The organism is Bacillus sp. MT94 (assembly GCF_058792475.1).
The window spans coordinates 1,038,037-1,094,290 of record NZ_JBXAEZ010000002.1 but is presented as its reverse complement, the minus strand read 5'-3'; the positions used below and the strand labels follow the sequence as shown (position 1 = coordinate 1,094,290).

The following is a 56,254-nucleotide window of genomic DNA, read 5'->3' as shown; positions in this document are numbered from 1 at the left end:
TAATTGTTTCAATATGAGGAATCATATTTTCAATTACTTCATCTTGCATCACAATTAAGTGAGGTAATGCAAAGGGAGGCTCAATTCCTCTATTAATAAAACCTTTAATTTGAAATTCCTTTTTATTAGAGCCAAGTGTAATTGTGTTCTGCTTCGCAAATGGGTTAGACACGAGATTTAATAACGCTGGTGAATAGCGAGAAATATTATAAACTTGTGAAGAATCGAGAGTGATTTCTGGTCTGTTTAATTGCTGTGCTATTGCGTTATAATCACTCATTTTCATAATGGCAATTGATTCTTTTGAAGCTGTATCTTTTAAAACGGTAAACTTATATTTGTCATATTGAAAATTAGCATTTGTAAGTTCAGTTTCAATCGTAGTAATATGCTTTTGTTCAAATGCATTAACACCTTCTGATGTATAGGTGAATGGTATTGGATATCGTTCTAGTATGGGTGCTTTCGTATTATTGTTTGCAGCAAATAACCCGATAATAATTGTAAATGCAAGTGCAGATAGCATAGAAACAATAAAGAGTACATTAATATTACTGCGTGTACGAGAAACTAAATCTGAAATCCATAACATATTTATTCGTTTTAAGTAAAACTTTCTTCGTTTCTTTAAAATATAGATAAAGAGAAGAAATGTTTGTGAAAAAAATAAATACGTCCCAATCACTACAAGCGGTAAAATAGATAGCATAATTAAGAATACAGATCCATTTTGTGCATTTTTTTCCGTTATGTAGCCTTGCGGATAACCGGCAATATAATAACATAGTCCTAAACAAGTTAAAGCAAATAGTGAAATGAGTATAGATGGTTTTTTTTCGCTCTTCTCTTTGTTAACGCCCTTAATAAGCTTCGTTGTTTGTCGAGTACGAATAAACATTGGTGTAAATGTAGAAACGATTAAAAATAAAATGATAAACGTTACGGTTGTAACGATAATCGCTTCTGTTGGCCAATATAAATAGAGACCTTTCGCGTTTGTTAATTTCGAAGTGACTAATAAGAAAAAGTTAGAAAATACAAGTCCACCTTGAATGCCGATAAAGATAGATAATATCCCAATTATCATGTTTTCGGTAAATAACAATCTTTTTAATTGTCTCTGTGAGATACCAAGAATAGTGAGTATCCCGAATTGCTGCTTCCGTACATTTAAAAATGTTCCAATTGAATATAAGAGAAAGAAGAACGAGAACATAACAATCACAAGCTGTGCTGTACTAGCTAAATTCATTAGAGGATCACGTTCTTGAAAGCTTTGTACACTCTGTAAGCGTGGATGATACGCGTATACAGTAAATGAAAAGAAAACCATGATAGAAAACGCACTACTTACAAAGTAGGCGAAATATGCTTTTGAATTACGTGAGACATTTTTAAATGCGAATTGCCAAAACGTCATCCACGTCTTCCTCCTAATAAGGCTAGAACATCTAATATTTCTTGATAAAACTTCTCGCGATATAATCCGCGGTGCAGTTCATTGTAAAGCTCTCCATCTTTAATGAAAATAACACGGTTACAATAACTTGCTGCAAACGGATCGTGCGTAACCATTAAAATCGTTGCATCTTCTTCTTTGTTTAATTTCGTAAATAACTCCATTACATCAATAGCGGCTTTTGAATCCAGGTTCCCTGTCGGTTCATCGGCTAGTAAGAGAGAAGGGTGATGAATAACAGCGCGTGCTACTGCAGTGCGCTGTGCTTGTCCTCCAGAAACTTCAAAAATACGTTTGTCCAAAATATGATCAATTCCAAGTTTTTTTGAAATGTTATCAAGCTTTTCATCCATTTCTTTTAATGGAACATTATCTAATGTTAAAGGTAGTACGATATTTTCACCGATTGTTAGTGTATCTAGTAGGTTAAAGTTTTGGAAAACAAATCCTAACTCTTGGCGGCGGAAAATAGCTAACTTCTCTCTACGAAATGTGTGTGGTTTTTTTCCGTTAATAACGACGTCACCAGAAGTAGGAGAATCAATTGTAGAAATAACGTTTAAAAATGTAGATTTCCCGCTACCAGATGGACCCATAATGGCAACGAATTCCCCTTTATCTACGTGTAAATTTATATTTTTTAAAGCAGTATGAGGGACTTTTCCCTCATATACTTTTGAGACGTTTTTTATGTGTAATACTTCTTCCATAGTAATCACCTTTCTACTTTTAAAACTTAATATGTTGTGATAATTTTTGCATATAAAAGGAACGAATTAAAAGGAAAAATAAAATTTCAACTGTTCCAAAAATCAACAGTACGACTGTAATCTCAGCGAAGAACGAGAGATGTAAAACTTCTTGTAGCATCTTTGTCGCAAACATCGTATGGATTGACGCCATGATGTAAGGCACGAAGAAAAGAATCGCAAGCTGAATTGTCGCTGAACGTTTCATTTCAGTTTCAGTTAAGCCAATTTTCGTAATCGTTATATATTTTTCTTGCTCATTTGTTAAATCTGTATACATTCGGAAGTAAAGAACACTACCAGCACCGATAAAGAAGATAACACCTAAGAAAGTACCAATTAAGAAGAACGAAGCGACATTTAGTTTTGTCTTATATAGGGAATCGCTCGCTTCACTTGCATGGAAAGGTGGATGCTCTGCTTGAATTGCTGCATTATCGTTATCAATTTTTGTTATAAACGATGAACCGATATTATGTGCTTTTTCCCAATCTGTAACTTTGAAGTTATATACACTCATTTGTTTGGAAACTGTGGATAAGGATTCTACATTTTCATCAGATAGTATGAGTAATTGGTATATTAAGCTGTTTGGGAATGGGCTATAACTTTTATATTCTTTCACTTGTAGTTGTAAATTGTTTTGAGTAAGTGTAAGAGTATTTTTCTTTTCTTCATTGTGAAGTGTTCCAATAACTTGATCATCTAAGTCTTTCATAAGAATATAAGATTCATTCTTATTTACCGTGAGTTTTTCCCAATTTAATGCTTTAGCAAGTACATTATAGTCACTTTGTTTAATTGCGTAATAGAGCTGCGTGTTATCTTCAGCTGAAGATACTTCATATATATCCGTTTTAAATTTCGTATAAGTAAAATGCTCTTCATTAAATTTCTGCTCTAACCAGTTTAAATGTTCATCAGCTAATGTATTTTCAGTATGTGATAAATACGTGAACGGGAAAGGGTTTTGTCTAATTGCATCAAACTTTGTAAATTTCCCAAAACCGTATAAGAATGTAATCATTGTAAAAGCGAGTGTTGATAGCATCGCTACAATAAAAAGCATGTTAATGTTTGTCCGAATGCGCGCTGCTAAATCCGAAATCCAAAGCATATTAATTCGTTTCATATAAAACGTTCTTCGCGTTTTTAAAATACGAATAAGTAAAAAACTAATTTGTGAAAAGAAAAAGTATGTTCCAGCTGCAATAAGCGATGGAATAACAAATATACTAGAGACGGCATATAAAAGCCCAATGATATCGCCTAACGACATAAAATATAATGGATTGGATTCTAATACATATCCAGTTATTAAACATGCCGCACCAAATAGAGAGATGAGCACGGATGCTTTTCTTTCTTTTTGTTGTTTTCCTTCTTTTAAAAGACGTACGGCTTTTCTCGTGCGAATGAGCATCGGTGTAAAAGATGATACGAGAATGAAGAGCCCGAGAAAGATGATGATAGTTAAAACGATAGCACTTGTAGGCGGATATAAATATAAACCAGGTACGTGTGTAATTTTGGCGGTAACTAATAAAAAGAACTGTGAAAAGACAACTCCAAGTTGAATACCAAAAAATATAGAAAGAGCACCAATTAACATATTTTCTATAAATATGAGTCGCTTTAATTGTTTTTGGGATATGCCAAGTACTGTTAAAATCCCGAACTGTTTTTTTCGTACTTTTAAAAACGTCCCGATTGAATACAGTAAAAAGAAAAATGAAAAGAACACAATGACAACTTCTGAAATTGTCATTAATATGTTCAGAGAATAATTCACGTCTGTCATATGCAATTTAGGATGAAATAAATAAACTGCAAATGAGAAAAAGATTGCGATGGAGAACGCACTGCTTACAAAATAGGCGAAATAAGCTCTGGCGTTCCGCGTCACGTTTTTAAATGCAAACTGCCAAAATGTCATTCACCTGAACCTCCTGATAGGGTGAAGATGAGAAGAGCATAAGAAATACTCTTTTCATCAAGTTTGTTTTAAATATTTTGTCCACTCGTGTATTGTGATAATTTTTGCATATAAAGTGAACGAATGAATACGAAAAATACGATTTCAACGAATCCAAAAATAATAAGAACGGCTGAAACCTCTTTGAACAGAGATAAACCAATTACATCTTGTAGCATTTTTGTTGCGAACATTGTATGAATGGATGCCATAATGTACGGAATGAAAAATAAAATACTAAGTTGAATGGTTGCAGATCGTTTCATCTCTGTATCTGTTACACCGATTTTAGAAATCGTTATATATTTCTCTTGTTCGTTCGTCAAATCCGTATACATTCTAAAGTAAAGAACGCTACCAGCTCCAATGAAGAAAATAACTCCTAAAAATGTCCCAATTAGGAAAAATGCAGCACTGCCTGATGTTATTTTGTATAACGATCCTGCTGATTCAAAGGAACGAATAAGAGGTCCTTCATACTGGGATTTATTTCGATCTTTTTGCACTTTTTCTATAAAATTATCAGCAATTTCATATGTCTGTTCCCAGTTTTGAATTTTGTAATTGTATGCTGATATATGCTTTACGGTGCTAGGTAAGTTATTTACGATAACATCAGGCAAAACTATCGTTTGATATGAAAAGCCAGATGGAATTGCATTCACATGCTCATAGCCTTTCACTCGTAATTTCGTATTTGTACTAGAGAGTGTAATGTAATCTCTTTTGTAGCTTTGCTCAAATTCGTTGAATATGGTGTTATAAGATGTCCCTGTTAGCACATATGCTTCGTTATCATCCATAAATAGTTGTTTCATTCGTAAAGAATCTGCAAGTTTGTTATAGTCACTTTGCTTAATTGCGTATACGTCATTATAAATAGCTATATCTTTATCTTCTTTTAGTGGTGTTTCATATATATCAGCTTTTATTTTTTGATAGGGGAAATGCTCTTTTTGTAATTGTTGCTCAAGCCAATTTAAATGCTCTGTAACAAAAGGGTTCGCATCATAAGAAAAATAAGAAATTGGAAAAGGAGAAGTTCTATTCACCTCTAGCTTAATAAATTTCCCGAATCCATATAGAAACGTAATCATTGTGAAAGCAATTGTAGATAGCATCGCTACAATAAACAGCATATTAATATTCGTTCGAATACGGCTTGCTAAATCCGAAATCCAAAGCATATTAATCCGTTTCATATAAAACTTCCTTCTTTTCTTTAAAATATAAATAAGTAAGAAACTAATTTGTGAAAAGAAGAAATATGTTCCAATTGTAACAAGCGTTGGGATAACGAAAATACTTGAAACCATATATATAACACCGATTTGCGGGCTTACTGATACGAAATATTTAGGATTTCCAGCTAACGCATAACCACCAAATAAACAAATCGCACCAAATAATGAAACAAGTATGGATGGTTTTCTTTCTTTTTGTTTTCCACCATTTGTTTTTAAAAGGTGTACTGCTTTTTTTGTACGAATAAGCATTGGTGTGAATGCAGATACAATGATAAAAAGACTAAGGAAAACAATGGTTGTTAAAATAAACGCGTTAGTAGGCCCGTATAAATATATTCCTGGAACATGCGTAAGTTTGGCTGTTACTAATAAGAAAAATTGAGAAAAAACAACTCCAAACTGCATGCCGAAAAAGATAGATAAAATCCCGATTAACATATTCTCCATAAAAATAAGACGATGTAATTGTTTTCTCGATATTCCTAAAATGGTCAAAATACCAAATTGTTTTTTTCTAACTTTTAAAAAAGTACCAATGGAATATAGTAAAAAGAAGAAAGAGAAAAATACAATTACTACTTCTGAAAATATCATTAATGCTGAAATTTCAGAGGTCATGTCAAAGTTTTGTAATTTCGGATGGAATAAGTAAACAGCAAACGAAAAGAACACAGCAATGGAAAAGGAACTACTTACAAAGTAAGCAAAATAAGCTCTCGAGTTGCGCGTGACGTTTTTAAATGCAAATTGCCAAAATGTCATAGATTATACCTCCGGCTAGAAGATATAGAAGTAGTTGTATTGCAAAAAATGTATGAGAGTGAGTTCTCATACATTTTGCTTGCATATGTTACGATCATACTTCGGTCACCTTCTCCGTATGTTCTGCTTGATTATTTGCAGCGTTGTGGAAGATGATTTTAATCGTCGTTCCTTTACCAACTTCAGAATCTAGTTTGACAGAGTGACCTAAATAATCACAAATTTTACTTACAATATAAAGTCCCATACCAGTAGATTCTCCGAAGGCGCGACCGTTTTTCCCAGTGTAAAACGGTTCAAATACTCTTCGAATATCTTCTTGTGGAATACCAACACCTTCATCACGAACTTCTAAAATAATATCTTTTCCGTTTCGGTAAGCAGATAAGAAAACTTTCTTTCCGCGCTCACCGGAGTAACGAACAGCGTTTGTCATTAATTGATAGATGATAAATTTTAGCCATTTCGCATCAGAAGCAACTTTTAAATCAGAATGGACTTCTAAAACAGGGAAGACACCATTACGAATGAATAGTTCTTTTAATCCATTAATATTTTTTGTTACCGTATCTTTTAATGAAATCGTCTCGACATGGAAATCTTCATGGAAGTTATTTAACCTAGCCATGTATAAAGCCATATCAAGCCCTTGGTTTAGACGCTCTAATTCTTTTTTAAACTTTGGAATTAAATGCTCGTCTTCCATTTCTAGCACCATAAGCTGCATAACAGAAACAGGTGTCTTCATTTGATGTACCCAATGGTTAATGAATAGTTGATGTTCTTGTTGTTTTACTTCATACGATTGTAGTTCTTTTTGGAAGAGGCGGTACTGCGTACGCACGAGTTCATTGACACCGTGAGGCATCGGAGCAGTCGCTCTTTCAATAAACGCATCTTCCATTTTTTCTGGTTGCTCGCTTAATCTATGGTACATTCTACGATTGCGAACGTAACGGTAAGCGAGGAAACAAATAAATAAATATAAACTTAAAACGACGAAGTAAAATTTATTGTTTTGAAATCCATCTACTGCATCATAAAGAACGAAAATGATACCGAAGTTTAAAACGTACAGTAGGAAAAATGCAAAATGATCACGTAAAAATAGCTTCATGCTTATTCACTCCAAGTTGCGTTAAAGCGATATCCAAGTCCACGTACTGTTTCAATAGAGTTCTCAATGCCAAGCTCATTAAACTTTTTACGAAGACGCGTAATGTTTACGTTTAATGTATTTTCTTCAACGAAGCTCTCGTCATCCCAAAGCGCAGCTAATAAATCTTCACGGCTCGCTGTACGAGGGAATTTAGATAATAACATTTCAGCTAAAATAGCTTCTTTCTTCGTTAAAAGAACTTGTTCAGATCCGAAGTGAATTTCAGGACGTTCTGGGAATAGTTTTAAACCTTCTACTTCAACGATACGTTCAGAAATATTTGGTGCATAATCACCGTAAATACGACGTAATTGTCCTTTAATTTTCGCCATTACAACATCGTAGTGGAACGGTTTTGTAATGTAATCATCCGCACCGCTTTCAATTGCCATAATTTGTTCCATCTCACCAGCACGAGCTGAAATGAAAATAATTGGACAAGTAGATTCATGACGAATTTGACGGCACCAGTAGAAACCATCGAATTTCGGTAAGTTTACATCAAGTAAAACAAGATGTGGTTTCACAGCGTTAAACGATTCCATAATATCATCGAAATTCTCCGCTACCACAGCCTCATAACCGTACTTCTGAATGTGAGATTGCAGTAATGATGAAATATTTGGATCGTCTTCAACGATTAAAATTTTATACATATGTATATTCCTCCTCAAAAAAACAATTGTAGCTATAGTGTATCATGTGTTTCAAGTCTTTTCATTATGTTGAAAGATAAGCTAGTAAACAGTATAGGTTAAAAGTGAGAAAAGTAAAAAGGGCGCTGGATTAAATTGACAAATAACGGTAATCGGTTTAACATTTAGATAAATATCTAAATGTCTAATTATCGAAAGGAAGAAAGACATTGAATCAAGCATTCAAAGCATTAGCAGATCCAACAAGGCGAAAAATTTTAGACTTATTAAAAGAAGGTGATTTAACCGCTGGTGAAATCGCTGAACATTTCAATATGACAAAACCAAGTATTTCACACCACTTAAGCGCACTTAAAAATGCTGAACTTATTCAAGATGAAAAGAAAGGGCAATTTGTTGTGTACTCTTTAAACACAACTGTCTTTCAAGATTTATTAACTTGGGTGTTTACATTTACGAATAAGGGGGAAGAGGGGAAATGAAAAAACATCTTTTTGCAATCTTATTAATTGTTATAACTTGTTTAGCTTGGGCGTTTGCTTGGCCACATTTGCCGGATACAATTGCAACGCATTGGAGCGGAGGTAAGGTAGATGGATATTCTTCTAAATTTTACGGAATGATTTCTATGGTCGGAATTATGATTGCATTATATATATTTCTAAATGTGATACCAAAGATTGATCCAAGAAAAGCAAATTACGAGAAATTTTCTAAAGCCTTTATGATGATGAATAATGGTGTACTATTGCTACTATTTGTAGGAAATATAGATATTATTACAAGTGGATTAGGATACAATTTATTCATTAATCGCGTGCCGGAATTATTAGTGGGTATTTTATTTATAGTCATCGGAAACTATTTACCACAATGTAAACCAAATTATTTTGTAGGTATAAAAACGCCGTGGACGTTAAGTAGCGAAGAAGTATGGAGAAAGACACACCGTTTTAGCGGAAAGGTGTTTGTTGCATTGGGGATCATTATGATTTTAAGTGTTTTTGCACCAGTAACGTGGAAATCTTTCGTAATGGTTGGAATTATTATTGGTGCAGTAGGATTAACGATGGGATATTCATATATTGCTTATAAAAAAGAAATAGGGGCCTAATAAAAAATTATGGGGGAGAGAGGATGAAAAGACACGTATTACCATGGAGTTTAATTATTGGCATTGCAATTGGATGGTATATTGTATGGCCATATTTACCAGAACAAATTCCACGCCATTATAATGCAGCAGGAGTAGTAGATGGATATTTTTCTAAAATAGAAGCAAGTTCATTCTCGATAGGTAGTATGGTAGTGCTCTATATGATATGGCTAGTTTTTGGATTCATAAAAGATAAGTCTACACAGCAATCCAAAGTTCTTTCAGCGATTAATTATGCCATTCTCTTTATCGGATTTGGATGTAACATATTTGCACTATTAGCAGCGTCTAATTATATTGCATCGGGCTCAATTGCATTTAATTTTGGATTTGGAACATTGTTTCTTGTACTAGGTAATTACATGCAACAAACGAAGCCGAACGGGTTAGTAGGCATTCGAATGGACTGGACATTAGAAAATCCTGTAGTTTGGAGAAAAACACATAGATTTGCTTCGAGGGTATTTGTAATAGGTTCACTTTGTATATATGCCGGGGCTTTGCTTCCAGATCCATTTAATATTTTTATGGGGATTGGAATCATATTAATATGTATTATCGTATCAACAATAAAGTCATATAGTATTTATAAAGAAGAGTTGAAAATGTAAATAAAGCTGCTTTTCCTTTTAGGGAAGAGCAGCTTTGTTTTTTTATCACTTCTTCAAAACCGGTATCCAAATTTCACTTTTAAAGTTTGGAGAAGATATGTGTTTCTGTTCATTCCACAATACTTCCGGTCCTTCCGCTAGTTCATATTTCGAAGAAGGGAACCATTCAGAATAAATACGCCCCCATACATTTTGTAGTGCATCAGGAAATGGACCGACAGCTTCGAATATAGCCCATGTTGAAGCTGCGACTTCGAGTTGTTTAAACTGCTCTGGACAATCCTTTGTTGTGGCTACTCCAATATAGTGATCAAGTTCTCCTTTTTCCGCCATTCTTCCTTCAGAAAAATTAGTAGAAGCACTAATAATTCCAGTAGGTGCAATGTTTGAAAGGGACTTTAATGTTTGAATAGACTCTGGGTTTAAACTTTTCCACATAGAAGCAATTTCTTCATTTACACCGTTAAAAACGATTGGGACTCGTTTTGTAATACCTATAATTCGAAATGGCTCTTTTTCTTCAATTCGATAGTTCATTTCATTTCCTCCTTGAATAGATAATTGGAAGGTCATTGGTGAATAAGCCTTCAAAGAATGGCTACTATTTCGGGCCTCTGAAGGTGTTATACCGTGCAAGTTTTGAAATGCACGAGTGAATGAATCTGGCGAGTTGTATCCATATTTTATAGCGATATCAATGACTTTTACATTGTTGTTTTTTAGTTCAAAGGCAGCGAGGGTAAGACGTCTACAGCGAATATATTCTGATAGTGATATGCCAGCTAAAAAAGAAAACATTCTCTTGAAATGATATTCGGAGCAGTAAGCTATTTTTGCGACTTCTTTAAAATTAATTTCATGTGTAAGGTTGTTTTCGATATACTGCATTGCAGCATTTATATTTTTAAGTGAATCCATATTATGACCTCCTCTGTACATAGAATAGCAGGAACGAAATAGCTCCATCCGACATTTCGTGCACAACTTTGTAGGTGCATTTTTTACCTTACAAAATTGTAATGTTCCTGTAAGGAGAATGAATGGATGGTATGATATCCCAATGTTATAGTAACAAAGTACTTTAATTCATTACGTTAACTTTTTGATTTCTTTACTTATGTGCCTTACATAACTGTCATGTTTGTGTAAGAAACATCGATAGTGGCAAGAGTAGAGAGTGTATATAGTTGAAAATAGAGAATAGAAGAAATGAGGGATGTCGAGATGAAAACAGTATTAGAAGCAAAAAATATTGAAAAAGTATATGACACGGGTGGTAATAAATTTGCAGCGTTAAAAGGTATTAACTTACAAGTAAAAGAAGGTGAGTTCGTTGGAATTATGGGACCTTCTGGTTCTGGTAAGACAACTTTACTAAATGTTCTTTCTACAATTGATAATGCGACGAACGGTGAAATTTTAATTGATGGAAAAGATATTGTGAAAATGAATGATGATAAGTTAGCGTTATTCCGCCGCGATCATTTAGGTTTCATTTTCCAAGATTATAACTTATTAGATACGTTAACAGTGAAAGAGAATATCGCTTTACCACTTGCGTTATCAAAGGTGAAAGCGAGTGAGATTGATCGCCGCGTTCTTGAAATCTCAAAGAAATTCGGTATTGATCATATTTTAAGTCAGTTCCCATATCAAGTATCTGGTGGGCAGAAGCAGCGCTGTGCAGCATCGCGTGCAATTGTTACGAATCCAAGTATGATTTTCGGAGACGAGCCAACTGGAGCACTTGATTCTAAATCTGCAACAGATTTACTTGAAAGTATGAAGTCGTTAAATGAATATGATAACTCAACAATTTTAATGGTAACGCACGATGCATTTGCAGCAAGTTATTGTAAACGAGTTATTTTCATTAAAGATGGTGAACTATATAAAGAATTGCACCGTGGTGAATCAACGCGTAAACAGTTCTTCCAAAAAGTCGTTGACGTAATGTCTTCTATTTCTGGAGGTATGGCTGATGACCTTATCTAGCATTGCCCTCCGCAACATACAGCGGAACTTTAAAGACTACTTTGTATATTTCGCATCTATGATTTTTAGTATTGTTATTTATTTTACATTTAAAGCACTGCAATATAATTCACAAATGGAAAAAGCAGCAGAAGCTTCAAAAAAAATTAGCGGAGCGTTCCAAGTTTCCAGTGTGATGCTTATCATTTTCGTAGCAGTGTTCATTATATATTCGAACGGATTCTTTACACGTAAACGTAAAAAAGAAGTTGGCTTATATTCGTTATTAGGTATTCGTAAAAGACAAATTGGTAAAATGCTCTTTTATGAAAATATGTTAATGGGATTAATGTCATTAGTAATCGGGATTGCGATCGGTAGTGTCCTTTCGAAATTATTCCTTGAGTTATTAGTAAATATGATGGGATTAAATTTAAACGTTCATTTTGAAGTACCGATGGCTGCCATTATTGATACAGCAATTATTTTCTTTGTGATTATTTTATATACATCACTTCAAGGATATCGTTTAATTTATCGCTTTAAGTTAATTGAACTTTTCCGTGCAGAACGTGAAGGAGAAGCAATGCCAAAAGGATCTGTCATCATGGCATTAATTTCAGTTTTCTTAATCGGTTCAGGTTATTTTTTAGCGCTAATGTACATGAAAGCAGTTATGTATGCAGACTTTATGGTCGTTGCATTATATATTTTATTAGCGACAGTAGCAGGGACTTATTTACTGTTCATGTTCTTCACAGTATTTGTATTGAAACGTGCAAGAAATAATAAGTCAGCATTTTATAATGGTATGAATATGGTAACGACATCGCAGTTACTATATCGTATTAAAGGAAATGCGAAATCATTAGCGACAATCGCTATTTTAAGTGCAGTTACATTAACAGCGGTTGGTACGTCAGTTACGATGTATTACAACACATTTACGCAATCAAAAGTTGCTGCGCCGTATAGTTATTCCTATGAGAAAAAAGATGCAGCATTAGATAAAAAAGTAAATGAAATACTTGCTGGAGAGAAGAATAATCACCCAGTCACATATGAATCAGAAGTTGAAATGATTCCTGTGAAAGGAACATTTAAAGGTGAAAGAGCTGATCAAGTTCTGAACACACACTATAATGTTACGAATCAGTACCAGCTTATTTCTCAATCAAGCTTTAATAAACATGTGAAACATTTAGATGTAGAACCTGTAAATTTAAGTGCGAATGAAGCTTTCGTATATGATAGCTTATATATTGAGAAACTTGATTTTGGTCCTCTTTATACAGGAAATACAGCTGTATTCCCTGTTGGAAATGAGTCAAAAGAATTAAAAATTAAAGGTGTAAATAATAGAAGCCTTACAAATTTAAATGAACTATTTGTAATCGTTCCTGATAAAACATATGAGCAAGTGAAACAAGTAAACGAAACGCGTACTGTAAAAAATATTGATGTAAAAGGTGAGCGAAATAGTAAAGAGTTAACAGCAAAATTAGCAAGCATTATGCCAGCTGGAGAATCAGAAGTTTTAAAACCATTTAACGATTTCTATACAGGATTCCAAATGGGGCTTGAAACGACAGGCTTAATGATGTTTATTGGGTTATTCTTAGGATTAGTATTCCTATTAGCAACAGGCTCAATTATTTACTTTAAACAATTAACAGAAGCAAGTGCTGACCGTGATCGTTACATTGTCCTTCATAAAGTTGGTGTAACGAAGCAAGAAATGAAGAAAGCTATCGCAAAACAAGTGAGCTTTATCTTCGCTATTCCGTTAGTAATCGGTATTTTACACAGCTTATTTGCACTAAAAGGTTTATCAAATATATTACCATTTGAAATTATGATTCCGCTTCTCATTAGTATTGGAGTATACGGTGTCATCTATATTGGATATTACTTCTTAACGGTTCGTTCTTATTATAAGATCGTGAGTGCGAAGTAATAAGGGGCAGCTATTGCTACACGCGATAGCTGTTTTTTTATTCTTCATAAAATCTTAAGAAACTTCCTCAATTTTTATTAAGAAACGATAGTTATACTTAGACACAAGTTAAAAACTATCGAACGAATGAGGAGAGGTTTACATGCAGCTCATTACATTTTTACATGAATTTATAAAGCATCCAAAACATACTGGTGCAATTGCGCCAAGTTCAAAAATATTAGCAAAGAAAATGGTCGATGTAATTGATTTTAATAAAGCGAAATGTATTGTAGAGTTAGGGCCTGGCACAGGGGTTTTTACGAAAGAGATTATGAAGAGAAAAAAGAAGGAAACAATATTTCTTCTTATTGAAATTAATGAAGTATTTTTCAAAGAATTAAAAAGAAAGTTTAAAGATGAGCAGAATGTCATTGTTGTACACGGTTCAGCTGAAAATATAAAGAAGTATATGGAGGAGCTCAATATAGAATGCATTGATTACGTTTTATCAGGGTTGCCTTTCACTTCTTTACCAGAAGAAGTTTCAAAGCGCATTTTAAATAATGCGATGGAAGCGATACATGAGAATGGTGAATTCATTACATTTCAATATTCACTTGTGAAAAAAGGGTTTATACAGCACTTCTTTCCAGAAATTACGCTAGAGAAAGTGTGGCTCAATTTCCCACCAGCGTACATCTTTAGCTGTAAAAAAGAGCTAAGGAGAGCATATGCATAATGGAATTACATGAATTATTATCTTATATTGAACAATACGGTTATTGGGCATTATTTTTCTGTTTATGGTTAGGTATTATCGGTATGCCAATTCCAGACGAAATGATCGTAATGAGTGGTGGCTTTGTATCTTCACTAGGGATATTAAGTGTCATTCCTGCATTTTTATTAACATATTTAGGTGTTGTATCTGGGCTTTCTTTAGGTTATATATTAGGGAAAATATTTGGTACGAAAGTACTTGATAAGCTAATGAAAAAGAAAAAGGCGAAATATCTTTTGAAATCTCAACAAATGGTAGAGAAGTATGGTCATTATGCGTTAGTCACAAGTTACTTCATACCAGTTGTAAGACATATCGTACCGTATTTAGTTGGAATGAATAACATGTCATTTAAGACGTATGCTTTGTATTCTTATACGACAGGATTTGTTTGGACACTCGTTTACTTTGTGCTCGGTGCTTTATTTGGAAAACATATTGAAAGTATTGTAGCGATCGCGATAGAATATGGCGTGTATTTTGGCGTGATTGTTTTTATAGTTACAGGTATTCTTTATTTATATAGACAAAAAAGAATCACGCTGATGAGTAAATAGAAGTAAAGAAAGTTTCTTCCAGTATGAAGGACAAGATAGGATTATAAGTATAAAATTATCTTTATTTAATGGTAAAATATAGGTAAGTAGTTAAGGAAGGAAGAGCGTTGTGCTACTCATTTTTAGCCTTATCTTAATTGGAATTATGTGCAGTATGAAAATAGTATCCTTACACATGATAGAACGACAAAAGGTAGAGGAACGATATGTATATTGTCCAAAATGTGATACGAAAATTAGAAGAGGAAATTCAGCTCCTTTTTGTTCGAAATGTAATTTAATATTTTAAAAATAAAAAGTCCGAAATCACTTTATATAGTTTCGGACTTTTGATTTTTAAGTAAACATTAATCCACCTAGTTCTCTTTCGTTTGTTTATTAGCTAAAATGGATTATGAATAACAATAGTATGTAAACGAAAATAGATATAAATGTACACATGGAGTGTTATATTTGGAGATTTTAATCATAGTAGGATGCCTAAACTGTATGGATGTTAACCTTTTTAGAGAAAGATATCCCAGCTAATTTAGTTTGGAAGATTGAAAGAATTGATTGAAAATAGATGAGAAGTGGAGTGCATATGATGGAGACACAAATCGTTATTGGAGTACCTGGTTTATGGAAAGATAGAACAGAATTAATACAAGAAGTTGTGAGTAAAAGTAACTATATATTAGCGGGAAATGTTATGCACCATAAGGAGAAAGAGATTGGCTTTGAAATTGATATATATGAACAAGACCCTTCTTTGAGAGAGGCTTTCTTCTATGCAGGTGGTGAGCGTTTTGATGAAGAATTGCTTCAGGAGTTGGAGAAGCATACTTATACAGTGTATGTTATTGCAAAAGTTGACGATACAGAGAGATTACAAGAAGTAATTGATGTAGGAATGGAACTTTTAAATGCAGGTGGACTTGCTTTAAAAGTTGAAACAGCAGGTGTGGCTTATTCGAAAGAAGAATGGCAAGAGCTTGCAGAGAATAAGGAAATATTCCCGATGTATTCGCACCTTGTAACTTTAGTTGGAGATGAAGAGGACGGTTACTATTCATGTGGAATGCAAGCATTTAATCTACCAGACGTTGTTTTAGACGGAGGGATAGATCCGGAAGTAGCTGTAGATTTATTAAATGATTTTAACCTACATAATATATTGGAAAAACCTAATTTGAAAGATGGAGATACAATTAGTTTCACAGAAGATGCTCCAGTGTATCTTTTATCTCATTATATAGATAATCGTTATGAACAAGAGGATCCATTTTATAACCAGTGTGGGGTATGGAAGTTAGAGAGTGCTTCGGCAAAGAAATCTATCTTTCAAAAATTGGGGAGTGTGCTAAAAGGATGGAAAAATACATAAAAGAACAGAGGGGTATATGTGATAAATATAAAGCGGAGTATGTAGAATCTCCGAATGACTTGAAATTAGGAATAGCGCAAAATGTGAAAGATGGTATCGCTCCGATTAATGGGTTACGAATGCCTATAGAAAATGGAACGACAGGTTGGTACATTTGGGCTGGTGAAGAAATGGGGACAGAAGAAGATTTCTTTCTTCCTTTACACGTTCAACATATTGATGAATGGGCACCTGAAATAAAGAAGTATTTAGGGTTACCACCTGGTTGGAGATTTTTAATTGCTGGAGATTACGAGGACGTGTGGTATGATCCGAATTTGTTTGATGAAGATTTAGAAGAGGATGCAGATGAATGGGAAGAAAATATGCTACAAGAGTATGGATGGTACATGCATAGCATATTAGCAGAAGATATTGATGGCATCCATGCTAATTATCATACGCATGGTCTAAGAGATAACTTTAATCATCAAGATTTACAAATAGCATTAAATATGGATCCTGAAGTCGCGCATAGTGTTTTTTGTACCATAATAGAAGAAATAAAGAGCGGAAAAAAGTTTGAACAAGGGATTGAGTATACGAATATTATTGAAGGATATCCCATTATTATGAAGTCTTTCGTAGAGATGGATCGAGAAGTTTTGAGGGTTTTATTACCTGATGAAAGAGGGATTCTTCCTACGAGGCCAGAGTGTGATGAATGTTATAAGACTCAATTGGATGATATTGAGGAGAGTTGATAAAAAAGAGCTTGAAACTATTCAAGCTCTTTTTTATCACTATTTATGTCCTAAAATATGCTCAATCTCATGCAAACTTAATTTACTTGCCTTAGCAATCGTTTCAAGTGGTATACCAAGATCATACATATTTTTAATCATTTGAATTTTCCCCTGTTGAACTCCTTCTTTTCGACCTTGTTCAATGCCTTGTTCAATGCCTTGTTCAATGCCTTGTTCAATGCCCTGTTCAATGCCTTTTTCAAGCCCTTTTTTAATTCCTTGTTCCATTCCTCTTTTTATTCCTTCTGTCTCTGCATGGGCGAATTTTGCTGCTTCATCCATTAAAACTTTCTCCCTTGCGTCATAGGCTTGCCGGAAAGAAGAATCTTGACTCATACGTTCCCATCTATTTATCGCTTTTTGTAAAATAGGATCTTCGTTCATAGCAATATCCTCCAATAGTTTAGTTAAGTGCTCATCCTCATTTGCTGAAAGCAATAAAAGCCAACGAACAAATGGATCTTTCCACGGATTTACTTTTTCTTCATGCCATTGTTCAGTTAACTTTGGAATTTCTATAATGTGGATTTCTATGTCGTCACTTAGGAGCTTTTTTTGTTGTGTATTCCATAATATGCTCGTTGTATGGAAGGCTGGGTGTTCCGAAAACATTACGAAGTTTAGTAAGTTTATGGTGATGGTTTTGTGAAGTGCACTGTAGGGCATCCCTTTTTGTAGTTGAGATGTGTATAGTCTTCCCCAATAATATAAACTGCGTTTAACCATATCGTGATTATTATTGAGTTGTATTTCTACATTAACTTTTGTTCCTGTGTCTAATGTCGCTGAAATGTCTAAAATAGATAACTTATCCTCTTCATATTCCCTGTGTAAATGTGGATCTTCTAGTTGTAGAGAAGCAATGGGCGACTCTAAAGACTCTTGTAACATAGCATTTAAAAATGCAATTAGAATATCTTCGCTACCATTCGTACCAAACAATTGTTTAAATGCAAAATCAATGCGTAAATTAACTAACTGTTGGTTGAACAAAGTTTGTCCTCTCCCTTATATGAAGGTGCTTCTTTCCTTCATTGTACATAAAAAGAACTAGAGTATGCAAACAAGCCATTCTTCTATTTTTTAGTAGTGTTATTAGAATGTCACAGTTAAGTATGGTTATGTTATACTCTAGTGAAATTAAAAAAATATTTTTGTTTATATCGAGGTGAAGATGCTACATATGCAAAAAGATATTTTAAAACTATTAGATAAAAAGCAAAGTAACTATGAATTTCCTGCATTTGATAATGAATATATGGATATTTCGCAAGTGAAATTCTCTCTTTTCTTTAACGATACTAAGGATTGGTTAATGGTGTTTCAACTTGTTGGTGTAGGTTCATTAGGTGTATGTAATGATATTCAAGTATATGGAGATAGAATTACTCATTCAATGGGTGATGATTGCATTTTACAATTAAATGATGGCAATTATGAGTTGTTTGATGATGAAGGTGAATTTATGCCGAATATTTATAACGGCAGTCTAAAAATTCGTGAGCATCGTTTTGAATATGAATTTACAGAAGAGGATTATATAAATAATGGAATAGAAGTACAAACGACAGAGCATTATCCAACATACTTTATGCGTATGCTTGCTACTAATGAGGAAGCTCAAAAATTATTGTGGTGGGATAAAGGAGAAATTTTAGAAGAGTTCGGTTTAGAAGGCGACTGGGAAGTAGCGTATGAAACGGAAGAATGGAAACATGTTGAAGACGAAAAAGTAAGTGAAAATGAATTCTTCCAATCAGTAGCCTCTGCAATAGAGAAGAAAGATCCAAGTGTTATTGTGAATGAAAATGCTAATACGCATTGGAGAAATTGGGTAGAGTTTGATTGTGACTGAAAAGGATAGGAGAAAGAATAACAAATGAAAAGAAGAAGAAAATCCGGAGAAAAAGTACAAATGCATCGTTTTGCACTACCTCTATGCTACGGAAGTGAAGCGCCATATTATTATTACGAGGTAGCGCCCCATGAAAGAGAGGGACGCTTCCATTTAACATCGGATCTTTGTGTAATGGATGATGAACATTATTTTATTAGAGGATGTTTAGAGATTCCTATCATTGACTACCACGAAAACTTCATATGGACTGTTTGGGTATCACTTAGTAAAGAAAGTTATGATGAAGTATTAGAAAAGTGGGATGAGAGAGGCCGAGAAAATAGTGATCCTTATTTTGGTTGGTTATCTGTAGAAATACCATTTTATCCAGAAACATTAAATTTAAAAACAAATGTACATATAAGAGAAGTTGGAATGGCACCGTATGTTGAATTAGAGCCAACCGAGCATCCTTTAGCAATCGAACAAAGAAATGGAATTACTTTAGAGAGAGTTAAAGAAATACAAGAAATGATTCAACGACATAGCTAGATTAGAAGAGAAAAAAACGAGTGCTAGCACTCGTTTTTTTCTTTACACAACCGCAGGATTATAAATCATCGTAAAGTGTCCTGTTAATAATTCAATGTGACAAGGTGTATGAAGCGAACTTTCTCCATCTGTATCTACTTCTTTTTCTTCTTTCGTTTCAATATGAATGGATTTCGCTTTTACGTGGAAGATGTCATTTTCATTTGAATCCTCGAATAGTTTCTTTCCGATGTAATCTTTAAATGCTTGAATACCTGTTGATTTGACTACGAAAATATCAAGTGTTCCGTCATCACATTTAACGTTCGGAATAAAGGATGGAATACCACCAAGATATTCACCATTTCCAACCATGACAAGGACAGCTTCGTCTTCATATACTTGTCCGTCATAAGTAATTTTTACTGGGAATGTTTCAGCATTTTTTACAGTTCGAATTGTGCTTAAATAGTAACCGATTTTACCAAGCTTTGCTTTTTCTTCTGCATCGATATTGTTTGATACTTCAGATACGAGACCAATGCCCCAGAAGTTTAAGAAATGTTGTCCATTTGCTTTTGCAACGTCAACTGGTTTTATATGTTCTTTTGTAATAAGTTTTGCCGCTTCTGCAATGTTTTGCGGAACACCAAGTGTGCGAGAGAAGTCGTTGCAAGTTCCGCCTGGAATGATTGCAAGTGTAGGTCTATTTTCGAGAGGTGCTAAGCCATTTGTGCATTCAAATACTGTTCCATCACCACCAAAGACGATAATTAAATCTACTTTACTAGCAAACTCTTGGCAATATTTTGTTGCATCACCTTGTTTTTTCGTATGAAGGATATGTAGATCAGGAAAAGCTGCGGCAAGAGGTGGTACGATTTTCGTTAAATTTGTATGGAAGTCACCTTGACCAGCTTTCGGATTTACGATAAGGAGTACTTTTTCAAATTTTGTCTTTGTCATTTTTCATCTCTCCCTGTAGTTTGTAATGGCAAGAAAGGAGCTGTTCCCATGTATTTTAGAACAGCTTCTCCCTATTAATTGGATGCTAACATTGTCAGTTATTGTCGGTAAGTCGATATATTTAAAAAATCGCCGATATACATTTTATGTACTATCAATTTTTTAAGTTATACGATTATTCCGTTACAACTGAAGCAATGAATGGTAAGTTACGATATTTTTCCGCACAGTCGATACCGTATCCAACGATGAATTCGTCTGGAATTTGGAAGCCAACATACTCAGCTGTTAAGTCTACTTTACGGCGTTCTGGCTTATCAAGTAATGTACAGAACTTGAGTGCCTTTGGTTTATGCATAAAGAAGTGGTCTTTTAGGAAATGAAGTGTTAAACCAGAATCGATAATATCTTCTACAACAATTACGTTTTTCCCAGTAATGTTTACGTCGATATCTTTTAGTAGTTTCACTTTTCCTGTTGTTTCTGTTTGATTTCCGTAGCTAGATGCAGAAATAAAGTCAATTGTTACATCATTTTTGATGTGACGAATTAAATCAGCAGCAAATACGAATGAACCTTTTAATACTGCGATAACTACGATTTCTTCTCCTTCAAAGTCACGTTCGATTTGAAGTGCTAATTCTTTAACTTTTGCTTGTAATTGTTCTTCAGAAATTAAAGTGTCTTTTATTTCAATATTCATTGTAATCCTCCTACAGTGTAAAACTTGCGAACATTTCGACTGTAAAGGATAGAATAGAAAAAGTCAAAGGAGATAGTAATTTTTTACAAAGATAACGACAAAATCATCTGATGATATGATATACTAAGTATATTAAGAAAACGCTTCCATAAAGGGTGAATATGATGAAGAAGAAACAGTACACAAGTGTAACATTTATAAAAGCATTACTTTTAACAATTGTTCTTGGCCTGTTGGCTTACGTAATTGATGTACCTGCGATTCGTATTTCATTAATTGGAATGACTTTAGTGTTAGGAGCAATTTCGCACGGTATGATGTCGCAGCTAAAAGAAGCTGGACTTGATGATATGAGAGATCATATAGATAAAAAGTAAGAAACCTTCATTATATAGAGTGAAGGTTTTTTTGTTTCTTACAAAAATGTAAGGTAGTTGTAAGGCAAATCGATAGTTGCATAATAGCATTTTGGATAAACTATGGGTGTAAGGTAAAAGGCAAGCATATTTTAGGTAAATTAAGTTTTAGGCACTCTATATGTGAAAAAGGAGTAGGAGGGCATGGAGAAACGTTGGACGACCTTTTCTTTTTTAGCGACTAGTAACACCGTAATGCTAGATGGAAAAATGGATTTTTTGCACTTGTTTGATCGTGAAGATGATCATTCTTCTTCTAAATTTACAATGAAATGGAATAAATGGAGCGAAAGTTGTAGGTTTGAAGAAGAGGCCCCTAACGAAGAGCAAAAGATTATTTTAACAAACCCTATTAAAGCGTGGGTTGTTCAACGTCGTAAGTGTAACGTCAAAAATCACTTCAAGAAAACTGAGCCGAGACAATTAGTTATCGCTCCGGCCCGTTCTACTTCCAAATCACGCGAAAGTAACATGTAAATATTGAGACACACACCCGAAAAAAACATCGTACATATTACGATGTTTTTTTCTTTTTCTACAATGAAATCTTTAAATGAAATATATTTCATCTGCATCTTATATTTATATCTCTTGCTTATTCTAGTAATACATCCGGTGCGAGTTGATGTGAATAAAATATAAGGAGAGAATGAAGATGAAAAAGAGACTATTACCAATTTGTGCAATGGCATTTTTAACAGTAGGATATTCTTCAGTAGCGAGTGCGGATACTGGAACAGTAACAAAGGAAGAAGAAGCGCAAGTGCAACAAGATAAAGCTAAAAAAGAAGAAGCAATTAAGGAACAGCAAAAAAATGAAGTAGAGAAAAAACAAGCGGCCCAAGTACAAGAAAAAAATGATATGGCTAAAAAAGAGGAAGCAATAAAAGCTGAGAAAAAGAGTGAAGAAGAGAAAAAGAGAATAGCGCAAGAACAGTTAAAAAATGATATGGCAAAAAAAGAAGCAGCGATAAAAGTCGAGCAAAAGAATGAAGTAGCTAAAAAAGAAGTAGTAAAGCCAGTTGTACAAGGTGAAAAATTACCAAATACAGCATCAAATAATGTAGCAATGATGGGATTAAGTGCATGTCTTGTAGCGATAGGTACATTATTTGGTTTGAATCGTCGCAATAAGATTAAAGTGTAAATAAAATATTTTCCTATAAAGAATGGAATAATTTCATATATTAAAAATGGTAGGTTACTCCTACCATTTTTTGCATGGAGGGATGAAGAATGAAGTTACTCAATTATATCGGTATCATATTGATGGCTATTGGGCTATTCATGGGATCCTATTACGCTGTGGAATGGTATAAAGGAAAAAGCTCTGCTCAAGAATTAACGAAAGAAGAAATAAAGAGCCTTAAAAATATACAAGATACTCAACTTTCTCATGAAACACCTGTAACTTCTCAAGTGCCTTCTTCTCAAACAGAACATAAAGAAGGTGAAAAGGTAGCGATGTTAAACATACCGAAAATAAAGAAGAAGTTTTCTATATATTGGGGAGCGGATGATACGACTTTGAAAAAAGGAGTTGGTATGTTTGTTAGTGATTTAACGACAACCCCATCTGGAGGAGGACATACTGTACTGAGTGGACACCGAGATACTGTATTTACAGATTTAGGAGAGTTGAAAGAAAAGGATACTCTTGTTTTAGAGTATGATAATAAAACGTACACATATGAAATTCAAAAGACATGGATTACTCATGCGGATGATCGTACTGTTATTATAAAAAAAGAAGAACCGATATTAACACTGACAACTTGTTACCCATTTGATTATATAGGGGATGCACCAGATAGATATATTATCGAGGCGACGTTAACTGGCAGTTATTCAAAGTGAAATTATAGTTTCTGAAAACGGGAGGGGGATATATCAGTTATGTCAAAAAACATTTTAATTGTTGAAGATGAAGACATATTACGTGAAATATTAAAAGATTATTTTTTAAGTGAGCAATATGTAGTGTTTGAAGCGAGGGACGGGAAAGAGGCTTTAGTTGTATTTGAAGAAGAAGAGGTTGATTTAGTTATTTTAGATATTATGTTGCCAGAACTCGATGGATGGTCTGTTTGCCGAAGGATTCGAAAGACGTCCGAGGTGCCTATTATTATGCTAACGGCGCGCGTAGATGAAGACGATACGCTACTTGGTTTTGAACTTGGGGCAAATGACTATGTGACGAAGCCGTATAGTCCGCCAATTTTATTAGCAAGAGCGAAAAGGTTGTTAGAAAGCAGAAAAGTGACAAAGCAACTTTTAGAGAATGAAGATGATACATTATCAATCCACGATATTCACGTTCATTTTCCGTCACGCACTGTTACGGTAAATCGAACTGATATTAATTTAACGCATACAGAATTTGAAATATTAGCGTATTTCATGAAAAATCAAGGAATCGTTTTAACGCGAGAGCAACTCATTTCAAGAATTTGGGGATATGAATTTGCTGGCGATGATCGAACGGTGAATAGCCATATTCGTAATTTAAGAAATAAATTAGGAGAGAAAGCAAAGTACATTACAACTGTAGTACGAACTGGTTATAAATTTGAGGGGAATATATGAGAAAAGGAATTGTACTAAAATTATTTACTCTTACAACAGCATTATGCATGTTAATTTTAGCGACGATATTTATTGGACAAACGATATTTTTCAAACAATATTATGCGAATCGAAAAGTGGAAGATATTAAAGTGAATTTAAATTCCTTTGAGAAGAACTATTTAAATCATGCAGGAAATGCAGAAGAAATTCAGAAACTAGAGCAAGACTTTTTAAGAGAAAATAATACGTGGATTACGACATTAGATAAGAATGGGAATTTAAAACATGCAGATGATTTTTATTTTGAAGTAACGATAGATCGTAGGCAACAAAAGAGCTTTGGACAACAAATATTCAAAATTCCCTTAGGTAATCTCGTCAATATAGAGGAGATTGATAATAAATTATCAGAGCATTTTTTAGGGCAAGAAATTTATTTTTCTGGAGTGAGAAAAGAAGATAGTTTTATTCCATTCTCTTTTTCTTTATCTAAACAGAATTTAAGCGGATCTAATAAACCGCTAGAAAAAGCATTTAATGAGAAAATGAGAAAATTATATGAGGAAAAAAAGAAAGCAACCGGGGAACAAGTTGTTAAGGAGAAGAGGCCAGCCGTTCAGGAGCAAGCTGCCCCAGAACCAGATGTTTACATAGGAGGGCGTGTTACGAAAGTACAGTTTCCAGATGTAAAAGGCCCCGTAAATCCAATTTATAAAAATACTTTATTTTTGGATAGTATAAAAGAATTTCAAACGGATGTATTACTAAAAGAGAGTAATCAAATAGAGTATTCAACAAAGACCATGGACTATGAAAAGAATGATATAAAATATAAATTATTAATGAAACCAATAAAAGAAAAAGATGGATCAGTAACATATATTTATGCGATGGCTTCTTTACAGCCCGTAGATGAAGCTGTACAAATGGTGCAAGATTATTACATCTATATCATTGCATTTGTAGTCGTTCTTATTTTTTTAGCTTCGTTTTATTATTCAAAACAAATTGCAAAACCATTATTAAAAATAAATGATACGACGAAGAAAATAGCACAATTAGATTTTACAGAAAAAATACCGATTACTTCAAAAGATGAAATTGGAGATTTATCGAAAAATATTAATGTGCTATCAAATAAACTCCATTCGCATATTGGGCAGTTAGAAGAAGATATTGAAAAGGAAAGAAAGTTAGAAAAGACGCGAAAAGAATTCATTTCTGGTGTTTCACATGAATTAAAAACACCGCTAAGTATTATGAAAAGCTGTATTTCTATTTTAAAAGACGGGGTAGCTGAGCATAAAAAGGATTATTATTTTCAGGCGATGGAGAGAGAAGTAGACAAAATGGATACGTTAATTTTGGATATGCTTGAGTTAGCTAAATTTGAATCTGGTACATATAAAATGAAAAAGGATTCGTTTTATATTGATACAGTAATTGAAGACATATGTGAACATCTATCTGTGGAAATAGAGAAAAAAGAGCTTCGTGTTCATAAAAATATATGTTCATTTGAAGTGATTGCAAATCAAGGCCGGATTGAACAAGTCATCGTAAATTTCATTACGAATGCCATACGTTATACACCAAATAAAGAAGATATTATTATTTCTACAATAGATGAGAAGGATCGTATAAAAGTGTGCATTGAAAATAAAGGTACTCACATTGAAGAAGAACAATTAGATAAAATTTGGGATCGTTTTTATCGAGTGGATACAGCTCGTCAGCGTTCACAAGGTGGGACGGGGCTTGGGCTTGCCATTTCAAAGAATATTTTAGAACTACATGATACTGAATATGGGGCAGGAAATACAGAAGATGGTGTGTTATTTTATTTCTATTTACCGAAAAAAGCGTAGAAAATATAATCTACGTTTTTTTAAATTATTTTCATATTATCTTTACCTAATCTTTATTTTTAATCAGTATAATTTGTTTAGAATATGAGGTTATGTAAGGAGTCGATGAACCGTGCATAGCAATTGGCTAAGTATAATGGTATTTATTTTCTTTTGCGCATTTATTGTATTTTTAATTAATATTACGATATGAAAAAAGAGCGCTCATTAAGCGCCCTTTTTTTGTGTATTCATTTGATAAGCACTGATGCTTTTGAATAAGCGTGGTGAAGTGATAAATAAAAATATAAGTAAAACGGTACATAGAATATAGGAACCAATCATTGTACTACCGTTAAATATTAAAGAATATAGGAAAGCCGATTGGCCTTTTGGTGCATATTGTCCCCAGAAAATGATACCAGCGATAAAGTGACAGAAGTAACGAGCTAGACTACCGATAAAAGTAGCGACGATAATGTATCCAATTACTTTCTTTCCTTGGTTTGGTTTTGATGAAGGTTTGTCTTTACGGCTACCTAAATTTGATTGTTCTTCGCTATTTTCATTTGACGCTAAAAGCGCCTTTTGAATTGGACGATAGAATAAACCAGCAAATCCAATGAATGCGAAAGCAACAAAGTATTCAATTAATACTTGAATTGGTGTGACGATAATGGCATCGCCTACGACAATTTGTAATAATCCCCAAATTAAGCCTCCTAAGAAAGCCATTTTGAAGCCCCAGCGGTATGCGATAATAAAAATAGGAATCATAGCAAATGAAATGGAACCGCCTGTTGCTGATATTTTGATTGAAAGTGGTAAAATGTCGATGACCAAGGCGAAGGCTGCAAGAATAGCAGATTCAATCATCGCTTGTAAATTGGTGTTACGCATGTTGTCTCCCCCTAAATCCAAGTTGTACAAAAAAGAATAGATATCATAGGAGGATACGAAATACGTAAATAAAAATGAGGTATGTATTTCGGACGTTTGCACAATCCCTGCGTTAGCATTAACTAACAGGTTCGAAGGGTCGGAACGAAGTGTTCCCTCTCAGCGGCATGGCTCCCCCAGTGATAACGAGATTCTTTATTTGCTATTGTTTATTGTAAGCGAAATGGATGAGAATGGCAAACAAATGCTGTATGACAATAATTGAAATAGAATTGTAGCGAAATGTTAATAAATATGAAGCAAAAGGGTATAGTACAAGAGAAATTGGGTGTGGTATAATTTTTTTGAAAATAATTATCATTCTCTTCTGAGGGGGAAGGTTATGAGCTTAGTAGATATTAAAATTGGAGAGAAAGTGTTAGTAAAAAGTATTCAGTCTTTAGATCAGCTATTAAAGCGTAGACTAGCTGCTTTCGGTCTTGCGGAAGGAAGCGAACTTCGCTTGAAACAGAAAGCGATGTTCAAAGGTCCTTGTACATTGGAGTGTCGTGGACAGTTAATTAGTATTCGTCATTGTGACGCGAAAATGATAAAGGTGGAATTAGCGTGAATAAGGTAGCTTTGCTAGGGAATCCGAATACAGGGAAGACATCATTATTTAATGCACTTACTGGTTCTTATGAATACGTAGGAAACTGGAGCGGTGTAACAGTAGAAAAAAAGGTTGGTAAATTAAAAGATAGACAAGGAACATTAATTGATTTACCAGGTGTGTATGATTTAAATCCAGTTTCACGTGATGAAGGTGTTGTAACAAACTTTCTATTAACAGAAGAATTTAATCATATGTTAAATATCGTAGATTCTTCGCAATTTGAGAGAAATATGCATTTAACGTTGCAATTACTTGAATTTGGTAAGCCGGTCTCAATTGGTTTAAATATGGTTGATGTGGCGAAGCAAAGAGGAATTGTCATTGATGTAAAACGATTATCAGAACTATTAGGTGTAACAGTCGTTCCTGTCGTTGCAAGAAGTGGAAAAGGTTGTGAAGAACTACTTGCGACTCTTAAAGAAAATGACAAAAAGGAGAAAAAGCCATTCCTTATTTCATATGGTGTACAAATGGATGAAGGAATTGGAGAAGTAATTGCTCTTTTAGAGACAGCGAATTATGAGCATCCGAGATGGTTAGCACTTCAATTTTTAAGCAATAACGAAGTAGTAGAAAAAGAAATGAAAGCATTACCAATTTATAAGGAACTCATAGCCATTCGATCTCGCTTAGAAGGAAAACTTGATTGTACGTTAGAAGAGCACATTTACAAAACTCGTGAAGCGTATATTGAAAAGTTAAAAACAAATGTTATGAAGCATGAGAAAGAAGGAAAAATTCCTTTTTCAGAAAAAATTGATAGATTAATTACACATAAAATTTTAGGACTTCCAATCTTTTTAGCAGTTATGTTTTTTATTTTTCAGGTTACGTTTACGTGGATTGGTACACCTTTATCGGATATGTTAGATGAGTTTTTTGGTGGTCAGCTTACGGATTGGGTGACGGCTGGACTTACAAGTATTGGAGCTTCTGATTTTATTCAAGCACTCGTTACAGAAGGTATTATTGCCGGTGTTGGTGCTGTATTAGTATTCGTACCACAAATCTTTGCACTATTCTTTTTCATTTCATTATTAGAAGACTCAGGATATATGGCGCGAATTGCAGTTGTTATGGATAGAATTATGGAGTTCTTTGGCTTAAACGGTAAAGCTTTTATTCCGATGATTATCGGTTTTGGATGTAACGTTCCAGGTATTATGGCAGCGAGAACGATTGAACAGGAGAAAGAGCGCTTACTTACAATTTTAGTAACACCGTTTATGTCTTGTTCAGCACGATTACCTGTATATGCATTATTTGCGGGCGTATTCTTCCCTAATAGTCAGGCGACTGTTGTATTTTCTTTATATGTCGCAGGTATTGTTCTGGCATTACTCGTTACAAAAATTATGTCTCTTACGATTTTGAAAGCAGAAAAATCTATTTTCGTAATTGAATTACCGCCTTACCGTGTGCCACAAGCGAAAACGTTATGGCTGAGCACGTGGGAGAAAGGAAAGGGATTTGTTCGTAAAGCTGGTACATTCATCTTTGGTGGTTCGGTTGTTATTTGGTTATTAAATTATGCAGGTCCATCAGGATTTGGCGTTGATATGGGAGATAGCTACTTAGCGATGATTGGTGGATTTATCGCACCATTATTTGCACCGCTCGGCTTTGGAACGTGGCAAGCTGCGGCATCCCTTTTAACAGGATTTTTAGCGAAAGAAGTTGTCGTTTCTACAATGGCAATTATTTATGCGGTTAAAGAAGATGTGCTTGGAAATGTAATGGGAGCACATTATACAGCATTATCAGCTTATGCATTTATGTTCTTTATTTTATTATATGTTCCGTGTTTAGCGACCGTAGCTGTTATTAAACGTGAAACAGGATCAGCGAAATGGACGATTTTCTCAGTCGTGTATCCACTCGTAGTTGCTTATGTATTAACGCTCATTATATACCAAGTTGGATCCCTACTCGGATTCTAGAAGGAGATGTATTGTGATGATGGTCAATATTATAATTGGAGCTATCATTTTTGGTTATGCAGCATATACGTTAGTTAATTTTGTAAAGAGAAGTAAAAAAGGGAAATGCGCGGCATGTTCTTTAAATAAGTCATGTCAGTCGCAAACTTGTAGCCCGGATATGGAGCAAATTGCTCATAATAAATAGAAAAAAGCTTTGCGAATGTCGCAAAGCTTTTTTGTTTTACTTTTTAATTTTTACAAGTTGAGAAGCTTCTACGCCTTTGTAACCAGGGAATTCTTTACTCGGGTCTTTATCAAATTTTAATACACCTACAGATTTTTCATCACCTTTTACATTGCTGTAAGTTGCGTCATCAACAATCGCATACATATCTGTATATGCACGGCCACTTCCGATAATTGTGTTGCCTTCATATTTTAATTTCGCTCCATCAAGTGTAGCATTTTCTACTTTCTCTTTTGCGAATAATACACCTTGTTCTGTTGTTACAGCTGGTAATTTATCAAGTGGTTTCGTGTTGTCTTTTTCATCAACTTTGCTAAGTAACTCTTTTTTCACTAGTTCTTCACCAGTTTTCTTATCCATTACAAGAACTTTTTTACCATCTAATGTTGTCATTTTCATTTTATAGAAGTCTTTTTCTTTTACTTCTTTTTTGTTTTTATCTGTAATTTGTTGAACTTGTTCTTCTGAGCCGTACAGTACAAAACCGTTCGCTTTCTCTCCTAATAAAGAACAACCTGATAATGCTCCAAATGAAATTGCTGCTGCTAATCCGATTCCTACTAATTTTTTCATGATGATTTCTCCTTTGATATGTTTTATAGTAAATACATTTTTGTATTAGTTCCGAAATGATGAGAAGCTTGTTTGCTGCTTCTGGTATTAGTGTATAAGAAATATGGAAACGTAACTATCGAGTTAGCTTACAGTAACATTACACTTATGTAATTTAGTGAAAGTGCGCAAAAGTAAGTTAATTTCAAAGAGGGATAATGAGAATATATTAGAAATACAATATTGTATATAGAATGTCATATTATAATGGATGTATTTTGGAAATAACATGTAAGGACATATTAGTTTTGTTATAATAAACACATAGGCTGTAAAATGAATATTCTTTACTGTAAAGGGAGATTTTTCAGTTTTCCAAGTAGTGAATTTGAAATATGAGGTATATCATAGGAGGAATTTAAATGTCTGTATTTAAACGATTAAGAGATTTAACAATGTCAAATGTGTATTCGTTAATTGAAAAAGCGGAAGATCCAGTTAAGATGACTGATCAATATTTACGCGATATGCAAGCGGATGTACAAGAAGCAGAGAAAAGTGTAGCGGCTCAAATCGCGCTTGAGAAGAAATTCAAAATATTATTTGAAGAGCAAGAAGCACTTGTGAAAAAACGTGAAGAGCAAGCTCATATGGCTGTTCAAGCTAATAACTTAGATCTTGCGCGTCGTGCATTAGAAGAAAAACAAAATGCAGAGCAAAAAATGAATGAGTATAAAGCAAGCTACGAGCAAAACAAAGCTGCTGCTGATAATCTGCGCCTTAAGCTAGAAGAAATGCGCAAGCAATTAAATGAGCTGAAAAATAAACGTGAAACACTTGTAGCACGTGTAAATGCAGCGAAAGCACAGAAGAATATTAATCAGGCGATGTCTGGATTTGATTCAAATTCAGCAAAAGCTGGTTTAAGCCGTATGGAAGAGAAAGCTCTTCAATTAGAGGCTGAAGCGGAAGCAAGCGGTGAAGTTTATAAGAAAGAAAAGTCATTAGATGATGAATTCGCAAGCTTAAACAAAAATTCTGCTGTTGACGATGAATTAGCTCGTATTATGAAGCAGTATGAGAAATAATATAGAATAGAGACAAATGAACCGACATGTCTAAACAAATTCATGTCGGTTTTCTATTATATTTTTGAGGAGGTTTTGCAATGACATGGATGAATGTAGTTGCCATGCTTGTATGGACTGGAGCGAGTGCAGTACTTTTATTTGCAATTATGTGGGTTGATTCGATTTTTACAAAATACAATGATTTAAAAGAAATCAAAAATGGAAATACAGCTGTAACAACTCGTTTTATTATGAAATTATTTGCACAAGGGTACATTTTATCTCAATCGATAACGAAAGCAAATGATTTATGGCAAGCACTTCTTGCATCAGCAGTTTCTTTCGTTATTTTATTAGTGGTAGAAATGTTTATCGAATTCGTATTAAAGAAAATGTCTGGTCTTGATTTAGAAGAAGGTACGAAAGAAGGTAGCGTTGCACATGCGATGTTAGCCGGATCATTACATATTGTTGGTGCACTTATTTTAGGTGCTTGTTTATAAAGAGAAAAGGAGGGGTAGATCATGAGTTTATTTAAACGAATTAAAAATATAATGAAAAGCCCAGAGCCACCGAAGCCGGAAAAGAGTCTTTTAACGTTAGCTCCTGGTGATATGATTGAAGTTTCATTAGTCATGTACGAATTAACTGGGAAAACGAGTATGCATTCTCGCAAGGAAATTGTTTTAACACTGCAAGACGGGAAAGACATTCGTTATTTAAAAATTGAAGATCGTGAAAATACGTATTACAAATTATATACACCAATTGATGGTCGCTTAGATTCAATTGAGGAAATTCCGACGACAATTGAAATGGATGATACAGAGTACCATATGGAAGAACAATATAACGGACGTGTTGTTGTGATGGGGAAAACACCATTCTCAGCTTCAGAGGAACAGTACGTCTGGGAATTCCAATCAGATAATCGAAAATTATTGCGTATTGAATGGCAAAATGGTCGTACAATGATGTATGAGGGAGAAGCAATCATTCCTGCTGATGTACAAATTATAAGAGCAACGTAAGGGGGCGTAATCATGTCAAACCGATTGTTTACCATGATTAAATCGTTTGTGATCCCTATACTTGCTATCGTTACATTACTTGTTGTTGCTGGTTATGCCTTATCAGGTTGTCAAGGCGGGCAGACAAAGTCGATTCAAGACCGTTATCCGCTTGAGTCTGTCGCAAAGGAAGGTAAACAAGAATCTTACGTGTATAGGGCCGCCAATCGGTCAGTTCCTGAAGTCGCGAAGGAACTTATAGCCGAAAGGAAACCGAAACAAGCATCTAAAGAAGACGAAAATCAAATGTTTCTCGTTTATTCGGATAAAATGTATAACCTTCAAAAGGATAAAGAGAAACCATCTGATACGTTAATTGAAGTAAGTAATGAAGAATTTGTCCGTCAAAACTACCAACCGTCCTTCTTGCAAGGATATATTATGGGTAGCATATTAAACGATATATTCGGTTCACGAAAATCATCATATGGTGATTATCGAGGATATAATGACAGACAAAATCATAAACCAGTTATTCCAGAGAGACCACCTACGAAAGAAGAAAAGAAAACCCCACCTCCAATTACGAAGGAAGGGAAAGGGTCTATCATTAAGCGAGGCGATAATGTAGATTCGAAACCATCAGTAGGTGATAAGGGAAGTATTACTGAAAAAGGAAGTAATACGACGCCCCCACCTTCTACTGGAAGCAAGGGTAAAATTACAAAAACACCAGGTGGTTCAAGTGGATCAGATGTGAAGCCGAAATCATCTATTAAAACGCCGCCAAGAAATACATCTCCTCCGAAAACGAGGGTCGGTGGTTCAGGGAAAATTACGAAGAGAAGATAGTAGAGAGACCGAAAAGTGTAAGTTGCTTTTTGGTCTTTTTTCTTGTTATAGGAACTAATTCCTTTCGGGTAGTGCAATTTAGGCGTAAGAGGGGAGAGTAAAAATATATCAGCGATTATTAGAATATATCGACCACAACTCAAAATATATCAGCGATTATTGAAATATATCGACTTACCGACAAAAACTGACAACGATAGCAACTTAATAATAAAAAGAGGGTGTGCCAAAATGTTAGCACACCCTCTTTTTTCATAATGATTAATGAATATCACGTTTCTTGAAATTACCACCTTTTACTTCTGCTACATCATAAACGGTAATAAAGGCATTAGGATCGATTTCATTAATAAGTTCTTTCATTTTACTTTCTTCTAAACGGTTAATTACGCAAGAAATTTCTTTGAATTTCTCTCTTGAATAACCACCGTATACTTCGTTATATGTTGCACTTCTGCCTAAACGATCGCGAATGGTTTCTACCATCAATTCAGGCTCTTTTGTGATGATTTTAAATGCTTTCGAACCACTTAAACCAACTTCAACGATATGAATCACTTTCGAAGCGATAAAGTAAGCAATTGCCGAAAGGATAGCTCCTTGAAGACCGAATACCGTTGATACGAAAATAAATACGAACATGTTTAAGAATAAAATAAGGTCACTCGTTCCAAATGGTAACTTACGAGAAAGCAATACAGCAAGCATATCGATTCCATCTAATGCCCCACCGTTACGTAATGCTAGTCCCATACCAAAACCGATGATAATACCACCAACAACTGTAACTAATAATGTATCGCCTTCAATAATAGCTGGTATTCCGTGCATGACAACGGTACCTACTGCTAATGAAGCAATCCCGATAATAGAATAAATTGCAAAGCTTTTACCGATCTGCTTATATCCTAACCAAACGAAAGGAATGTTAATAACCGCGATTAGAGCTCCTAATGGCAATCCAAATAATCTTGAACTAACGATACTTAAACCAGTCACACCACCGTCTGATACGTTATTTGGAATTAATACTGCTTCTAATCCGTACGCTGTGATAAATGCCCCAATAATAATCATCAAAGCTTTCGAAGCAATTTTTAGCTTATTGGGCTTGTTTTTGATAATTTTCTCCATGTAATTTCCTCGTTTCAAACTAGTTTCTTGTTTGTTACATAATTCACACCTAAATTTTATTTTAACATTTAATTTGAAAAATTTCTCCTTTAATGGATGTATGCAGGGAATATTATGACCATATTATTATTTAAAATACAACAGTAGAAGATTAGAGAGTGGTCATAATTTTAATATGAAAAAGTAGAATGAATAGTATGGATATATACATTTGGGGCACTAACCTTAGGGAGGGGATTCTGTGGGATACTGTACGAAATGTGGAAATGAAACGAAAGAAGGCAATAAATTTTGCGGACAGTGCGGGGAGAGTCTTAGCTATAAAACGGTAGAGGGAAGTTTTCCAAATAGCAGTTCTAATAGTAGTATAGAAGTTTTTTCTTTAGTTGGTTTCATCACTGGATTAATATCTTGGTTTATAAACTTATGGGGGCTTATTGGTAGTGTAGCTATCGTATTTTCTATATTGGGTTTAAACAAAAAAGTGACAGGTACGAGTAAAACATTTGCTATTGTTGGATTGGTTTCTGGAATAATTAATGTGTTGTATGCTGTTATGTTACTTATTTAAATCTAATGAACTGAAAGATATAAAAAAGGCCCCCTTGTATAAAGCATTCAGGGGACCTTTTATTTAATAGCTATTAAGAAACAATAAAACTAAGGGCTGTTAGGAATAAAGCGAAACCTAAAATAGTTCCACATATTTTCATATGGCGCTTACGTCCCATTACGACAATCGCAACATATTCACGGATCATTGCGTTAGGCCAATAATAAAATGCAGTTTTTGATCCGATCCCTTGGCTGTTAAGACCAGCTTGTCTTGCATATATACCAGCGCGGAAAAGGTGAAAATTATTTGTGGTAAAAATACTTTTATATTTACCTTCAGGCTTTAAAGAATCCATAATTTCTTTAGAGAACAACATGTTTTGATATGTGTTTACAGAGCGATTTTCTTGCACTGTATGTTCAATCGGAATGCCTTTTTCAACAGCGTAATTTTGCATTGCTTCTGCCTCAGGAAGTCCTTCATCTGGACCTTGACCGCCAGAGAAAATAATTGTTGGTGGTGTATTCACAGCAGCTTGTTTCCAATAAAAGTCGATAGCTTTATTAATTCGGCTTGCAAGTAAAGGTGGTACTTTATCATTAATTAAGCCGCTACCGAGAACGATAATGAAATCTTGATTACGTCTTGGTCTGTTGAATTGGTATAAAAAATATGCGCTTAAGAAGTTAGATAAATGCACAAAGAAATACATAGTTATAAGAGAGATAGCAGCAAAGATAAATTGAAAATGCTCTGAGAATAAATTTGCTGGATTTATGATAGGGAGCATTATAAAGAATAAAATCCCTAAAGCAGCAATTAAAGTTAAAGAGTTTGTGAAGCGTCTTCCTTCACGTTGCATTAAAATTTTTGCATTAAGAAAGAGTCCAAACATTAAAGCGACTATAGCAAAAGGAATCATTACAAGTAGTGCTAGCATGGGGATGATAACGATAAAATGTAAATCGTTATTACCAGACTCAAATGAGGCTATAGCGCAAAATAATAGAAATGAACAGATAAAGGCATTAAATAAAAAGCCGTTTATTATTTTTCGCGGATCTTTTAAATAGGAAATAAGAAAAATAATAAATAGTATAAGAGGAATAATTCCGAAATACATCATAAATATAGTACACCTCAATTTGTATAAGAATTTGACATACCTTTTATATTACATGATTTTATAAGTAAAAATGAAAGAAAAAATGATTTTGAATTTTCTCAATAAAATGTATAGATACGTATGTTACAATATATTCAAAGCGATATATTAAAAGTAAAATGGTTGAAAAGGCACTCAGTAGAGTGCTTTTTCTTTTTGTATGCAATTGTGCATATTATATTTTTTTTCAAATGAAGAGGATTACAATATAAGTTGTAGACAGACTTTATAAAGCAGAATTTCATACAAACATTTCCCTCTACTTTTTGTATCTAACAATCGTATAACAATAAATAATTCTGTTTTATAGTGTCTGTTTTTGAAAGGTGGCTTCTTTGAAGGCACCTTTTTTTATTAGTATAGATAGTTTTCACTGTTAGCATAGTGTAAACTATCTATACTAAACATTAGCAATCTTCCGTATAAATATTATCAATTTACTATATATTCCAGTGGTGTTAACCTACATATGAAAGGCTTTCTTTTTCAAAATATTACCCCTAATAAAATTTTGAAGAAGTCAACTGTCTCCAAACTTGTCTTTATGCTTAAAGAAAAAGCACTCAAATTGAGTGCTTTTTCTTATTGAAACATGCTATTTTTCTAGGCGATTTTCATAAAATAAAAGTAAAGAAATGAAAGTGGGTGACAAAATGCCGGCAGTTGTGGAAGGTGTTATTATTGAAAACTGCAATGGAACAATTAATGTAGGTGACAAATATAACGTACAGCCGATTGAAAAGACGAAGGCTTATAATGGATCGGGATCATCAAATACAGGAATGAAAGTACAAACGTTTAGCGGGATTAGTACAGCTGATGTATGGGATAATGATGCGAATGATCAGGGGATACAGTTTACTTTATAGTACAGTATGTAAAATTGCATAAAATGATGAAGTTGCCCTATGATACAATCTAGCTGTGAGCTGTTAATGATTCTTCTATAGTGTAGTTGTTAGATTAGAAATATAACATCTTATCGAAAATCATACGTACAAAAAAAGACACTTCAAACGAAGTGTCTTTTTTATTTTAGTGATATCCTTTAGCAGAGTCTTTATGAATTTTATTTTTAAAAATACTGTAGCTCCAAAGCTGATATCCAATAACGATTGGTACCATGACCATTGCTACGAAGAACATAATTTTTAAGTTTAATTGACTACCAGCTGCGTTGTATAACGTTGTACTGTATGCATCGTTAATACGGGATGGTAACATTCTTGGGAACATACCTGCAAAGCCAGTTGTCATAAACATTGCGATTGTTAGACAAACGAATGTGAATGCAAGGCCGATTTTATGTTTGTACACCATAATAAGTGCGAGTACACTCATTAGCATTGCAAGTACTGGAAGAATGAATAGTACCGGATATTCCGTAAAGTTTTGGAATAAGTTTGTCCGATTAGCAGTTGCTACATAGAAGATAGCTAAAATAATAGCTGCAACCATTGAAAATGGTCTTGCGATTTTATAAGCACGGTCGGATACTTCACCAGTCGTTTTAATCATGACCCAAAGGGCACCGGATACGACAAATATAGCAGTGAAGAACAACCCTCCTAAAATACCGTAATGGTTTAGTAAGCTAAGTAAATTTCCTTCATAACCATTTTTTCCGATTTGTAGTCCGTAATAAAGATTAGCGAACGTAACACCGAATAGGAAAGCAATTAAAAAACTGCCAATTGCAAATGCCCATTTACAAGTTTTTTGCCAAATCGGTGAATCATCTTTATGCATGAATTCCAGTCCAGCGGCACGCGCAAACAGTGCAAGTAATACTAAGAATAACGGTGTATATAGATAACTAAACATATTTGCATATGTGACTGGGAAGGCAGCAAATGTTGCGCCACCAGCTGTAATTAACCACACTTCATTACCGCCCCAGAATGGGCCAATTGCTTCTTGTAATTGATTTCGTTCTTGTCGATCTTTCGTAACGAAAGGAAAGATCATTCCGTTACCAAGTGCATACCCGTCAAGAATGAAGTAAACTGTCCAAATCACGCCCCATAAACCAAACCAGATGATTGCAAGCATATCATGAGACATGGGCCACACCTCCCTCAGTAGCAGGTTCTTCTAATGCTGCAGGTCCTTTTTTCGCGAACTTCAGCATTAAGTAGACGTCTGCGATTAAAAGTAAAGTGTAGAACAAAATTAAACTAATTAATGAGAACCAAATTTGCGGGACAGATATAGGTGATACAGATTCTGCTGTACGCATTAGTTTATATACTGTCCAAGGTTGGCGACCTACTTCAGCGACAATCCATCCTGCGTTAATCGCGATATAAGGAAGTAAGACAGACCATATTGTAATTTTTAAATAACGTTTTGAGTTTTCTAGTTTTCCTTTTCGGTTTAAATAGAAGCCATACCAAGTTAATGCCATAAAGAACATACCAAGTGCAACCATTAAGCGGAAGCTATAATACACGAGGTTAACATTTGGACGTTCATCTTTCGGAATATCTTTTAAACCAACAATTTCGCCATCAAATGAGTTTGTATAGAAGAAGCTTCCGAGTTTTGGAATCGTAAGGAATTCAAAGTTTTTCTCATTTTTTACATCAGGAATTTGAACAATTGAGAAGCCTTGTCCTTTTCCAGTTTCCCAAACTGCTTCCATCGCAGCTCCTTTTGCTGGTTGATATTTAGCTGCTGATACACCAGATTGATGTCCCATAAACGGTGTAATTGTTGCGGCGAATAAGCCTAACATTAAACCAAACTTAAATGATTTTTTGAAGAATTCCACTTCATTTTTACGTAATAAGTGATAGGCACTAATTGCCATAACGAAGAAAGCACCTACGATATAACAACCAACTACAGTATGGAAGAACATATTCCAAGCATATGGATTTGTAACGAGTGCCCAGAAATCATTTAATTCAGCGCGGCCATTACGTACTACGTAGCCAACAGGGTTTTGCATAAATCCGTTTGCTGTAATAATCCAAAGTGCGGAAATGTTTGTTCCAAGTGCAACCATCCACATACAGAAGGCACGGAACTTTGGTGAAATTTTGTCTTTACCGAATAACCATATTCCCATGAAAGTAGATTCTAAGAAGAAGGCAACGAGTGCTTCGATTGCGAGAGGTGATCCGAAAATATCTCCCATATATTTGGAGTACTCAGACCAGTTCGTTCCAAATTGGAATTCCATCGTAATCCCAGTTATAATCCCCATTACGAAGTTAATTGTAAATAATTTACCCCAGAAATTTGCCATTTTACGGTATGTTGGATTCAATGTGCGGGCGTATTGAGTTTCCATACATGCTACTAAAATGACAAGTCCGATTGTCAAAGGTACAAATAAAAAGTGATAAAAAATAGTAATTGCAAATTGAAAACGACTCAGTAACAGAACGTCGGACATAATAAATATTCACTCCTTTTTTACATTATCTACAATCAGTTTATAGTGAAAATACGTTTAAAGTATGTGAGACTTGTTACAAAGCTGTGTGTATATTTTGAAAGAATTATGTCGATTATCTGAAAATATCTTATTTTTACTATAAAGCGATATCCTTTTTGAGTTTTTCATATTTTGGTACACTATATAAGTAATGTAAATGAGAGAAAAGAGGGTTTTTTACTATGAAGTCATTAGAAGAGATTTTACAATACAATGAAAAATTTGTTGAAGAGAAAAGATACGAAGAGTATGAAACGGGAAAATTCCCGAATAAAAAAATGGTAATTATCTCTTGTATGGATACTCGTCTTGTTGAATTATTACCAAAAGCAATGAATATGCGTAACGGTGATGTGAAAATTATTAAAGTAGCAGGAGCTGTTATCTCACATCCATTCGGAAGTATTATGCGTAGTATTTTAGTTGCTGTATATGAACTTGGTGCTGATGAAGTTTGTGTAGTTGGTCACCACGATTGCGGTATGGCAAAAATTCAAGCAAGCAGTACAATTGAGAAGATGAAAGAGCGGGGTATAACAAATGAGAAATTAGATACACTCCGTTATTCTGGAATCGATTTAGAAAGATTCCTACAAGGGTTCTCTAGTGTAGAAGAAAGTGTAGAACATAGCGTATCGATACTTCGCAACCATCCATTACTTCCAGAAGAAGTACCTGTTCACGGTCTTGTTATAGATCCTGATACAGGAAAATTAGATTTAGTTGTGAATGGTTACGACAATTAAGAATTTACTTTGTCATCCTTTTTATCTGGGACAGGATCAAATCCTCCCGGGTGGAAAGGGTGACATTTTAATATACGCTTACAAGTAAGCCAAAAGCCTTTGAGGGCACCATGTTTTTGAAACGCCTCTAATCCGTAATGAGAACAAGTCGGATAAAAGCGGCAAGTTGGTGGTGTCATCGGAGAAATGAACTTTTGATAAAAGCGTATAATCCCAATAAAAATCTGTTTCATAATGATCTCCTTTTCAGCATAGTCTTAAAGTATTATAGCACGACTGTACATAATACTTTACTAATGTGCATTTCCGTTATATCATATTGGATATAACGGAATTAAATTAAAAGCGGGAGAGATGTTGTATGCCATCAGTAGAAAGCTTTGAATTAGATCATACGATTGTAAAGGCACCTTATGTAAGACATTGCGGAGTTCACAATGTAGGTAGTGACGGTATTGTAAATAAATTCGATATTCGTTTTTGCCAACCGAATAAACAAGCAATGAAACCAGATGTTATTCATACGTTAGAACATTTATTAGCATTTAATTTACGTAAATATATTGATCGTTATCCGCATTTTGATATTATCGATATTTCACCGATGGGCTGCCAAACAGGATATTATCTTGTAGTAAGCGGAACACCGACAGTACGAGAAATCATTGATTTATTAGAACTAACATTAAAAGATGCGGTTCAAATTACAGAAATTCCAGCTGCAAATGAAACACAATGTGGTCAAGCGAAGCTTCACGACTTAGAAGGAGCACAACGCTTAATGAACTTCTGGTTAAGCCAAGATAAAGATGAACTTGAGAAAGTGTTTGGATAAAATAAAAAACTGCCTGTGAAAGGGCAGTTTTTTATTTTATTAAGAGCGAACATGTTCTTTTTTTATGAAAGTATACTAGACACTCCAACATATAAAACAAAGGCAGAACAGAGAAAATAAACAAATGCTTTCGTTTTTGCTGCTTCTTTATTTCATCGATTCCAAAAAGGATACACATAATACTTAAAAGGATAAACACGTAAGGTAAAAGAATAGTGAAGTTTGCAAAGAAGCTAAATAGGGCGAGAGAAAGAGCGATAGTGGCGATTATAATTTGAATGTTTTTTAACATGGAATCCCCCTTAAGTAGAAAGAAATAGTTACTGAGAGAAAATAATTATAAATGCTAAATTGGTCAAAATTTCATTCTACATATAACGAAAGTAGTTTGATATTAAAAAGAAGAATATGAGACTGGAAACGAAAAAATACGGGATACTCATTGATTTTCGTCCGGATTTCAATTCATTAATTCCTAGAAGAATAAAGAAACAACTGAGAATAAATTGTACGTATGGGAGAAGTGAAAAATTATCGGTAACATGGATATAAGTGCTTAGAATGAGTAAGAGAAGCATGAGAAATGCTAAAAAACTCCGTAATATAGTTAGAGTTAGCATTGTATAGCCTCCTTTAGACCATTTATCGGAATATTTCTGTGAAACCAATAAATAAAGCAGCGGCTCCTGCTAGTAGAGCGAGCACACTACCTCCTGTTTGCCTTTTTAATATTTCCTCTAAACTTATGGTGAGGGCCATAACTCCTAAAGAGATAAACATATACGGCATTATTTCTCTATTACTAGTAAAAAATCCATAGATTGCTATAGATAAAGCAATAAGTGATAAAGTAATCCGTACTCCTTTTAGCATGCATGTACCTCCTTTTATTTGATATAGCTAATGATGAGAACAATCCAAATGAAAGCACCGGCAATAATACAAATAAATCCAGTTGCTGCCTCCTTTTTCTTTATTTGTTCAAATGCGATGAGAAACATTAAAGCCCCTAATAGAAATTGTGAAAGAGGTAAAAAATTATTTTGACCTGTATATAATCCAATTGCCGACATAACGATCACAGTGAGTGCTACTATGATGCGAAGTATACGAAGCATATTAGGAATTCTCCTTATTCTTTTTTGTATAAGGATTGTCTTCTAGTTTATCGACGGAATGTTTATAAGCATAGCCTTTATTAATTGTCATGATGGAGAGTACGAGGATGATTAGGACGATGATAATACCGATAATTAATATTTTGAACATAAAATCCCTCCTTTTCTTTATTTTACATAATTTTGTAATTGATGAAAACAATAGAAAATAAAAGGATGAAAGAAGGGTGTTACATGGAGACGAAAAAAACATATTATATATCAATAGGAAATGGTCAAATTTCACAAGTGAAGACGGCGGATACGTATAATTTTGAGATTTCCGCAAATGATGAGGAAATTACGGAATTAAGAGAGCACTTTGATCAAGCATATGTAGAAGATTTAGGGTCATTTGTACGCTCCCACGTTCCATTTGTTGAGTATCATCACGATTCAAATAATGACCGATATGATGAACAACTACAAAAAGCATATAAAATGATTTACGATTTAGGAAATCATGAGACGAAAGAATTAGTCGCGCAAATGGGAATAATCAATGGATTGTAATTGGATAATATTATGCAGAAAAGCGAGAATATGCTACAATTTGTGGTAGGAAAAACTTGTAACCATCAATAGGGGAGTAATGGCATGTACAAATTTAAAGATTATTACCACAACACTGTACAATTATCGTTTGAACGTTATCCATTTTCTCCTGAGCCAAAGCATGTTTGGGTTGTATGCCGGTACGGGGATCAATGGTTATTAACACATCATTTACGTCGCGGTCTTGAATTTCCAGGTGGTAAAGTAGAAATAGGGGAAACACCGGAAGAAGCGGCAGTTCGAGAGGTTCATGAAGAAACCGGCGGCATAGTTTCTGATTTAACTTACTTAGGACAATACAAAGTATCTGGAAAAGACAAAATAATCATTAAAAACATTTATTTTGCAACAATTAGTGCGGTAGAAGAACATACGCATTACGAAGAAACGAAAGGGTCTGTTTTATTAAAAGACATTCCTGACAACATTAAAACGAATAGAAAATTTAGCTTTATAATGCGCGATGACGTATTAGCGCGTACGATGAAACATATAGAAGAAATCGGCTGTTTTACGAAGTAAAGTGGCCGGTTTCTTTTTTTTGTATGTAAGAATAAATGTAAATATATCTTTACATTATTTTGGGTATATTATACAAATTTGTAAAGATATATTTACATTTTAGGAGGGGGAAGATGGATAAAAGAAAAGAAACGACTGTTACTGTTTCGATGGTTAAATTAAACTTTTCTTTATTTTTTATAATAATTGCTTTGTCGTTTGGAATTGGTTATTTGCATATATTTCTTTCAGGTGGGGTTCAAGTTGAAGTTACATTATTAACGATGTTTCTTTTTATTATCGCAATGATTGTTCTCGTTTGTATTCATGAGGCGATACATTTAATTGGCTTTCGCTATATCGGAGGTGTTCCGTGGAGTGAACTAAAATGGGGCGTTAATTGGAAATTAGGTGTTGCATATGCTCATTCTAAACAGGCGGTTACAGTAAAGCAAATGAAGAAAGTGTTAATGCTTCCGTTTTTACCAACTGGAATTTTGCCAATTGTATTGGGATTAGCTATGAATCTGGAGCCACTCTCATTTTTAGGAATTCTACTAACAGGAGGTTGTATCGGCGACATTGTCTTATATCAAAAAGTTTCAAAATTTCCAGATGATGCGCAAGTGATAGATCATCCGAGTAAACCGCAGTTTACAGTATATGAATAATAAAGGAAGAGGAGGCGTTTTTGAACAACTGCCTCCTCTTATTATTTTTTGTCGGTGAATCAAGATATCGTGAAAATTGTTGATATAATTTAATTACTATTATTGTGTTTTTATCTCCACCTCTAAAAACAAAAGCACCTCCAACAAATCATCTACGATACGTGAATGCTTAAAATCACCCCAAAACGAATCTTTTTTCCAAACACCAAGAATCCCTACTTGTTCAGAACCAAGCACATCGTTTTCTGGATGATCTCCAACATAAAGACATTCTTCTGCCTTAACATCTAGTCTTTGCAAAGCACGTTCGAAAATTTCAGGGTGAGGTTTTTTAATTCCTTCAGCTTCTGAAACGAGAATGGTGTTTGTATACGTATGTATATGTAGTGCTCGAAGGTTGCTCATCTGAAATTCAGTAAAACCATTTGTGATAATACCAATTTTAATGTTTCGCTGTTTTAACTGTTGAAGTAGTTCATGCGTGTTTTTGAAAGGAATACAATGATGTTGGAAGTTTGTAATATAGTCGTGTAGCAGTTGCTCTTGCGTTAAAGTAGTAATGTTGTATTCGGAAAGGAGAGTAGCATATACTTTATCCTTCCACGTATAACCATTATTATCGAGTTCAAGAAATCGAGAACAATACTCTGATTTCTCTATACTCATCAAATGTGAGGAGAAGCGATTATATTGTTCACAAATAAATTGTTCTAAAGATTGGCGCCGATCTAATAGTGTTCCATCTAAGTCGAATAAGATTGCACGAATCATGAGAAGCCTCCTTGCAGTTTTTATAATTAATTATCGCATATTCGTTAAAAAATGATTATTATATTTTTGTAGAATGTATTGATGGAGGACTGTATGAAGAGACTGTATGGCAAGTTAGTAGGGGTTATCGTTGCAATCGGCTTACTAGCAGGATGCGAAAGTTCTATGAAGAGTGTGAAAGAAAAAGAAGTGTGTAAAACAGACGAAGAATGTGTGGAAATAGGAGATAAGAAACTTCAAAAAGTATATGAAAAAATAGATGGATTATCTGAGCTTGAAGCAGTAGAAGATTATGAAATAGAAGAGCATGAAAGTGCGGATATGAAAGAGGCAGAGCAGAAAAAAGATGATGAGGATGATGATGAAAGTTATTTCTTTTTAGCTTCTTATTATATCGATGGTGATGAAATTGTAGATCCTTATTTTGAAAAAATAGAACGGAAACGTTTAAATAAAGTATTCGCTGAAGATAAAGAAGCGAAAGAAGAGGTGCTACAACAACGTCAAGATAGAGGGTATCATGAAGACTTATGGGATATGTATCGTACACTCATTCCAGCTAAATATCGTGGGAATATAACAGAATTTGATTTAATAACAGATGGTTATGACGGTGTTGTTGCCCATGTTATGCCGAGTATGGAGAATCCGAAAGACTGGACTCTTAGCCTAGATACGCTTGATTCTGCGGTAAATATCGATGAAGTGATGAAAACATTAATTCATGAGACGGCTCACGTGTTGACGCTCGGGCATAAGCAAATACCAGTAGATGAAAACTATGTAAAGGCTTTTGAAGAAGATAAAGATATTTCAACGTACCGAAATAAATGTGGAAATCTTTTCTTACAAGAGGGATGTGCGAAGGGAAAATCTTATATTAATCAATTTTATAACTCTTTCTGGAAGCCTATTGAGCAAGAGTGGACAGAAAAGAAAGTAGAAGAAAGTGAAGAAACTCAAATTGAGTTTTTTAAAGAAAAGCAAGATGAGTTTGTCTCACAGTATGGAACGACAAATGTAGCAGAAGATATCGCAGATACATTTACAGCGTTCATTTTACAAGATTCAAAAAAAGTGAAAGAAGGAACAGAGTTAAAATATAAGAAAATTGCTTTCTTCTATCAGTTCCCTGAGCTTGTAAAAATGAGAGCGGAAGTGCTGTCAGGATTATATGATGTTTCGAAAACGATAGAACAACAAAGTGGAGACTAATGTAAGTTATGTGTTCGATATAGTTTCGTTAAAGTAAAGCGTGAAGAATTTTTAATTCTTTGCGTTTTTTCATGTTGATAAAATTGAAAATTCTGTATTTTTCTTTAAAAGAAGAAGGAACTGGAGGTATAAAATAGAATTAGTATAAAAATGTCACAATTTAGACACAATTATAATGCGCGTGTTGTAGGGACTATAATTTTACTCTCGAGGAGGTAATGAAACGTATGAAAACGATTCTTGCTGTTGCTGGTCTCATTTGGGTAATGTCTCACGGTTTTCCGATTTTTGAAGGGGAGCAAATTCGTAGTGCTTTGAATGAAAAGTTTAATGATTATCATGTGATAGATCGAAAAGATAATGTCGTTACAGTACGTGTGAAAGACTGTTTCCATACAGTTACGGTTGCGGATGGAAACATTACAAATGAAACGAAAATATGTGATAAAAGGTAAAAGAAAGAAGCTGACTATAGCGTACTGTTTTGAGTCAGCTTCTTTTTCTTTTTCCAATTAGAATTTTTTCAAATGCCTCAACAAATACATACATAAGAGTTGCAAGAACACATGTGAGTAGTACGCTAAGTAAGACGAGTGTGAAGTTAAAGACTTGGAATCCGTAGCTAATTAAGTAGCCAAGTCCTTGTTTGGAAACGAGAAGTTCTCCGAAAATAACACCGACCCAGGATAAACCAACGTTTACTTTTAACGTTGAGATAATTGCTGGAAAGGATGCAGGGAGAACGACTTGCTTATAACATTGCCATTTATTTGCCCCAAATGTGTCCATCACTTTTATATAGTTAGAATCGACTTCTTGAAATGCACTGTAAATAACGAGAATGGTAATGATGATGGAAATGATTACTCCCATTGCGATAGAAGATGAAATGTTTGGACCGAAAATAACGATGATGATTGGACCGAGTGCAACTTTTGGCATTGCATTTAGGACGACGAGATAAGGATCAAGTACGCGGGCTAGAAGTGGCATCCACCAAAGGAACGTGGCAATAATAGCACCAAGTACTGTTCCGAGAATGAAGCCTACTCCTGTTTCCAGTAATGTCGTCCATATGTGGGCCCAAAGTGAACCGTCGATCCATTTCGTTAAGAAGAGATCCCAAATACTCGAAGGAGAGCTAAAGAGTAAAGGATCAATCCATTCTTTTTTACTAGCTATTTCCCATAGTGCAAAGAAAAGAATAAGTAGTAAAAGTTGTAGCGAGCGAGCAATCCAAGCGCGTCTGCGTTCGTTCTTTCGAAATTGTTCATGTAGTTGTTTTATATTATCCAAGTCGTTCCAGCTCCTTCCATATATCTTGAAAGAGGGCTGGGAAATCGTAGTGATGGCGTGCTTCTAACGGTGATAAAGAACGGATACTTTCCGGGACGATAAAGGTTTTTGCGATTTTTCCGGGATTCGCTTGCAGTAAATAAATACGATCACTCATCGCAATCGCTTCTTCAATATCATGAGTAACAAGTAGTGATGTTTTCTTATATTTATTTAGTAAGTTGAAAACGAGTTCTTCTAGTTTTAACTTCGTTTGATAATCGAGTGCGGAGAATGGTTCATCTAGTAATAAAATTTTCGGATCAGTCGCTAATGTTCGAACGAGAGCGGCACGTTGACGCATACCGCCGGATAGTTCACGAGGATATTGTTCTTCTACACCATGCAGACCGACTTGTTTTAAAAGGTTTAAAGTATGTTCTTTCATCTGCTCATCATAAATCTTTCGAATATGAAGTCCGAGCATAATATTTTCTTCAATCGTTTTCCAAGGGAATAAGTAATCTTGTTGCAACATATATCCCATAGATGATGTTTTCGTTGTAATCGGTTCACCATCTAAAAAGACGATACCGTCAATTGGATCAAGTAGTCCAGCAATGATTGAGAGGAGCGTTGTTTTACCGCAACCACTTGGACCGAGTATAGAAATAAATTCGCCTTCTTCCACTTGTAAGTTCATGTCTTCGAGAATAAGTTTGGCATTCTCTTTTGCAAAAAAGCAGTGAGAAACGTTACGTATTTGTAAAAAACTCATACACTTCGCCTCTATTTCTTAATAACGCTTTCGGCAATTTTTGTATTGACGAGCGCTTCATGTGGGACTTCTTTTTGTAATTCGCCAGCGTCTTTCATAATAGTTTGGAGCTGTTTCCATTCTTCCGCATCTAGTAGTGGATTTGTCGCATAAGAATGCTGTTTTTTGTACCGTTCAATTACTTTTACTGTTATGTCTTTTGAAGTGTCTTTAAATAGCGGGGAAACAGCATCAGCAATCTCTCCTGGACTATGTGTATCAACCCATTGCTGTGCTTTATAGAGAGCACGTGTGAACTTTTCAGCAGCAGCTTTATCTTTCTTTAAGAAACTTTCTTTTGCCATGAACGTTGTATAAGGAACAGTACCAGATTCATTTCCGAATGAAGCGACGATATAACCTTTACCTTCTTTCTCAAGTATACTTGCAGTCGGTTCAAAGAGCTGTACAAACTCTCCAGTACCAGATGCGAAGGCATTTGCAATATTAGCAAACTCGATATTTTGAATTAAGTTTGTATCTTTATGAGGGTCAATGCCATTTTTCTTTAAAACGTATTCTCCAACCATTTGCGGCATGCCGCCTTTACGCTGTCCTAAAAATGTAACACCTTTTACGTCATTCCAATTAAAAGAGTCTAGTTTTTTACGTGAAACTAAAAATGTCCCATCTGTTTGTGTAAGCTGTGCAAAATTAATGACAGGGTCTTTCGCTCCTTGTTGATGAACGTAAATAGACGTTTCAGAACCGACGAGAGCAATATCAATTCCGCCAGATAATAGGGCGGTCATCGTTTTATCGCCACCAGCTGTTGTTTGTAGGTCAATATTTAGTCCTTCATCTTTAAAAAATCCTTTTTCAATCCCAACATATAATGGGGCATAGAAGAGAGAATGGGTAACTTCGCCGACGCGAATGTTTTGAGTTTGTTCTTTCGTACCTTCTTTTTTACTACTACAAGCAGCAAAAGTAAAAACAGCTAGTAACATGATGCAAAAAATCGCGATTAATTTTTTCACTATATAACACCTCCTAGAAGTCACTCTACAAGCATGATATGTAGGTAATCGCCCATATGTGAGTGTAGATAGCAGGAATTTTTTTGGTGGTAAAGAAGTACAAATATAAGGGGTGATAAAATGGAGTACGAATACGATGATAGCGTACATTTACATCTTGATTATTTCGGGACAGAATGTGATATGGAATCGATTGCTTATAAGAGAAAGAATGAAGACGTATGGGATGTGTATTTTAATTTTGGAGTATACGGTATTCAGAAAGACGATGTAGAGTTAGGGAGATTTATGGACGAATATGCTGGTCATTACGTTTTTTCTGTACATGCTCGCGATCTTAGCTGGGAATTTGGAAGTGCCCAGTTTGAAGAGTGGGTGTTGAAAAATCGGATAGTAGAAAAAACGCTACAAAAATAGGAGGAATTTTGTGATTGGATTTCTCATCTTATTATTTATTTTTGTGGCCGGATTTTTTATCATGCAAATGCTTATTTACCGATTTGCAAAGAAAAACATCCATAAATATACAAAAATAAAGTGGTTTCATATGTGGCTACATATGAATATGAAAAAAGGTCCGAGATTAGATTTTTTTGATTTTGTAATTATAGTACTCGTATGTATCGTATGGAAAATATGGCTGCTTCCCTTTATATAATACACATACTAATCATTTTCTCTTTTATCATAAAATAACGAAAAGAACCTGTCTTGTGGCAGGTTCTTTTCGTTATAGTAATAGTTGTTAAAAACGTGCAACGCCTTTTTATTAATTCTTTCGTATTTTCATGTTAAATCTTTAATAGCAGGACTTCTAAAAAATAGTTATTGTATCATAAAGTGGAATGCTGAAATTAAGTTTTTCAAGAATGAGTAATTTGTATGCCACAATTTAACTGTTGATTAAGGGAATATTAAGACAATACATTTATGATAGAAACAAGTATGCAGACGAAATATGTAATATATGTTATTTTAATAGAAATAGTTCTTTCGATGCGAGGGAAATTAAGACATAGAAACGAGGGAATGAATTGAAGTATGGTTCTACACTTTTTCATCTTCCAAAAAGAAATATATTAATTTCTAGCATTATAAGTAGTATGGTGACTTTATTAGTAATAACTATGCTGTTTATGATTTTAAAGGTTTTTAATTTAGATATGATGAAAGATCATTTAAATCAAAAGCTTGTTTTAAGTGTTATGATGATTTTCATATGGGGCATAACGTTTTATATTACGCATTTCAATAAAAAAGAGATGTCTATACTTAGAGCATCCCTGCGAGTGCATTTTATATTACTTTTACTAGCTCATACAGTAGCGTTATTTTATATTGTCATGCAAGTTAATATGATTTTCATAGAGGCAATGAATTGGATTTACTTTTATAATATGCAGTTTATATTAAGTTTTGTAGTAATTTATGCAATATATATTCTTGTATATAATTTAATAGGTAAGGTTTTTCTAAGTATGGTTTTAACGAGCTGTACGTTAGTCATTTTAGGTATTGTGAATTATTTAAAGCTTATTTTCAGAGGCGATCCGTTATATCCTTCTGATTTCACACAAATTACGCATATGCAATCTGTTATACCGATGGTGATGGACTATTTTAGCTGGAGCTATATTTTTGTCATTATCTTAAGTATCGTAGCTTGTATTGTTGCAGGGATATATATGAGAAGCTATATTCAAAATGTAAAGATTCATCTAGGAATTAGAGCCTTATTAGTAGTAGGATCTATTTTTGTTTTATATGCGTACGGTAATTTTGCGAATACATTTATGAATAAAGTATTTCAAAAATCAGGTGTAGATTTTGTTTTGTGGAATCAAAATGAGAACTATGCTTCAAATGGTTTTGTACTTGGGTTTATTAGCAATTTAGATACAACAGTTATGGAAAAACCAAAAAATTATTCTAAAGAAAATATGCTTCAAATAGCAAACGATATAAAAAAACAATATAGTGGAAATATAGGGAGCCAAAAGAAAAAAGAGAAACCGAATATTATTTTTGTAATGAGTGAATCGTTTTGGGATCCGACGAAAGTAACTAACCTTTCTTTTAGTGAAGATCCTGTACCAAATTTACATCATTATATAGAAAACTTTCCTGGTGGACAAACTATTTCTCCTACATTTGGGGGAAATACGGCGAACGTTGAATTTGAGGCATTAACAAGTTATTCAATGAGTTTGTTAAAGCCAGGTTCTATACCATATCAGCAGGTCATTACAAATAAGAAAGAAATTCCATCAATCCCTACGGCGTTGAAGAAAGAAGGTTATTACACAAGTGCAATTCATTCATTTGGTCGCACATTCTTTAAACGTGACGATGTATATAAGGTGTTAGGATTTGATAAGTTTAATGCAGAGGACACGATGGAAAATGTGGATATTGATGGAGATTATATTAGTGATTTAGCGATGAGTAAAGAGATAATTGCTGAGTTAGAGGAACAAAAACAGCCAACATTTATTCATGCAGTTACGATGCAAAATCATTTTCCATTTACAGAAGGCCGATTTGGTGAAAACCTAATAGAAATTAGCGGTCTAGAAAATGAAGAATCAAAGGGAGAATTAGAGACGTATACAGAAGGATTAAGACGTTCAGATGAGGCTCTTCAATATTTAATAGAGCAACTAGATAATTTAGATAGACCTACATTATTAGTATTCTTTGGAGATCATCTTCCATCATTAGGAACAAATAAATCTTTTTATAAAGAAAATGGGTATATAACGAATGAAAAAACACCGAGCGAACGTTTAGCGATGGCACAAACTCCGTTATTAATGTATGCAAACTTTGATATGCCAAATGATAATTTAGGTTTAGTAAGCCCAATTCATTTTTCTAATCTTATTTTTGATTATGCAGGATTAAATAAATCCTTATTTTATCAATTTTTATCGGAACTTTACAAGGAAATACCAGTGCTTAGAGATGAATTAAAAGTTGATAAAAATGGAGAAGTAATCAATGATTTAACAAAGAAACAAAAAGAAATGTTAGAGCAATATAAAATGCTTCAATATGATTTACTCGTTGGAAATCAATATAGTAAAGATATCCTCTTTAAATAAAAGAAACAAAAAGAACTTGTATAACGATACAAGTTCTTTTTTCATAGTATTTAACGGGGTAACCAGACAAGCTGGGTTTAGGGAGTATTACTTGTACATTTAGTATATATGAAAATATAATCGTTTTATTTGTGTATTTGTGAGAAATGTGTGAATTTTATGTTTTATAAAAAACGATTATGTTAACGTTCATTCTTATATTGCAGTTGTTATGTCTGTAAAAATTTTATCAGTTCTTTATTTAATTCATCCGCTTGATCGATTGGTGAACCATGACCACTATTTGTAAGAGCATGTAACTGAGAATTTTTAATTCGTTGTTGCGTAAGCTCAGCACTTTTGTAAGGAATTAGTTGATCGTGAACGCCGTGGAAGATTTTTGTTGGGACGTTAATTTTATTTAAATCTTTCGTTACATCTTCATTTGCAGCTGCTTGTAAAATTTTGATAAGGGCATAAGAAGCGGACTGCATACCGAGATAAGAAAACCATTCAAGGGTTGCAGCTCCTAAGTTTCTATTGAAAAAGGATAAAGATACATCATTTAAAAATTTTGGTAAATTAGCATACATTTGATTAATGAGAGCATCTGCTTGTTCTTTCGGTACACCGTAAGGGGACTCTTGATTTTTAACGAAAGAGGGAGAGACAGCGTCAATTAATGCGAGCTTAGAAATGCGGCGCCCATTATAGCGAGACATATATCGAATAGAAAGAGCACCACCAACTGAGAAACCGACTAATGTAGCGTTCTCTACTTGGAGTGCTTCTAGAACAATTGCGATATCATCGGCTAATCGATCATACGTGTAACCAGTCCATGGCTTATCAGATTGTCCATTCCCTCGTATATCCATGGCGATACAGCGAAAGCCATGCTCTGGTAAAACATTGAGTTGATATTGATACATTTGATGATTTAAAGGCCATCCGTGAACGAAGAAAACAGTCTTACTACCTGGACCAGGATTAACGTCTTGCACAAAAATATGCACATCTTTCTCGACAGTAATAAACATAAATTTCCCCCTGTTCTATCAATAGGCTCCATTCTAAAAGCTTTGTTTTACTTTTTAGGCCGTCTATATAAAACATCCTCCATAATATACGTATTAATGATCATAGATTTTATGCTCTGTATATAGTCTAAATATATTGCGTTTTTGGTACGATTTTCCTCAAATGTTCGATTTATCTTTGTTTGTCTATGAAAATCATTTATTATAATAAATGGTATTCTTCGAGATATTATTTTGAAGGGGTGTTGAAGTGAAAGAAAGTTTTCTATCATATAAAGAAGAAGAAAAGAATGCAAAAATCCTTTTATGGGTGTTATATGTCATTGTTATTGTATATCAAATTTTCTATGCAATCGTATTAGAAGAGAAATCAATAATGGATAAGGGATACAACATAATATGGCAAGTTATTTGCGGAGTAGCAATACTGTGCGTGAATATATATTTAATGAAAAAAGAGAAGGCAAACCTTGTTAAATATGCATGGATATTTGCATACATAGCGATAGAAATCGCTAATATATTTGCATATGTTTTTTATAATAAAGCGGCGTTTGATGCGACAAATATAATAGAAATTATTCTCATTTTCTTTGTACCTATATTTTTAAATAAAAAATTCTATGTGTTTTTACTTTCCTCTATTGTAGGAAAATATTTAATTTATTTATTTGTATTAGAGGAAGTAAAAGCATTTATGTTCCTTATTATGTGTACGCTTATGTTAATAGCTGCATATATCATTTTAAATCGATTTTTACAATATCTTTCAGCCGTAAAGGAAAGTATTGCGATTGCTAGCGAATCACAGAAATTAGCAGTAATCGGAAAAATGGCAGCGACGGTTGGACATGAAATTAAAAATCCACTCGCTTCATTAAAAGGATTTACGCAATTACAACGAGAGAAGCATGAAGAGGATCCTATTTATAAACGTATGATTTTTGAAATAGAAAATATGAATAATATGATAAGTGAGTTAATGGAAGTTGCTACATGCAAACCTTCTATTTATAAGAAACATGATGTAGGAAAAATTGTATTACAAGTAATAACAAGTCTTCGCGAAAAAATGAATGAATTAAACGTACAGTTTATTTCTAATGTGGAAGAAAAAACAATAGAAGTTGAATGTGATGAACGAAAAATAAGAGGAGTCTTTTTATATACGATAAAAAATGCTTTAGAGGCAATGGAACAAGGTGGCATATTACATTTGCAATTAGAGAATAAAGGGAAAGAATATGTAATAATCAGCGTAATCGATAATGGTTATGGTATTAAGCAAGAAAACTTAACCCGTGTTACAGAGGCCTTTTATACAACGAAACAAGATAAAATTGGTCTGGGACTTACGGTAGCGAATCGAATTGTCGCCGAGCACCTTGGTGAGCTGCATATTTCAAGTGAAAGAGATACTGGAACGAGAATAGACATCATTCTCCCAAGGGAGTGTGGAAATACTGAAATCCAAGTGGAAGAAAAGCTAGGAGTTACCATATGAATAAAGGCTATATATTTAAAAATGAAGAAATAAAGGCGTTGAAAGTATTTTTAAGTTTATTTTTTATTATATTTTTTGTGTATGATCTTGCCTATGAATTTATCGTACCTTTAATCGCGGGAGAGCAAGAAGGCGTAGGAAAGTTTGAAGATGGTTTAGGTTTATGGCTTTACTTTTTGACGGTAGTATTGTTTTGCATTGGAATATACTTTATGAAATGGAAGAATGTTTTTGTGGTAAAGTATATTATTCTAATTGGCTATAATGTATTAGATTGTATCCATAACATTATGATTTATTATGGTAGCGATGCGGAATTTGACGGTGGAAATATAGTAGAAGTATTTTTTATTTTGTTCGCACCAATCTTTGTGAACAAAAGATATTTCTGGTTAGTTCCAGCGATACTTGTCGGGAAGTACGCTCTTACAGGAATCATTATTCAATCTTCTCTCGTTTTAATCCCAATGGCATTATATAGTGTATTTACTATCATATGTTGGATTATATTTTTGAGGGTTCAGTCTTACGTTCGTACGCTTGAGATGATGGACAAAGAAATAAAACAGACAGAAAAACTAGCAGCTGTTGGAAAAATGGCGACGGTTATTGGTTATAAGATTAGAAGACCTTTAGCAAACTTAAAAAAACTTGTGAATAAACAAGCAGACAAGCATCCAGAGGATAAAATTTATAGTGATATTATGAAACAAGAAGTAGATCGGATTCATATAATTGCTACAGAACTTAGTGGATTTGAGAAATCTAAATCACTAGAATCAGAAACTCATAACATACAAGAAATTATCTCTTATGTTATTCGAGTTATGGAAAAGCCTGCTTTAAAACAAGGAGTCTACATACAAGGTATTTACAGTAAAGACTTACCATCAATTACATGTGATGAAAAACGATTAAAACAGGTCTTTTTTAATTTAATTAAAAATGCAATTGAAGCAATGTCAGTTGGCGGAACAATTACGATTAAAGTTACTGTAAAAGATGGAATCATCATTCAAGTGAAAGATGAGGGATGCGGCATTCCGAAAGATAAAATTCCAAAGTTAAATGAAGCCTTTTATACAACGAAAGAAACAGGAACTGGTCTAGGTTTAGTAGTTACAGAAAAAATTATTAAAGACCACAACGGTAAAATGAATTTTGAAAGTGAAGTTGGGGTTGGAACGACGGTTGAGGTTATGTTACCACTGCATTAAATAGAAAAAACATCACTTCCAAATAAGTGATGTTTTTCTATTTTATCTTGCTATTTGTGGATAGTAAAAATCTCATTTTATCGATAAAGAATGTATGATGTATTTCTAAGATCAAAATGTTTTTTTAGTTTTTATTATGGATTTTTCAGTGAAAAATTTAGACTATAAAAATTAATTGTTTTTTTCTAAAAAAACTATTTTCTTTTTTGGGTTTTAATGGTATATTCAAAACACGATAAATAAATACCTATTTTTGGCACACTATTCGAAAGGATAGGTCGCAAAGCTAAGAGTCTAAGGTAATGAAAATTACTATGATAGTCTGGTTGCAGTGT

The 56,254-nt window shown here is 34.0% G+C and carries 64 protein-coding genes, 1 pseudogene and 2 riboswitches (1 of these 67 cut by a window edge); of the genes and pseudogenes, 39 read left to right on the top strand and 26 right to left on the bottom strand.

Annotation, left to right across the window (positions count from 1 at the left end; genetic code table 11):
* The 6 genes from AC1Q51_RS11465 to AC1Q51_RS11440 all read right to left on the bottom strand — a co-directional run.
* Positions 1-1,420 carry the 5' portion of an FtsX-like permease family protein gene (locus tag AC1Q51_RS11465; protein WP_492331508.1) on the bottom strand. It extends 557 nt beyond the left edge of the window, so 1,420 of the gene's 1,977 nt are visible here — the first part of the coding sequence; its start codon is at positions 1,418-1,420; its stop codon lies beyond the left edge, outside the window.
* A complete protein-coding gene (locus tag AC1Q51_RS11460; protein WP_000393250.1) occupies positions 1,417-2,169 on the bottom strand; it encodes an ABC transporter ATP-binding protein in 753 nt (250 codons plus the stop codon). Before AC1Q51_RS11460 ends, AC1Q51_RS11465 begins: the two co-directional genes overlap by 4 nt.
* A 19-nt stretch (positions 2,170-2,188) precedes the next feature.
* Positions 2,189-4,144, bottom strand: a complete 1,956-nt coding sequence (locus tag AC1Q51_RS11455; RefSeq protein WP_075717293.1) for an ABC transporter permease — start codon at positions 4,142-4,144, stop codon at positions 2,189-2,191.
* Positions 4,145-4,212: 68 nt separating this feature from the next.
* Positions 4,213-6,192, bottom strand: coding sequence for an FtsX-like permease family protein (locus tag AC1Q51_RS11450; protein WP_098508655.1), 1,980 nt, complete (start codon positions 6,190-6,192; stop codon positions 4,213-4,215).
* A 94-nt stretch (positions 6,193-6,286) separates the two neighbouring features.
* Positions 6,287-7,309 carry a sensor histidine kinase gene (locus tag AC1Q51_RS11445; RefSeq protein WP_000765342.1) on the bottom strand — a complete coding sequence of 341 codons (1,023 nt, stop codon included), beginning with the start codon at positions 7,307-7,309 and terminating at the stop codon, positions 6,287-6,289.
* 2 nt (positions 7,310-7,311) lie between these two features.
* Positions 7,312-8,007: a response regulator transcription factor gene (locus AC1Q51_RS11440; RefSeq protein ID WP_000276738.1), complete on the bottom strand. Its 696-nt coding sequence runs from the start codon at positions 8,005-8,007 to the stop codon at positions 7,312-7,314.
* A 209-nt stretch (positions 8,008-8,216) separates the two neighbouring features.
* Between AC1Q51_RS11440 and AC1Q51_RS11435 the strand changes: the two genes are divergently transcribed.
* From AC1Q51_RS11435 to AC1Q51_RS11425, 3 genes are read left to right on the top strand one after another with little or no spacing between them, the layout of a single operon-like run.
* Positions 8,217-8,489 (top strand): autorepressor SdpR family transcription factor, encoded by a 273-nt coding sequence (locus tag AC1Q51_RS11435; protein WP_001070531.1) that lies wholly within the window; start codon positions 8,217-8,219, stop codon positions 8,487-8,489.
* Complete coding sequence (locus tag AC1Q51_RS11430) at positions 8,486-9,121, top strand: SdpI family protein (RefSeq protein WP_090976789.1); 636 nt, start codon at positions 8,486-8,488, stop codon at positions 9,119-9,121. Before AC1Q51_RS11435 ends, AC1Q51_RS11430 begins: the two co-directional genes overlap by 4 nt.
* 23 nt (positions 9,122-9,144) lie before the next feature.
* Positions 9,145-9,774, top strand: coding sequence for an SdpI family protein (locus tag AC1Q51_RS11425; RefSeq protein ID WP_090976792.1), 630 nt, complete (start codon positions 9,145-9,147; stop codon positions 9,772-9,774).
* A gap of 45 nt (positions 9,775-9,819) precedes the next feature.
* Here AC1Q51_RS11425 and AC1Q51_RS11420 read toward each other — a convergent pair whose 3' ends face one another.
* Positions 9,820-10,692, bottom strand: a complete 873-nt coding sequence (locus AC1Q51_RS11420; RefSeq protein ID WP_492331507.1) for an AraC family transcriptional regulator — start codon at positions 10,690-10,692, stop codon at positions 9,820-9,822.
* Positions 10,693-10,998: 306 nt separating this feature from the next.
* Between AC1Q51_RS11420 and AC1Q51_RS11415 the strand changes: the two genes are divergently transcribed.
* The 7 genes from AC1Q51_RS11415 to AC1Q51_RS11385 all read left to right on the top strand — a co-directional run bounded on the left by AC1Q51_RS11415 (position 10,999) and on the right by AC1Q51_RS11385 (position 17,134).
* A complete protein-coding gene (locus AC1Q51_RS11415; protein WP_000859656.1) occupies positions 10,999-11,769 on the top strand; it encodes an ABC transporter ATP-binding protein in 771 nt (256 codons plus the stop codon).
* A complete protein-coding gene (locus AC1Q51_RS11410) occupies positions 11,756-13,705 on the top strand; it encodes an ABC transporter permease (RefSeq protein WP_000176150.1) in 1,950 nt (649 codons plus the stop codon). The genes AC1Q51_RS11415 and AC1Q51_RS11410 overlap by 14 nt, the downstream gene beginning before the upstream one ends.
* A gap of 142 nt (positions 13,706-13,847) precedes the next feature.
* Positions 13,848-14,426 (top strand): class I SAM-dependent methyltransferase, encoded by a 579-nt coding sequence (locus AC1Q51_RS11405; RefSeq protein ID WP_098284234.1) that lies wholly within the window; start codon positions 13,848-13,850, stop codon positions 14,424-14,426.
* The gene (locus AC1Q51_RS11400) at positions 14,426-15,025 is read left to right on the top strand and encodes a DedA family protein (protein ID WP_000418924.1); all 600 of its coding nucleotides are present in this window, start codon (positions 14,426-14,428) and stop codon (positions 15,023-15,025) included. Before AC1Q51_RS11405 ends, AC1Q51_RS11400 begins: the two co-directional genes overlap by 1 nt.
* A gap of 109 nt (positions 15,026-15,134) precedes the next feature.
* Positions 15,135-15,314 (top strand): hypothetical protein, encoded by a 180-nt coding sequence (locus AC1Q51_RS11395; RefSeq protein ID WP_001986677.1) that lies wholly within the window; start codon positions 15,135-15,137, stop codon positions 15,312-15,314.
* A 297-nt stretch (positions 15,315-15,611) separates the two neighbouring features.
* Positions 15,612-16,391, top strand: coding sequence for a DUF4261 domain-containing protein (locus AC1Q51_RS11390; protein WP_142245194.1), 780 nt, complete (start codon positions 15,612-15,614; stop codon positions 16,389-16,391).
* Positions 16,376-17,134: a DUF4262 domain-containing protein gene (locus AC1Q51_RS11385; protein ID WP_088024164.1), complete on the top strand. Its 759-nt coding sequence runs from the start codon at positions 16,376-16,378 to the stop codon at positions 17,132-17,134. Before AC1Q51_RS11390 ends, AC1Q51_RS11385 begins: the two co-directional genes overlap by 16 nt.
* Positions 17,135-17,173: 39 nt before the next feature.
* Here AC1Q51_RS11385 and AC1Q51_RS11380 read toward each other — a convergent pair whose 3' ends face one another.
* Positions 17,174-18,169 (bottom strand): Rpn family recombination-promoting nuclease/putative transposase, encoded by a 996-nt coding sequence (locus AC1Q51_RS11380; protein ID WP_492331506.1) that lies wholly within the window; start codon positions 18,167-18,169, stop codon positions 17,174-17,176.
* 190 nt (positions 18,170-18,359) lie between these two features.
* On the opposite strand from AC1Q51_RS11380, the gene AC1Q51_RS11375 reads away from it, so the two are divergent.
* Positions 18,360-19,031 carry a DUF7003 family protein gene (locus AC1Q51_RS11375; protein ID WP_090976798.1) on the top strand — a complete coding sequence of 224 codons (672 nt, stop codon included), beginning with the start codon at positions 18,360-18,362 and terminating at the stop codon, positions 19,029-19,031.
* Between the two features lie 24 nt (positions 19,032-19,055).
* The gene (locus tag AC1Q51_RS11370; RefSeq protein ID WP_090976800.1) at positions 19,056-19,565 is read left to right on the top strand and encodes a DUF2199 domain-containing protein; all 510 of its coding nucleotides are present in this window, start codon (positions 19,056-19,058) and stop codon (positions 19,563-19,565) included.
* 42 nt (positions 19,566-19,607) lie between these two features.
* On the opposite strand, the gene AC1Q51_RS11365 is transcribed toward AC1Q51_RS11370, so the two are convergent.
* Both AC1Q51_RS11365 and hpt read right to left on the bottom strand, forming a co-directional pair.
* Entirely contained in the window at positions 19,608-20,510 is a 903-nt protein-coding gene (locus AC1Q51_RS11365) for a diacylglycerol/lipid kinase family protein (protein WP_492331505.1), read from the bottom strand.
* A gap of 175 nt (positions 20,511-20,685) precedes the next feature.
* Positions 20,686-21,213, bottom strand: coding sequence for a hypoxanthine phosphoribosyltransferase (hpt, locus tag AC1Q51_RS11360; protein WP_001019295.1), 528 nt, complete (start codon positions 21,211-21,213; stop codon positions 20,686-20,688).
* A gap of 161 nt (positions 21,214-21,374) precedes the next feature.
* Between hpt and AC1Q51_RS11355 the strand changes: the two genes are divergently transcribed.
* The 6 genes from AC1Q51_RS11355 (at position 21,375) to AC1Q51_RS11330 (ending at position 26,065) form a co-directional block, all read left to right on the top strand.
* Positions 21,375-21,590 carry a hypothetical protein gene (locus AC1Q51_RS11355; protein WP_002001286.1) on the top strand — a complete coding sequence of 72 codons (216 nt, stop codon included), beginning with the start codon at positions 21,375-21,377 and terminating at the stop codon, positions 21,588-21,590.
* 183 nt (positions 21,591-21,773) lie between these two features.
* Entirely contained in the window at positions 21,774-22,106 is a 333-nt protein-coding gene (locus AC1Q51_RS11350; protein WP_000415613.1) for a hypothetical protein, read from the top strand.
* A 178-nt stretch (positions 22,107-22,284) separates the two neighbouring features.
* A complete protein-coding gene (locus tag AC1Q51_RS11345) occupies positions 22,285-22,776 on the top strand; it encodes an LPXTG cell wall anchor domain-containing protein (RefSeq protein WP_078401147.1) in 492 nt (163 codons plus the stop codon).
* 89 nt (positions 22,777-22,865) lie between these two features.
* Positions 22,866-23,486, top strand: coding sequence for a class D sortase, LPxTATN-specific (gene srtD / locus AC1Q51_RS11340; RefSeq protein WP_053563488.1), 621 nt, complete (start codon positions 22,866-22,868; stop codon positions 23,484-23,486).
* Between the two features lie 39 nt (positions 23,487-23,525).
* Entirely contained in the window at positions 23,526-24,215 is a 690-nt protein-coding gene (locus AC1Q51_RS11335) for a response regulator transcription factor (protein WP_000041862.1), read from the top strand.
* Entirely contained in the window at positions 24,212-26,065 is a 1,854-nt protein-coding gene (locus AC1Q51_RS11330) for a sensor histidine kinase (RefSeq protein WP_242320978.1), read from the top strand. Before AC1Q51_RS11335 ends, AC1Q51_RS11330 begins: the two co-directional genes overlap by 4 nt.
* Positions 26,066-26,272: 207 nt before the next feature.
* Here the strand turns inward: AC1Q51_RS11330 and AC1Q51_RS11325 are convergent, their stop codons facing one another.
* The gene (locus AC1Q51_RS11325) at positions 26,273-26,944 is read right to left on the bottom strand and encodes an energy-coupled thiamine transporter ThiT (protein ID WP_001246567.1); all 672 of its coding nucleotides are present in this window, start codon (positions 26,942-26,944) and stop codon (positions 26,273-26,275) included.
* Between the two features lie 86 nt (positions 26,945-27,030).
* Positions 27,031-27,132: riboswitch (TPP riboswitch) on the bottom strand.
* A 194-nt stretch (positions 27,133-27,326) separates the two neighbouring features.
* On the opposite strand from AC1Q51_RS11325, the gene AC1Q51_RS11320 reads away from it, so the two are divergent.
* From AC1Q51_RS11320 to AC1Q51_RS11310, 3 genes are read left to right on the top strand one after another with little or no spacing between them, the layout of a single operon-like run.
* Positions 27,327-27,554: a FeoA family protein gene (locus AC1Q51_RS11320; protein WP_000060512.1), complete on the top strand. Its 228-nt coding sequence runs from the start codon at positions 27,327-27,329 to the stop codon at positions 27,552-27,554.
* Positions 27,551-29,539, top strand: a complete 1,989-nt coding sequence (gene feoB, locus AC1Q51_RS11315; RefSeq protein WP_053563489.1) for a ferrous iron transport protein B — start codon at positions 27,551-27,553, stop codon at positions 29,537-29,539. Before AC1Q51_RS11320 ends, feoB begins: the two co-directional genes overlap by 4 nt.
* 16 nt (positions 29,540-29,555) lie before the next feature.
* A complete protein-coding gene (locus AC1Q51_RS11310; RefSeq protein ID WP_000989598.1) occupies positions 29,556-29,726 on the top strand; it encodes a FeoB-associated Cys-rich membrane protein in 171 nt (56 codons plus the stop codon).
* A gap of 36 nt (positions 29,727-29,762) precedes the next feature.
* Here the strand turns inward: AC1Q51_RS11310 and AC1Q51_RS11305 are convergent, their stop codons facing one another.
* Positions 29,763-30,341 carry a lipoprotein BA_5634 family protein gene (locus tag AC1Q51_RS11305; RefSeq protein ID WP_048565089.1) on the bottom strand — a complete coding sequence of 193 codons (579 nt, stop codon included), beginning with the start codon at positions 30,339-30,341 and terminating at the stop codon, positions 29,763-29,765.
* A 401-nt stretch (positions 30,342-30,742) separates the two neighbouring features.
* Here AC1Q51_RS11305 and AC1Q51_RS11300 point away from each other — a divergent pair, with 401 nt between their 5' ends.
* The 4 genes from AC1Q51_RS11300 to AC1Q51_RS11285 all read left to right on the top strand — a co-directional run bounded on the left by AC1Q51_RS11300 (position 30,743) and on the right by AC1Q51_RS11285 (position 33,252).
* The gene (locus AC1Q51_RS11300) at positions 30,743-31,408 is read left to right on the top strand and encodes a PspA/IM30 family protein (protein WP_000110280.1); all 666 of its coding nucleotides are present in this window, start codon (positions 30,743-30,745) and stop codon (positions 31,406-31,408) included.
* Positions 31,409-31,488: 80 nt separating this feature from the next.
* A complete protein-coding gene (locus AC1Q51_RS11295) occupies positions 31,489-31,893 on the top strand; it encodes a DUF350 domain-containing protein (protein ID WP_000220087.1) in 405 nt (134 codons plus the stop codon).
* A 21-nt stretch (positions 31,894-31,914) separates the two neighbouring features.
* Complete coding sequence (locus tag AC1Q51_RS11290) at positions 31,915-32,421, top strand: DUF4178 domain-containing protein (RefSeq protein WP_000051755.1); 507 nt, start codon at positions 31,915-31,917, stop codon at positions 32,419-32,421.
* 12 nt (positions 32,422-32,433) lie between these two features.
* Positions 32,434-33,252 carry a DUF4247 domain-containing protein gene (locus AC1Q51_RS11285; RefSeq protein WP_065229475.1) on the top strand — a complete coding sequence of 273 codons (819 nt, stop codon included), beginning with the start codon at positions 32,434-32,436 and terminating at the stop codon, positions 33,250-33,252.
* Between the two features lie 261 nt (positions 33,253-33,513).
* On the opposite strand, the gene AC1Q51_RS11280 is transcribed toward AC1Q51_RS11285, so the two are convergent.
* Entirely contained in the window at positions 33,514-34,386 is an 873-nt protein-coding gene (locus tag AC1Q51_RS11280) for a YitT family protein (protein ID WP_090976813.1), read from the bottom strand.
* 241 nt (positions 34,387-34,627) lie between these two features.
* On the opposite strand from AC1Q51_RS11280, the gene AC1Q51_RS11275 reads away from it, so the two are divergent.
* A complete protein-coding gene (locus AC1Q51_RS11275; RefSeq protein WP_053563494.1) occupies positions 34,628-34,957 on the top strand; it encodes a zinc ribbon domain-containing protein in 330 nt (109 codons plus the stop codon).
* Positions 34,958-35,030: 73 nt separating this feature from the next.
* On the opposite strand, the gene AC1Q51_RS11270 is transcribed toward AC1Q51_RS11275, so the two are convergent.
* Positions 35,031-36,065, bottom strand: coding sequence for a YdcF family protein (locus AC1Q51_RS11270; protein ID WP_042969141.1), 1,035 nt, complete (start codon positions 36,063-36,065; stop codon positions 35,031-35,033).
* A gap of 677 nt (positions 36,066-36,742) precedes the next feature.
* Here AC1Q51_RS11270 and AC1Q51_RS11265 point away from each other — a divergent pair.
* Complete coding sequence (locus AC1Q51_RS11265) at positions 36,743-36,976, top strand: spore germination protein (protein WP_002001299.1); 234 nt, start codon at positions 36,743-36,745, stop codon at positions 36,974-36,976.
* Positions 36,977-37,142: 166 nt separating this feature from the next.
* Here AC1Q51_RS11265 and cydB read toward each other — a convergent pair whose 3' ends face one another.
* Both cydB and cydA read right to left on the bottom strand, forming a co-directional pair.
* Positions 37,143-38,171, bottom strand: coding sequence for a cytochrome d ubiquinol oxidase subunit II (cydB, locus tag AC1Q51_RS11260; protein WP_098284237.1), 1,029 nt, complete (start codon positions 38,169-38,171; stop codon positions 37,143-37,145).
* On the bottom strand, positions 38,161-39,510 hold the full coding sequence (cydA, locus tag AC1Q51_RS11255; protein ID WP_001286188.1) for a cytochrome ubiquinol oxidase subunit I: 1,350 nt from the start codon (positions 39,508-39,510) through the stop codon (positions 38,161-38,163). Before cydA ends, cydB begins: the two co-directional genes overlap by 11 nt.
* Positions 39,511-39,734: 224 nt before the next feature.
* On the opposite strand from cydA, the gene AC1Q51_RS11250 reads away from it, so the two are divergent.
* The gene (locus tag AC1Q51_RS11250) at positions 39,735-40,298 is read left to right on the top strand and encodes a beta-class carbonic anhydrase (protein WP_000838173.1); all 564 of its coding nucleotides are present in this window, start codon (positions 39,735-39,737) and stop codon (positions 40,296-40,298) included.
* On the opposite strand, the gene yidD is transcribed toward AC1Q51_RS11250, so the two are convergent.
* Positions 40,295-40,531: a membrane protein insertion efficiency factor YidD gene (yidD, locus tag AC1Q51_RS11245; protein WP_000809334.1), complete on the bottom strand. Its 237-nt coding sequence runs from the start codon at positions 40,529-40,531 to the stop codon at positions 40,295-40,297. The genes AC1Q51_RS11250 and yidD overlap by 4 nt on opposite strands.
* Before the next feature lie 128 nt (positions 40,532-40,659).
* Between yidD and luxS the strand changes: the two genes are divergently transcribed.
* Positions 40,660-41,133 (top strand): S-ribosylhomocysteine lyase LuxS, encoded by a 474-nt coding sequence (gene luxS / locus AC1Q51_RS11240; RefSeq protein WP_001141371.1) that lies wholly within the window; start codon positions 40,660-40,662, stop codon positions 41,131-41,133.
* Between the two features lie 62 nt (positions 41,134-41,195).
* On the opposite strand, the pseudogene AC1Q51_RS11235 reads toward luxS, so the two are convergent.
* The 4 genes and pseudogenes from AC1Q51_RS11235 to ytzI all read right to left on the bottom strand — a co-directional run.
* Positions 41,196-41,275, bottom strand: a pseudogene (locus tag AC1Q51_RS11235) (hypothetical protein); the annotation flags it as partial.
* A 500-nt stretch (positions 41,276-41,775) separates the two neighbouring features.
* Entirely contained in the window at positions 41,776-42,006 is a 231-nt protein-coding gene (locus AC1Q51_RS11230; RefSeq protein WP_000912059.1) for a DUF3953 domain-containing protein, read from the bottom strand.
* A 14-nt stretch (positions 42,007-42,020) separates the two neighbouring features.
* Positions 42,021-42,251, bottom strand: a complete 231-nt coding sequence (locus AC1Q51_RS11225) for a DUF3953 domain-containing protein (protein ID WP_000944455.1) — start codon at positions 42,249-42,251, stop codon at positions 42,021-42,023.
* 1 nt (position 42,252) lies between these two features.
* On the bottom strand, positions 42,253-42,402 hold the full coding sequence (ytzI, locus tag AC1Q51_RS11220; protein WP_000472791.1) for a YtzI protein: 150 nt from the start codon (positions 42,400-42,402) through the stop codon (positions 42,253-42,255).
* Positions 42,403-42,485: 83 nt separating this feature from the next.
* On the opposite strand from ytzI, the gene AC1Q51_RS11215 reads away from it, so the two are divergent.
* From AC1Q51_RS11215 to AC1Q51_RS11205, 3 genes are all read left to right on the top strand, one after another.
* Entirely contained in the window at positions 42,486-42,803 is a 318-nt protein-coding gene (locus AC1Q51_RS11215) for a hypothetical protein (protein ID WP_000448409.1), read from the top strand.
* Positions 42,804-42,887: 84 nt separating this feature from the next.
* Positions 42,888-43,367, top strand: coding sequence for an antimutator 8-oxo-(dGTP/GTP)ase (mutTA, locus tag AC1Q51_RS11210; RefSeq protein WP_000276382.1), 480 nt, complete (start codon positions 42,888-42,890; stop codon positions 43,365-43,367).
* Between the two features lie 113 nt (positions 43,368-43,480).
* Positions 43,481-44,017 carry a DUF3267 domain-containing protein gene (locus tag AC1Q51_RS11205; protein ID WP_199717356.1) on the top strand — a complete coding sequence of 179 codons (537 nt, stop codon included), beginning with the start codon at positions 43,481-43,483 and terminating at the stop codon, positions 44,015-44,017.
* Between the two features lie 99 nt (positions 44,018-44,116).
* Here AC1Q51_RS11205 and AC1Q51_RS11200 read toward each other — a convergent pair whose 3' ends face one another.
* Positions 44,117-44,788, bottom strand: a complete 672-nt coding sequence (locus AC1Q51_RS11200; protein WP_000617258.1) for an HAD family hydrolase — start codon at positions 44,786-44,788, stop codon at positions 44,117-44,119.
* A 93-nt stretch (positions 44,789-44,881) separates the two neighbouring features.
* Here AC1Q51_RS11200 and AC1Q51_RS11195 point away from each other — a divergent pair, with 93 nt between their 5' ends.
* The gene (locus AC1Q51_RS11195; RefSeq protein WP_063548865.1) at positions 44,882-46,003 is read left to right on the top strand and encodes a hypothetical protein; all 1,122 of its coding nucleotides are present in this window, start codon (positions 44,882-44,884) and stop codon (positions 46,001-46,003) included.
* Positions 46,004-46,230: 227 nt separating this feature from the next.
* A complete protein-coding gene (locus AC1Q51_RS11190) occupies positions 46,231-46,458 on the top strand; it encodes a hypothetical protein (protein WP_098836133.1) in 228 nt (75 codons plus the stop codon).
* 34 nt (positions 46,459-46,492) lie between these two features.
* Here AC1Q51_RS11190 and AC1Q51_RS11185 read toward each other — a convergent pair whose 3' ends face one another.
* Genes AC1Q51_RS11185 through AC1Q51_RS11175 form a run of 3 tightly spaced genes read right to left on the bottom strand, consistent with a single transcriptional unit; the run spans position 46,493 to position 49,075 of the window.
* The gene (locus tag AC1Q51_RS11185) at positions 46,493-47,299 is read right to left on the bottom strand and encodes an ABC transporter permease (RefSeq protein ID WP_088024708.1); all 807 of its coding nucleotides are present in this window, start codon (positions 47,297-47,299) and stop codon (positions 46,493-46,495) included.
* Positions 47,292-48,056: an ABC transporter ATP-binding protein gene (locus tag AC1Q51_RS11180; RefSeq protein WP_199717355.1), complete on the bottom strand. Its 765-nt coding sequence runs from the start codon at positions 48,054-48,056 to the stop codon at positions 47,292-47,294. The genes AC1Q51_RS11185 and AC1Q51_RS11180 overlap by 8 nt, the downstream gene beginning before the upstream one ends.
* A gap of 11 nt (positions 48,057-48,067) precedes the next feature.
* Positions 48,068-49,075: an ABC transporter substrate-binding protein gene (locus AC1Q51_RS11175; RefSeq protein ID WP_199717354.1), complete on the bottom strand. Its 1,008-nt coding sequence runs from the start codon at positions 49,073-49,075 to the stop codon at positions 48,068-48,070.
* Between the two features lie 120 nt (positions 49,076-49,195).
* Here AC1Q51_RS11175 and AC1Q51_RS11170 point away from each other — a divergent pair, with 120 nt between their 5' ends.
* The 3 genes from AC1Q51_RS11170 (at position 49,196) to AC1Q51_RS11160 (ending at position 52,179) form a co-directional block, all read left to right on the top strand.
* Positions 49,196-49,492: a DUF3986 family protein gene (locus AC1Q51_RS11170; protein ID WP_000455579.1), complete on the top strand. Its 297-nt coding sequence runs from the start codon at positions 49,196-49,198 to the stop codon at positions 49,490-49,492.
* 10 nt (positions 49,493-49,502) lie between these two features.
* Positions 49,503-49,733 carry a hypothetical protein gene (locus AC1Q51_RS11165; RefSeq protein WP_000578980.1) on the top strand — a complete coding sequence of 77 codons (231 nt, stop codon included), beginning with the start codon at positions 49,503-49,505 and terminating at the stop codon, positions 49,731-49,733.
* A gap of 376 nt (positions 49,734-50,109) precedes the next feature.
* The gene (locus AC1Q51_RS11160) at positions 50,110-52,179 is read left to right on the top strand and encodes a sulfatase-like hydrolase/transferase (protein WP_168410130.1); all 2,070 of its coding nucleotides are present in this window, start codon (positions 50,110-50,112) and stop codon (positions 52,177-52,179) included.
* A 209-nt stretch (positions 52,180-52,388) separates the two neighbouring features.
* On the opposite strand, the gene AC1Q51_RS11155 is transcribed toward AC1Q51_RS11160, so the two are convergent.
* Positions 52,389-53,198 (bottom strand): alpha/beta fold hydrolase, encoded by an 810-nt coding sequence (locus tag AC1Q51_RS11155; RefSeq protein ID WP_000471062.1) that lies wholly within the window; start codon positions 53,196-53,198, stop codon positions 52,389-52,391.
* A gap of 250 nt (positions 53,199-53,448) precedes the next feature.
* On the opposite strand from AC1Q51_RS11155, the gene AC1Q51_RS11150 reads away from it, so the two are divergent.
* Together AC1Q51_RS11150 and AC1Q51_RS11145 are read left to right on the top strand one after the other, a co-directional pair.
* Positions 53,449-54,702, top strand: coding sequence for an ATP-binding protein (locus AC1Q51_RS11150; protein ID WP_016512215.1), 1,254 nt, complete (start codon positions 53,449-53,451; stop codon positions 54,700-54,702).
* Entirely contained in the window at positions 54,699-55,919 is a 1,221-nt protein-coding gene (locus AC1Q51_RS11145; protein ID WP_001032635.1) for an ATP-binding protein, read from the top strand. Before AC1Q51_RS11150 ends, AC1Q51_RS11145 begins: the two co-directional genes overlap by 4 nt.
* 245 nt (positions 55,920-56,164) lie before the next feature.
* A riboswitch (cyclic di-GMP riboswitch) is annotated at positions 56,165-56,253 on the top strand.
* The last annotated feature ends 1 nt before the right edge of the window (position 56,254 follow it).

What these genes read in the sequence shown, in the direction of transcription:
- AC1Q51_RS11375 (WP_090976798.1), top strand. Translation starts at nt 18,360, where the DNA reads ATGCAAAAAGATATTTTAAAACTATTAGATAAAAAGCAAAGTAACTAT.
- AC1Q51_RS11215 (WP_000448409.1), top strand. Translation starts at nt 42,486, where the DNA reads ATGGAGACGAAAAAAACATATTATATATCAATAGGAAATGGTCAAATT.
- AC1Q51_RS11445 (WP_000765342.1), bottom strand. Translation starts at nt 7,309, where the DNA reads ATGAAGCTATTTTTACGTGATCATTTTGCATTTTTCCTACTGTACGTT.
- AC1Q51_RS11285 (WP_065229475.1), top strand. Translation starts at nt 32,434, where the DNA reads ATGTCAAACCGATTGTTTACCATGATTAAATCGTTTGTGATCCCTATA.
- AC1Q51_RS11455 (WP_075717293.1), bottom strand. Translation starts at nt 4,144, where the DNA reads ATGACATTTTGGCAGTTTGCATTTAAAAACGTGACGCGGAACGCCAGA.
- AC1Q51_RS11170 (WP_000455579.1), top strand. Translation starts at nt 49,196, where the DNA reads ATGGAGTACGAATACGATGATAGCGTACATTTACATCTTGATTATTTC.
- mutTA (WP_000276382.1), top strand. Translation starts at nt 42,888, where the DNA reads ATGTACAAATTTAAAGATTATTACCACAACACTGTACAATTATCGTTT.
- AC1Q51_RS11410 (WP_000176150.1), top strand. Translation starts at nt 11,756, where the DNA reads ATGACCTTATCTAGCATTGCCCTCCGCAACATACAGCGGAACTTTAAA.
- AC1Q51_RS11365 (WP_492331505.1), bottom strand. Translation starts at nt 20,510, where the DNA reads ATGACAAAGACAAAATTTGAAAAAGTACTCCTTATCGTAAATCCGAAA.
- AC1Q51_RS11405 (WP_098284234.1), top strand. Translation starts at nt 13,848, where the DNA reads ATGCAGCTCATTACATTTTTACATGAATTTATAAAGCATCCAAAACAT.
- AC1Q51_RS11190 (WP_098836133.1), top strand. Translation starts at nt 46,231, where the DNA reads ATGAAAACGATTCTTGCTGTTGCTGGTCTCATTTGGGTAATGTCTCAC.
- AC1Q51_RS11440 (WP_000276738.1), bottom strand. Translation starts at nt 8,007, where the DNA reads ATGTATAAAATTTTAATCGTTGAAGACGATCCAAATATTTCATCATTA.
- AC1Q51_RS11450 (WP_098508655.1), bottom strand. Translation starts at nt 6,192, where the DNA reads ATGACATTTTGGCAATTTGCATTTAAAAACGTCACGCGCAACTCGAGA.
- hpt (WP_001019295.1), bottom strand. Translation starts at nt 21,213, where the DNA reads ATGAATATTGAAATAAAAGACACTTTAATTTCTGAAGAACAATTACAA.
- AC1Q51_RS11385 (WP_088024164.1), top strand. Translation starts at nt 16,376, where the DNA reads ATGGAAAAATACATAAAAGAACAGAGGGGTATATGTGATAAATATAAA.
- AC1Q51_RS11415 (WP_000859656.1), top strand. Translation starts at nt 10,999, where the DNA reads ATGAAAACAGTATTAGAAGCAAAAAATATTGAAAAAGTATATGACACG.
- AC1Q51_RS11350 (WP_000415613.1), top strand. Translation starts at nt 21,774, where the DNA reads ATGGAGAAACGTTGGACGACCTTTTCTTTTTTAGCGACTAGTAACACC.
- AC1Q51_RS11430 (WP_090976789.1), top strand. Translation starts at nt 8,486, where the DNA reads ATGAAAAAACATCTTTTTGCAATCTTATTAATTGTTATAACTTGTTTA.
- AC1Q51_RS11425 (WP_090976792.1), top strand. Translation starts at nt 9,145, where the DNA reads ATGAAAAGACACGTATTACCATGGAGTTTAATTATTGGCATTGCAATT.
- AC1Q51_RS11420 (WP_492331507.1), bottom strand. Translation starts at nt 10,692, where the DNA reads ATGGATTCACTTAAAAATATAAATGCTGCAATGCAGTATATCGAAAAC.
- AC1Q51_RS11305 (WP_048565089.1), bottom strand. Translation starts at nt 30,341, where the DNA reads ATGAAAAAATTAGTAGGAATCGGATTAGCAGCAGCAATTTCATTTGGA.
- AC1Q51_RS11330 (WP_242320978.1), top strand. Translation starts at nt 24,212, where the DNA reads ATGAGAAAAGGAATTGTACTAAAATTATTTACTCTTACAACAGCATTA.
- srtD (WP_053563488.1), top strand. Translation starts at nt 22,866, where the DNA reads ATGAAGTTACTCAATTATATCGGTATCATATTGATGGCTATTGGGCTA.
- AC1Q51_RS11310 (WP_000989598.1), top strand. Translation starts at nt 29,556, where the DNA reads ATGATGGTCAATATTATAATTGGAGCTATCATTTTTGGTTATGCAGCA.
- AC1Q51_RS11295 (WP_000220087.1), top strand. Translation starts at nt 31,489, where the DNA reads ATGACATGGATGAATGTAGTTGCCATGCTTGTATGGACTGGAGCGAGT.
- AC1Q51_RS11460 (WP_000393250.1), bottom strand. Translation starts at nt 2,169, where the DNA reads ATGGAAGAAGTATTACACATAAAAAACGTCTCAAAAGTATATGAGGGA.
- AC1Q51_RS11155 (WP_000471062.1), bottom strand. Translation starts at nt 53,198, where the DNA reads ATGTTTATTACTGTCGAGAAAGATGTGCATATTTTTGTGCAAGACGTT.
- AC1Q51_RS11325 (WP_001246567.1), bottom strand. Translation starts at nt 26,944, where the DNA reads ATGCGTAACACCAATTTACAAGCGATGATTGAATCTGCTATTCTTGCA.
- AC1Q51_RS11335 (WP_000041862.1), top strand. Translation starts at nt 23,526, where the DNA reads ATGTCAAAAAACATTTTAATTGTTGAAGATGAAGACATATTACGTGAA.
- AC1Q51_RS11300 (WP_000110280.1), top strand. Translation starts at nt 30,743, where the DNA reads ATGTCTGTATTTAAACGATTAAGAGATTTAACAATGTCAAATGTGTAT.
- AC1Q51_RS11205 (WP_199717356.1), top strand. Translation starts at nt 43,481, where the DNA reads ATGGATAAAAGAAAAGAAACGACTGTTACTGTTTCGATGGTTAAATTA.
- AC1Q51_RS11320 (WP_000060512.1), top strand. Translation starts at nt 27,327, where the DNA reads ATGAGCTTAGTAGATATTAAAATTGGAGAGAAAGTGTTAGTAAAAAGT.
- AC1Q51_RS11345 (WP_078401147.1), top strand. Translation starts at nt 22,285, where the DNA reads ATGAAAAAGAGACTATTACCAATTTGTGCAATGGCATTTTTAACAGTA.
- luxS (WP_001141371.1), top strand. Translation starts at nt 40,660, where the DNA reads ATGCCATCAGTAGAAAGCTTTGAATTAGATCATACGATTGTAAAGGCA.
- cydA (WP_001286188.1), bottom strand. Translation starts at nt 39,510, where the DNA reads ATGTCCGACGTTCTGTTACTGAGTCGTTTTCAATTTGCAATTACTATT.
- AC1Q51_RS11270 (WP_042969141.1), bottom strand. Translation starts at nt 36,065, where the DNA reads ATGTATTTCGGAATTATTCCTCTTATACTATTTATTATTTTTCTTATT.
- AC1Q51_RS11280 (WP_090976813.1), bottom strand. Translation starts at nt 34,386, where the DNA reads ATGGAGAAAATTATCAAAAACAAGCCCAATAAGCTAAAAATTGCTTCG.
- cydB (WP_098284237.1), bottom strand. Translation starts at nt 38,171, where the DNA reads ATGTCTCATGATATGCTTGCAATCATCTGGTTTGGTTTATGGGGCGTG.
- AC1Q51_RS11145 (WP_001032635.1), top strand. Translation starts at nt 54,699, where the DNA reads ATGAATAAAGGCTATATATTTAAAAATGAAGAAATAAAGGCGTTGAAA.
- AC1Q51_RS11195 (WP_063548865.1), top strand. Translation starts at nt 44,882, where the DNA reads ATGAAGAGACTGTATGGCAAGTTAGTAGGGGTTATCGTTGCAATCGGC.
- AC1Q51_RS11180 (WP_199717355.1), bottom strand. Translation starts at nt 48,056, where the DNA reads ATGAGTTTTTTACAAATACGTAACGTTTCTCACTGCTTTTTTGCAAAA.
- AC1Q51_RS11290 (WP_000051755.1), top strand. Translation starts at nt 31,915, where the DNA reads ATGAGTTTATTTAAACGAATTAAAAATATAATGAAAAGCCCAGAGCCA.
- AC1Q51_RS11265 (WP_002001299.1), top strand. Translation starts at nt 36,743, where the DNA reads ATGAAAGTGGGTGACAAAATGCCGGCAGTTGTGGAAGGTGTTATTATT.
- AC1Q51_RS11355 (WP_002001286.1), top strand. Translation starts at nt 21,375, where the DNA reads ATGATGAAGAAGAAACAGTACACAAGTGTAACATTTATAAAAGCATTA.
- AC1Q51_RS11225 (WP_000944455.1), bottom strand. Translation starts at nt 42,251, where the DNA reads ATGCTTCGTATACTTCGCATCATAGTAGCACTCACTGTGATCGTTATG.
- AC1Q51_RS11390 (WP_142245194.1), top strand. Translation starts at nt 15,612, where the DNA reads ATGGAGACACAAATCGTTATTGGAGTACCTGGTTTATGGAAAGATAGA.
- yidD (WP_000809334.1), bottom strand. Translation starts at nt 40,531, where the DNA reads ATGAAACAGATTTTTATTGGGATTATACGCTTTTATCAAAAGTTCATT.
- AC1Q51_RS11230 (WP_000912059.1), bottom strand. Translation starts at nt 42,006, where the DNA reads ATGCTAAAAGGAGTACGGATTACTTTATCACTTATTGCTTTATCTATA.
- ytzI (WP_000472791.1), bottom strand. Translation starts at nt 42,402, where the DNA reads ATGTTCAAAATATTAATTATCGGTATTATCATCGTCCTAATCATCCTC.
- AC1Q51_RS11400 (WP_000418924.1), top strand. Translation starts at nt 14,426, where the DNA reads ATGGAATTACATGAATTATTATCTTATATTGAACAATACGGTTATTGG.
- AC1Q51_RS11250 (WP_000838173.1), top strand. Translation starts at nt 39,735, where the DNA reads ATGAAGTCATTAGAAGAGATTTTACAATACAATGAAAAATTTGTTGAA.
- AC1Q51_RS11200 (WP_000617258.1), bottom strand. Translation starts at nt 44,788, where the DNA reads ATGATTCGTGCAATCTTATTCGACTTAGATGGAACACTATTAGATCGG.
- AC1Q51_RS11370 (WP_090976800.1), top strand. Translation starts at nt 19,056, where the DNA reads ATGAAAAGAAGAAGAAAATCCGGAGAAAAAGTACAAATGCATCGTTTT.